The organism is Pseudomonas sp. BF-B-30 (genome assembly GCF_019956305.1).
GTDB classification, from domain to species: domain Bacteria; phylum Pseudomonadota; class Gammaproteobacteria; order Pseudomonadales; family Pseudomonadaceae; genus Aquipseudomonas; species Aquipseudomonas jessenii.
The window spans coordinates 1-56,854 of record NZ_JAHBDG010000010.1; the positions used below are offsets into that span (position 1 = coordinate 1).

Consider the following 56,854-nt stretch of genomic DNA (forward strand, 5'->3'; position numbering starts at 1 on the left):
TGGTAATGGTGGCGGAAATGGCGGCGGAAACGGCGCAGGTCACGGCGGCGGTATGGGGGGCGGACACGCCGGTACAGGCCACTCCGGCAGTAACGGCCGCGGCAACGGGCTGGACAGCGACCATGCCGGCAAATCCGTGCGCGACCATGGCCTGAGCGGGAACCACTACGGTAGTGAGCGCAACGATGATAACGGTCATGGCACCACGACCTCAGGCATCGCCCATTCCAAAGATACTCGCGGCATCTCCAAGGCCAGGGCTATTTCGGCCTCGACGCCGGGTGAGCACAACACCAAGGGCTTGAGTAAAGCCGGGCAGTCGACCTCGAAAAAAACCCATTGAGTTCGCGGCGACAGATCAGTTTCTGAAAAGCAAAAAACCCGCTGGAAGGCGGGTTTTTTTATACCTGGAAATTGACCACCGGCCACCACACACCGCGTTCCCCGCCAGGCACATCACTCACAACCAGCCCCCCAGCGGGCATTACACGGACAGAAAACGAGCCGCCTGGACACATCGCGCAGTGATTTGCGTTCGTGGGCGATTTGTCATGTTCAACGCCATTTCATTGTAGATATTAGTCAGCCCAACGCGATTTCAATGAGGCTGCACTGTGTTCCAACGACTTGTGTGTTCGCTGTCTGTTTTGAGCCTGTCCATCGCTGCCGCCCAGGCGGCCGAGACTGTCCCCCTCAACACTCCTCGCCTGAAGAGCATCGATAACTTGCGCGATGTCGCCGGTCTTGCCACCGCGTATTCCACGGCCAATGACGGCACCATGCGTGGCGGGGTGTTTTACCGCTCCAACGCGCTGACGCCATCGGCGGCGGATCTGGTAACCCTCAACGGTATGGGCATCAAGGCGGTCTACGACCTGCGCACGCCAACCGAAATCGCCGCCACGCCCGACACGATGCCCACGGGTGCGACGTACACCAACATCGACATCATCGGTGGCTCCACGTCGGGTGCGAACATCACCAACGTTGCGTTCCACAGCGCCGCCGAAGCCACCGCCATGATGCAGGACACCAACCGTGATTTCGTCCGCAACCCGGGGATGCGCAGCGAGTTCAACCAGCTGTTCAATGAACTGGCCACGGTCGACGGCGCCGCGCTGTTCCATTGCACCGCCGGCAAGGACCGTACGGGCTGGACCGCCGCCGTGCTGCAAAGCATCGCCGGGGTCGACGATGCCACCATCATGAGCAACTACCTGGCGACCAACGACTACACCGCCGCGCGCATCAAGGCGACCCTGGCGGCGTTGCCACCGAGCCTGGCGACCATCTATGGGCCGCTGATCGGTGTGGAGGCCAGTTATCTGCAAGCCGGCCTGGACGAGGTGACCGCGCAATACGGCACGATGGATAACTACCTCAAGCAAGGCCTCGGCCTGTCCCAGGAAACCATCTACGTGCTGCGCGGCAAGATGGTGTTCTACAACAGCCTGCCTGGCGCAGCGGACCTGGCCGGCAACGCCGCGGCCGGCGCGCAGTTGTTGCAGCAACTGCAGAACAGCAACCTGTCGGGCACCTACAGCGCCTACAACTACTACCTGCAGTCGGCCATCGATGCCCGCAGCCTCGGGGGCGTGGAGTCCACCGTCGGCGGTCAGGTGCACGCCGACGCCGCGAGCTACCTGCTGCGTCAGGGCGCGATGATCGAACAGGCCGCCGCGCCGTTCACCAGCGGCATCGACCTCAAGGCCGGGCAATATCGCCTGTGGAGCACCGCCCTGGCGGGGTATCTGGGCACGGATGGTTCGTCCCAGGCCTCCAGCAGCAACGAGCATAGCCAGGGCCTGATGATTGGCCTGACCCAGCGCTTTTCCGAACAGCTCAGCGCCCATGCCGGCTTCGGCTACAGCCGCGGCAATGTCGGTGGTGCAGGTGGCGAGGCCGATACCGACCTGACCTTCTTCAGCGTCGGCGCACGCTTTGCGCCGAACGGCCTGGAGCGTGGTCTGTTTGTGGATGCCAATGCCAGCGCGGGCTATCTCGATTACGAGAGCAAGCGCGAACTCGGCGGCGGTCTGGGCACGGCCAGGGGCGACAGCCATGGCAACCTCACCGGCGCGACCCTGGCGCTCGGTTACCGTGTGCCGGTCAACGGCGTGACCCTCGAGCCGAGCCTCGGTGTGCGGATCAGCCACGTCAACCTGTCGGGCTTCCAGGAAAAGGGCAGCGAACTGGCCCTGGACGTCGACGGCATCCACGAGACCCGCAAGAGCGCGGTGGCCAACCTCAACGCATCCTTTGCACCTGTCAGCCTCGGTGCCTGGCAAGTGGTGCCGGGTGTGCAAGTGGGCTACGAGCATGTGTTGGGCGACCATGAAGTCGACAGCGAAGGGCAACTGCTGGGCCTGGACATCGAACAGCAAGCCGCCTTCGACAACCGTGACCAGTTCACCGGTGGCGTCAATGTCATGGCCAACCTGGGCCCATGGAGCGTGGGTGCGCAAATCGGCGCCAGCGGTGGCGGCGACAGCCACGGCTTCAATGGCGGGTTGAAGGCCAGTTATCTGTTCTGACGATCAGTCAAGGCAATCTGTGTGAGTGAGCCTGCTCGCGAAGGCCAACTCACAGCCAACGAATAGGGCGGCTGACACTCCGCTTTCTCCCACACATCCTCAATTGGTCGCCATGGGGCGCGTTCGCCGGCCTTTTCTCACGTCTGCGGGACTGATGCCGTAGGCACTCTGGAAATACTGGCAAAACCGGCCGACATTGCTGAAGCCGTGTTGCAAGGCCACGTCCGTGACCGAAGGCGACACACCCTGGGACAGCGCGGCAAAGGCGCGCTCCAGGCGTACCTGGCGCTGATAGGCAACGATTGAAGTGCCCATGAAACGCTGAAAACCCTCCTGCAATGCGCGCAGGCTGACGTTGGTCAATTGCGCCAGTTCGGTACCGCTGGCCAGTCGGTCGGGATGCGCCTGAATGTACTCGACGGCCAGCTTCACATGTCGAGGCGCTATCAGTGGGGAGGGGCGCTGAAGGGCCTCGGTGAAGTTGTGCGGCCAGGTTTCGAGCACCGCGTCGACCAGCATTTCGCGAAGGCGTGAGGGCATCAGCGAGCCCGTATTGATCAGCAGGTCGAACTCGGTTCCGGTGGCCAGGTCCACCAGCGCCTTGATGCCCTGCAAGGCGGGTACGCTCAGATCCACCACGGGCTCAAAACAGATTTTTTGCAGGATCGGCTTGCCGAGCAACATCGACAGTCGTTCGGTGATCAGCGCCCGGCTGATCGAGATCCCGTGTTGCGCATGATTGTCGACAAAGCGCGCCGAGCGGACCTCGGCCTTGTCGATGGCCAGGCCGATCTGGGCGAAGCCAACCGACTCGGTGACGTGGTTGAAGATGATCTTGCCGGCGGTGGGAATGACGAACGTGATTTCATCAAGGGGGGCGGGAAATGCCACCGTGAAGTCACCGTGAAAGTGCATGCGACGAAAGCTGACACCTTCGTGTCTGCCGTAGACCCCGCCGATGCTGATGCTTTTTGGCGGCGGCGCAGAGTCGGAGTAAAGGTTGCCGAACAGGTTCAAGAACAACGCGCCAAAGTCGTCACAGCTCATGTCGTTGGACCTGATGATGATTTGCTTGCGCGTCGTGCTTGAGTACACCTGTAGTGTCACCTTGAGCGGTTGGGCAAAGCCCGGTACGGGGAACTGCCGATCGGAGTTCGAACGGATGCGGTTCGGGAAAGCGCTAGGACGTTATCAGTGACTAATGACAGGTTTGTTACCGGTTGTTGCCACTGTCGTCGCCGGCTCCGTTCACCCGACGCCACCGCTCGCACCGCACAACGGGTGGCACGAGCGGTACCGGGGCGTGGGCGGCCTGCAATGGCCGCGGCTATTTCACTGGTTCTGTTGCCTTGATATCCCCGCAAAAAATATCGACGTTGCCATCGGTCGAAGCCGTTCGCACGACCACCGAATACTTGCCGTCAAGCAGGGTTTGCAACGGCACAGGCGCGGTTCTGGTAAAAGACCAGCCGCGTACGGGTTGGCGTTCGGTGTTGACGGTGTCGTTCATCGCGTAGGCGACTGACCCGGGTTGCTGGCAGGTGCCGTTATTGATGAAAGAGTAAAGACGCAGGGGCAGCGTAACCCCCATTGGAGCACCGCTGATGAAGAAACTGAGTCCGGTTTTCTTGTCCCAGTCGGTCAAGGTGACGGTGCCGATCTGACCGGCGTTTTGCCGGGTGGCGACCAGGTTAACGTTCACGCCGTGGGTCGAAGAAGTGGTGCAGCCGAAAAGGCTTGCCGCAACCACGAGTGCTGCCAGTGAGGTTTTGAGCTTCATTGCCAAACTCCTGAGTTGAAGAACTGCAATGGGGAGAATTAGCGGGTATAGCTCATTTATCGCTTTCATGACGTCGTCCATACGAGGCTTCCACTTTCAGGAAGGACGTGTTGGAGGTATTCGGGCTCAATCAACGAATCCCTTCATCGCCGCGCAAACCGGCTACATTTGTAATCTACCGAGCCCGATTGCCCGGACGTTTGCCGGTGTATTCAACCCATGCCCCACCCTTGGAATTTCCTCAACCTGAGCTGATTGCCCGCCGGCACACGCGCTTCGATGCCTTTGAGGGTTTGCAATGGTTGCGCGTGCAGTTAAAGGATTGTGCGGTCTGTCGAGCCCACTCATCATCCGCATGGAAGATTTGCCACTGGAGTGACCGATGAATCAACAAGGCAGCCATCCGCAAGAGCGGATTCCAGGCACTCCACAGCGGAGAACCTTGCGCAGCCTGTTGATCCCGGAGTGGCTCGGCAGCTACCGGCCAGACTGGCTGCGCAGCGATGTGGTCGCCGGGCTGACGGCAGCGGCCGTGGTCATTCCCAAGGCGCTGGCGTACGCCACCATTGCCGGCCTGCCGGTGCAGGTCGGGCTGTACACGGCGCTGGTACCGATGGTGATCTATGCCGTGCTCGGCACGTCGCGCCCGCTTAGCGTCAGCACCACGACCACCCTGGCCATTCTTGCCGGCTCCGCGTTGGGCCAGATCAGCCCCGATGGCGATGCGGCGACCTTGCTCGCCGGTTCCGCCACGCTGGCCCTGATGGTGGGTGCGATCCTGATTGTCGCGGGGTTGCTGCGCCTGGGTTTCGTCGCCAATTTCATTTCCGAGCCGGTACTGGTGGGTTTCAAGGCCGGCATCGGCGTGGTCATCGTGCTCGACCAATTGCCCAAGCTGTTGGGCACGCACATCGACAAAGGCGGCTTCCTGCACAATCTGGTGGCCACGGTCCAGAGCATCGGCCATGCCTCGCTGCCGACCGTGGCGGTCGGTGTGTTCATGGTCCTGCTGCTGGTGGGCATGAAGCGTTTTACGCCCCGGCTGCCCGCACCTTTGATTGCGGTGGCGCTTGGCATCATCGGCATGAGCCTGTTTGGCCTGGAGCGCTTTGGTGTGTCCGCCGTCGGCGTGGTGCCGATCGGGTTGCCCGCACCGACCCTGCCGGTTTGGTCGATGGTCGAAACCCTGTGGTCCTCGGCGATGGGTATCGCGCTGATGAGTTTCACCGAAACCATCGCGGCGGGGCGCGCTTTCGCCCGCAGTGACGAGCCCGCGCCACAACCGAATCGGGAACTGCTGGCCACAGGCGTTGCCAACATCGGTGGCGCGTTTCTCGGGGCCATGGTCGCCGGTGGTGGGACCACCCAGACGGCAGTGAACCGCCTGGCCGGCGCCCGTTCGCAACTGGCCGCACTGGTCACCGCCGCACTGGCGCTGGGCACTTGCCTGCTGCTGGCACCGCTCATTGGCCTGATGCCCAACGCCACGCTCGCCGCCGTGGTGATCGTGTATTCGGTGGGCCTGATCGAACCGGCGCAATTTCGCGAAATCCTGGCGGTTCGCCGTACCGAATTTGCCTGGGCCGTGGTGGCCATGATCGGCGTGATACTGCTGGGCACGCTGCAAGGGATCGTCGTGGCGATTATCGTCTCGTTGCTGGCCCTGGCCTACCAGGTCTCGGACCCGCCCGTGCACGTACTGGGACGCAAGCCTGGCACCAACGTCTATCGTCCGCAGGCCACCGACAACGAAGACGACGAACACTTTGACGGATTGCTGTTGCTCAGGCCCGAAGGCCGGGTGTTCTTCGCCAATGCCGAGCGCATCGCCGACAAGATCCGGCCGCTGATTGACGTGGCGAACCCCAAGGTCGTGGTCCTGGACCTGCGCAGTGTGTTCGACCTGGAATACACCGCGCTGAAAATGCTCACCGGCGCGGAGCAGCGCATGAGAGAGAAAGGCATTTCACTGTGGCTGGTGGGCATGAGTCCGGGCGTATGGGACATGGTCATAAAGGCCCCCTTGGGCCATACGCTGGGCGAGGCCCGGATGTTCTTGAACCTGGAACAGGCTGTTGAACATTACCAGCGCAGCCGACGCTGAATGAACGCGGCCGGGCGCGTTCCGGACGCTGTGTAACGCATTGAAGGAGGTAACGGGCATGGCAAAGAAGAAGGCGGCAACCAAAAGCAAACCGATCGAAAGCGGCAAGCTAAAGAACAAGGATTATCTCGAGGAACTGGCGCGGCTGCATGTCGAGCTGGTCAAGCTGCAAGAGTGGGTGCAGCACTCGGGCGCCAAGGTCTGCATCGTCTTTGAGGGCCGTGATGGCGCCGGCAAGGGTGGGACAATCAAGGCGTTGACCGAACGGGTCAGTCCGCGGGTGTTCAGGGTGATGGCGCTGCCGGCACCGACCGAGCGGGAAAAAAGCCAGATGTATGTGCAACGTTATCTGCCGCACCTGCCGGCGGCCGGTGAAGTGGTGATCTTCGATCGCAGCTGGTACAACCGCGCCGGTGTCGAGCGGGTCATGGGGTTCTGCAGCGACGAGCAGGTGCACACCTTTCTCACCGGGGTGCCGCGCGTCGAGCAGGCACTGGTCGAATCGGGAATCATCCTGATCAAGTACTGGCTTGAAGTGAGCCAGGAGGAGCAGACCCGACGCCTCAAGTCGCGTATCACCGACGGGCGCAAGATCTGGAAGCTGTCACCCATGGACCTCAAGTCCTATAACCGCTGGTACGACTACTCCCGTGCCCGGGACGACATGTTCAAATTCACCGACACCGAATTCGCCCCGTGGCGGGTCGCCAACTCGAATGACAAGCGACGGGCGCGACTGAACATCATCAGTGATGTGCTGAACAGTATTCCTTATGAAGAAATACCGCGGGCAAAAGTGAAACTGCCCAAACGCCAAAGTCCCGGAAACTATCGGGATCCGAACTATCCGTTCAAGTACATCCCGGAAAAATTCTGATCGATGCATTGGGCAGGAGCCGGCCTACGCCAGCTCCTGCTGCATGCCATCAGGCCTTGATCACGTACCCATACGCCCGGGTACGACCGCCTTCCTGCTTCAGGTACACGCCCTGCAGCTCCGGTGTGAACCCGGGCAAGCGGTTGATGCCTTCCTCCAACGCCAGGAAGTACTTGAGCACCGCGCCTCCCCAGATTTCACCCGGCACCACGCACAGCACCCCCGGCGGATAAGGCAACGCACCCTCGGCCGCAATGCGCCCGTCGGCATCCGCCAGCGCCACCAGTTCGACGTTGCCGCGGATGTACTCGATTTGCGCTTGCTGCGGGTTCATGGCCTTTTTCGGGAAGTGTTCCTTGCGGAACATGTCCTTCTGCAACTGCTGCACATTGTGGTGGCGGTACAGGTCATGCATTTCCTGGCAGAGCTGGCGAATGGTGTAGTTGCGATAGCGCTCCTGATGCTGCGCGTAGATGGCCGGCAGCACCCGGCTCATCGGCGCGTCATCGCTGATGAAACGTTCGAAACGGGCGATCTGCGCGGCCAGGTGGGTCATCTTCGCCCAGTCTTCGGCCGGGGTGAGCAGGAACAGAATGGAGTTGAGGTCGCATTTTTCCGGAACGATGCCGTTCTCGCGCAGGAAGTTGGCCAGGATGCCGGCGTGAATGCCGAAGTCGGTGTAGCTGCCATCCACCGGGTCGATGCCCGGCGTGGTGAACAGCAGCTTGCACGGGTCGATGAAGTACTGCTTCTCGGCGTAGCCGGCAAAGGCGTGCCAGCGGTCCTTGGGGTGGAACTCGAAGAAGCGGATGTCATTGGCAATGTCTTCGGTTGGATAGTCTTCCCAGGCGCGCCCTTCAATGGTATCCGGCACGAACGGCCGGACCATGGTGCAGGCTTCGAGGATCAACTTGCGCGCTTCGATGCCGAACTTCACACAGTCTTCCCACAGGCGCAGGCCGCTGCGGCCCGAGTGAATGCGCGCATTCACATCCAGCGAAGCGAACAGCGGGTAGAAGGGGCTGGTGGACGCCTGGGCCATGAACGCGTTGTTGAGCCGGTGATGGTTGCAATAGCGCGCCTGGCCTTTGATGTGGCGGTCCTTCTTGTGCACCTGGGAGGCCTGGGAAAAACCGGCCTGCTGTTTGTGCACCGACTGGGTGACGAAGATGCCCGGGTCGTTCTCGTTGAGGTCGAGCAACAGCGGCGAGCAGTCTTTCATCATCGGGATGAACTGCTCGTAGCCGACCCACGCCGAGTCGAACAGGATGTAGTCACACAGCTTGCCGATGCGGTCGACGACTTGGCGGGCGTTGTAGACGGTGCCGTCATAGGTGCCCAGTTGAATGATCGCCAGTCGGAACGGCCGTGGCAGTTGCGCCTTGTCCGGGGCGACTTCGGTGATCAGTTCGCGCAGATAGTCTTCGTCGAAACAGTGGGCGTCGATGCCGCCGATGAAGCCGTAGGGGTTGCGCGCGGTTTCCAGATACACCGGCGTGGCGCCGGCCTGCAACAGCGCGCCCTGGTGGTTGGATTTGTGGTTGTTGCGGTCGAAAAGCACCAGATCGCCGGGGGTCAACAGGGCGTTGGTCACCACCTTGTTCGACGCCGAGGTGCCGTTGAGCACGAAGTAGGTCTTGTCGGCGTTGAACACCTGCGCGGCGTGTTTCTGCGCCAGCAGCGCCGGGCCTTCGTGGATCAGCAGGTCGCCGAGCTTGACGTCGGCGTTGCACATGTCGGCGCGAAACAGCGTCTCGCCGAAGAAATCGAAAAACTGTCGCCCCGCCGGATGCTTGCGAAAGAACTGGCCGCCCTGGTGACCGGGGCAGGCAAAGGTTGCGTTGGCCGCCTCGGTGTACCGTTTGAGCGAATCGAAGAAGGGCGGCAGCAGGCTTTCTTCATAGGCTTTGGCCGCTGTCTCCAGTTGGTTGCCATGGTATCCGACGTTACTGGGGGACAGGTCGAAGATGCCGTTCACTTGCAGCAGCACGTCATTGAGGTGTTTGTAGACCTCCCGGGGGCGGGTGCTGGTGCCGGGGGACGGCACCAGGAAAATCGGCACATCAAAACCGGTGCGCTGAATGATGTCCAACGCTCCAGCCAACACATCATTGACCGACACCACGGCCACGGCGACGTCGGTGAAGTCGGTTTGACTGAGCGGGACCACCTCCCGGGTGTTCAGGAAACATTCGGAGGTGCCATCGCTGGCGGCGATTTTCAGAGCTTTCATGGGTGGTGTCTCCTGGCGGGCACTCATTTGTCCGCGGCTTTTTTAGAGAGCAACTTCCGAGGGAGCCTTCCAGTTCCCCTGATCGGAAATCATGTCACCACTGGTTATAGAGCATATTTCTGATCTGTCAGGCGTTTTACCGCGACCTTGCACAACTTGACGTCTCACGACCTGTCGATCAGGCGTGTACCAGCGCAATCGTGAACGAGACCACGATCATGCACGCAAAAGCAAAATTGATATTCATGAGGTTTCCATCCGAAACATGAGTGACGGCGCCATCTTGAACAGGTCACGGGAAAATAAAAAATTCGGCGTAATGATTTGAAAGATCGAAAAAAATGATACTTGGAGGTGTTTGCCTGGCCGCCCGTTTGTGTTTGTCCCGTGCTTTGGCTAATCTCGCCGAAGAGCGCAATTTCACGCATAAACGGGCAAAAACATGCACGACAACCATTCCGCTGCCGAGCTTCCATCCGTACGCCGGCAAAAAATCCTGTTGATCCTCGAACGAGACGGCAAGGTCATGGCCTCGGAGTTGAGCCAGCATTTCGCGGTGTCCGAAGACACCATCCGCCGGGATCTGGCGGAACTGGCCAGTGTCGGCCTGGTGCAGCGGGTACACGGCGGGGCGTTGCCGCGTCCCAAGGACACGGGCAAGGACTATTTCACCCGGATCAGTGAAACCGATGAGGTGAAAACCCATCTGGCGCAATTGGCTGCGCGACGGGTGCAAGACGGTCAGATCGTGGTGTTCGACTCCGGCACTACCACCTTGCAGATCGCGCGTTCGCTGCCGGCGGACATCGCCATTACCGCGATCACCGCGTCGCCGATGACCGCCATCACCTTGTCCGAATACAAAGGCATCAAGGTGATTCTGGCGGGCGGCCAGCTCAACCCGGCGACGATGTCGGCCAGCGGTCACGAAACCCTGCGGTTGCTGGCGGGCATCAAGGCCGATCTGCTGTTTACCGGGGTTTGCGCGATTCACCCGCAGGTGGGCTTGAGCTCACTGCATTTTGATGAAGTGCCGGTGAAACAGGCGATGCTCGACTGTGCCTCTCACGTGATTGCCGTCACCACGGCGGACAAACTCGGGGCGGTGGAACCCTTTGTCGTCGCGCCTTGCAACCGCGTGCACACGCTGATCACCGAACGACATGTGGCGTCTGGCAATGTTGAAGACTACCGGGGGCTGGGGATCGAGGTGGTGCAGGCGCAGGCTTGAGCACTTTTTTGTGTCCACCGAAGATCAAACTGTGGGAGCGGGCTTGCTCGCGAAGGCGGTGTGACTGCCGCTGAATATGTGTTGAATGTACCGACCCCTTCGCGAGCAAGCCCGCTCCCACAGGGATTGATGTCGAGCTCAAGTATCGAGGCCAGCACAAACACGTGATTGCCGTCACCACGGCGGACAAACTCGGGGCGGTGGAACCCTTTGTCGTCGCGCCTTGCAACCGCGTGCACACGCTGATCACCGAACGACATGTGGCGTCTGGCAATGTCGAGGACTACCGGGCGCTGGGGATTGATGTCGAGCTCAAATATCGAGGCCAGCACAAACAACATCCATGTTGAATGTATTGGCCGGTAACCTCAGCGCAGTCGCTCAAGCATCTGGTAGTACCACATGCCGGCGGCGAGCATCGGGTTGCCGAGCAGGTCGCCCATGGGCACGCGGATGTGCTGGCAGGCGGCGAAGGTGTCGAACTGTTCCAGCTGCCCGGTGATCGCACGGCCCATTATTTCGCCCATGATGTGGGTGGTGGCGATGCCGTGGCCGGAGTAGCCCTGGCAATACCAGACGTTGTCCGACAGCTTGCCCAGTTGCGGGATGCGGTTGATCACGATGCCCATCGCGCAGCTCCATTGGTAATCGATGGCCACGCCTTTGAGCGCCGGGAAGGTCTGCTCGATGCACGGACGCAGCTCGGCGGCGATATCGCGCGAATCCTTGCCGCTGTAGTTGGCGCCGCCCCCGAACAACAGGCGACCGTCAGCGGTGAGGCGGTAGTAATCGAGCACGAAGCGGCAGTCATAGACCGCCAGGTCTTCGGGGTTGATCTGTCTGGCCAGATCGCCCAGCGGCGCAGTGGTGACGATGCCGCCCATGGCCGGGAAAATCTTGCCCTTGAGCTTGCCCGGTTCCAGCTTGTGGTAGACGTCGCCGGCCAGCAGCACCTGGTTGGCGTCGATGTGTCCGTGGGCGGTGCGCACTCCAGGCGTGTCCCCATGGATGATCTCCAGCACTTCGCTGTTCTCGAAGATCAACGCACCGAGGCTTTCGGCTGCGCGGGCCTCGCCGATGCACAGGTTGAGCGGGTGCAGGTGCATGTTGCGGGTGTTCTTGATTGCGCCGTGGTAGAGGTCGCTTTGCAGCAGGTCGCGCACCTGGCTGCGGTCGAGCAGGCTGACCTCGTCACCCATGCCTCGGTGCACCGCCTCTTCGTAATCCTTGCGCAAGCCGGCCATGTGCGCGGGTTTGTACGCCGCGTGCAGGTGGCCGTGCTTGAGGTCGCAGGCGATGCCGTATTTTTCCACGCGCTGCCGGATGATCTGGTGCCCGCGCCAGCGCAGGTTCCAGATGAAATCATCGACTTCATCACCGATGGTGCGGCGCATCTGTTTGCGCATGGCTTCATCGCCCGACAGGCTGCCGGTGACCTGGCCGCCATTGCGCCCGGTGGCACCCCAGCCGATCTTGTGGCTTTCGACGATGGCGACCTTCAGGCCTTTTTCCGCCAGCTCGACGGCAGTGGCCACGCCAGTGAAACCGCCGCCGATGATCACCACGTCAACCCGGTGCCGGCCTTGCAGCGTCGGGTAATCGGTGTCCTGGTTGAGGGTGGCGGTGTAGTAGGAATTGCAACGTTGAGTCATGTCGGTGTCCAGGCAAAATTGGGAGAAACCAATGCCGGTCAGGTGAGCACAGTCATTGTGGGAGCGGGCTTGCTCGCGAAGAGGCCCGCACATCCAGCACTTGAGGTGACTGACACACCGCTTTCGCGAGCAAGCCCGCTCCCACAGGTTCTGTGTATGGCTGAGCAGGGTTCACGCGGACCGGGATAGCGAAGGAGGGGGCTCGCCGATCAGGCGAGCAGGGCGCTATCCGGCGGACGTGCGGAGTGACGCAGTTTGGAGCGGCGCAGGGCCATGGGCAGGTTGACGATGCGCTTCATGCAATGCCGTCCACGGCCAGCAGCGAGGTGGCCTGGATCGAGAGGTTCAGCAGGTGCTGTTCTGACGGCAAAGTACGCATGGCGCAGGTTTCCGGCGGCGGAAATCGTCGGTGGCCAGTAGCACAAGCCATCCGGGGGATGGCTGGATACTAGGGAGGATTGCGGCGCGTGTAAATGTTTGATTCAGAACATCAGGTGCACACCCAGGCCGATCAACCCGCAGCCGATCAACACCTCGATCACCCCGCGCTTGAATCCAAGCAATGCAACGCCCGCGACTATCGCGATCAGCAACGAAGGCCAGTCCAGTGCTCCTTCGAAGCCTTTGGGCCACAGCACGTGGTAGGCAAAGAAACAGGCCAGGTTGAGAATCACGCCCACCACGGCGGCCGTAATGGCCGTCAGTGGCGCGGTGAACTTGAGTTCGTTGTGCGTCGATTCCACCAGCGGCCCGCCGGCGAGGATGAACAGGAACGAGGGCAGGAAGGTGAACCAGGTCACCAGCGATGCGGCGATGGCGCCGGCAACGAAGGCCTGATCCGGGCCGAAGACCTGATGCACGTAGGCGCCGATAAAACCGACGAAGGCGACAACCATGATCAACGGCCCCGGCGTGGTTTCACCGAGTGCCAGGCCGTCGATCATCTGCGTCGGCGTCAGCCATCCGTAGTGGCCGACCGCGCCCTGGTAGACATACGGCAACACCGCGTAGGCGCCGCCAAAGGTCAGCAGCGCGGCCTTGGTGAAGAACCAGGCCATCTGGGTCAGCGTGCCTTCCCAGCCGAACAGTGCGGTGAGCATGGCCATGGGCAGTGTCCACAAGATCGCACCGATCACGGCCAGACGCGCCAGTTTCCAGCCACTGAAGCGGGCGTGTCCGGGGGTTGGGGTGTCGTCGTCGATCACTGCCGGGCCGTAGGAGCGTTTCGCAGCGCTGTGGCCACCGGTCCTGAATTTTTCCGGTGCCAGTCGCCCGCCGAAATAACCGATGACCGCCGCGCCGAGCACGATCAACGGAAACGGCACATTGAGCACGAAGATGGCCATGAAGGACGCGGCGGCGATGCCCCATAACCAGCCGTTCTTCAGCGCCCTCGAGCCGATCCGGTGAGCCGCCTGCACCACGATTGCCGTGACCGCAGGCTTGATCCCGTAGAACAGTCCGGCGACCACGGGCACGTCACCAAAGGCGATGTACACCCAGGACAGCGCAATCAGGATGAACAGCGACGGCAATACAAACAGCACGCCAGCGATCACACCGCCCCAGGTCCGGTGCATCAGCCAGCCGATGTAGGTCGCCAACTGCTGAGCCTCAGGCCCGGGCAGCAACATGCAATAGTTGAGGGCATGCAGAAAGCGCCGCTCGGAGATCCAGCGCCGGCGTTCGACCAGCTCCTGATGCATGATCGAAATCTGCCCCGCCGGCCCGCCGAAACTGATGAAACCAAGCTTGAGCCAGAACAGGAAGGCTTCGCGCAGGCTGATGGACCGGGGTTGCAGTACATCCTGTTGCGTGATCGGGGAGGGCGTGGGGCTCAAGCGGAAACTCCTTGTGCAGAAAAGCTTTGAGCCGATGACTGTAGCTAGGCCGGAGCGCGTTGCATAGCCGCCTCATGCGGCCTATCTGCCCAGCGCTCGACGGCTGACCGGTCGCTGTCACGGGCATCGACCCAGCGTGCGCCGGACGCCACGTCTTCGCGTTTCCAGAACGGCGCGTCGGTTTTCAGGTAGTCCATGATGAATGCACAGGCTTCGAAAGCGGCTTGACGATGGGGGCTGCTGACGCCGACAAACACGATCGGCTCGCTGATCGACAACGGGCCGATCCGATGCACGATCTGCACGGCGTTCAATGGCCATCGGGCCCTGGCATTGTCGACGATTTTTTGCAGCGAACGTTCGGTCATGCCCGGGTAGTGCTCCAGAAACAACCCGCTGATCGCCTCACCCTGATTGATGTCGCGCACATAGCCGACGAAGTTGACCACGGCACCCACCCCCGGATCGTGTGCCTGCAGGCTGTCGATCAGCCGGCCGACGTCGAACATTTCACGCTGGACCCGAACCGACATGTCTCAACCCCCGGTGACCGGTGGAAAAAAGGCGATCTCGTCATAGTCCTCGATCACCCGGTCTGGATGGCACAGCTCCTGGTTCAGCGCACACATCAGGTTGCTTTCACCCAGCACATGGCTCCACACCTCACCGCGAGCCATCAGCAGTCGGCGCACGTCCTCGATGGTCTTGAGGCTGTCGGTCAGGGGCAGTTTTTCACCGCCCAGGTTGAGCTGCTCGCGGTAACGGGCGAAGTAATTGATCAGGATCATTGCGCGTCCTCGAACTTGAAATGACCGGAGCGGCCACCTTGTTTACTCAGCAGGCGGATGTCATCGATGACCATGCCCCGGTCTACCGCCTTGCACATGTCATAGAGGGTCAGCGCCGCCACGCTGACGGCGGTCAGGGCTTCGAGTTCGACCCCAGTCTGGCCCTCGACGCGGCACGTACTGAGGATTTTCACGCTGTCGGGTGTGCAGGCCTTGAGTTCGACGTGGATCGAACTGAGCAGAAGGGTGTGGCACAGCGGGATCAGCTCATGGGTTTTCTTTGCCGCCATGATTCCAGCGATCCGCGCCACGGCAAATACGTCGCCCTTGGGGTGGCCGTCGCTTTGAATCAGCTTCAGGGTTTCCGGGCGCATCCGCACCCAGGCCTGGGCCTGGGCTTCACGCAGCGTCGAGGTTTTTTCGCTGACATCGACCATGTTGGCGCGACCCTGGCTATCGAGGTGGGTCAGGCCATCGGGCGATGCATCTGAAATGTCTGTCATGGGAGTTTCCTGCGCTTGCCAGCGCGGTGATCAGGTGAAGGCATCATGCCGGGCTGTAAATGCGTGGTGCGTTGCGGTGGGGGATGTGAATCAGGTTGAGGCGATGTTTGATTGCCCATTGCACGGTCAGGGCGGTGGGTGCCGACAGACTGACCAGCGTACCGAGCCTGGCCCTGACGGCCTTGTGGATCAGTTCGAGGCTGCAACGGCTGGTGACCACGGTGAAGCCGCAACGGCTGTCGATGCCGGCGTGTTGCAGGGCACCGATCAACTTGTCCAGCGCGTTGTGGCGGCCAATGTCTTCGCGGCAGATCAGCGCGTTGCCTTGGGGGTCGAAGTACAGCGCCGCGTGCAGCGCACCGCTGCTGCGGGCCATTTGTTGGGCCTGTTCGATGCGGTTGCGGATGTCGATGAAATGCTCGGCGGGCGGCAGGGCAACCGACTCCAGAATCTGCAGTTTCGGCAGGGCCTGCTCCAGCGCTTCCACACCGCACAGCCCGCAACCACTGGTGCCGGCCATTTGCCGACGATGGTTCTTCAGCGCCCAGAATGCGCGGCTGGAGATCTGCACGTCGGCTTGAACGGCCTGGTCGAATCGGGTGAGGCGCAAGTCGTAGATTTCGCTCTGGTCCTCAACGATGTCGTTGCTGACGCTGAAGCCACGGATGAAGTCTTCGAGGTTGCCCGGCGACACCATCATCACCGCCTGACTCAGACCGTTGTAGGTGATTGCCAGGGCAATCTCTGATGCCAGCGCCGCCTGACAGACTGACGCGGCGTTGTCGTACTCGCGAAAGTTCACACTCAACGGTTGGGGCGCGGGGGCATTGGTGTCGCTTCGAACATCGGTTTGTTCAACTTGGCACAACATGAAAAGAACCTCGATGCGCTGAATTAAGTTCAGGCTACGGGTAACTTTAAACAGCGTCCAATCGCTTGTTCCGATGTGCCGATTGGTGATGTCTATCAAACTGGGCAAACATGCCCGGTTCGGTTTTATATAAAGCCGAAACTTGATCAGTCAGTCCGGCTGAATAACGTTCGTGCTTCGGCGAAACACTTTTCGGCAATCGCCGAACGCGGTTCGGTCTTGCGCATCACCAGGCCCAGGGGCGCGAGTACGCTGGCGTCCGGCAATTCGATGAACGCCAGGTGTTCGATGGGCTCTTCCAGGCCACTGTCCAGCGGCATGATCGCGCAGCAGAAACCCTCGTGAATCGCCTGCAGCAACTGGTAAGTCGAATCGCTTTCCAGGATCGGTTGCGGGTCCAGTCCGCGGCTGCGAAAGCTCAGGTCGATGGATTTGCGGTAGTGCATGCCGTTGCTGAGCATCCCCAGCGGCAGTTCGGCGGCGTCCTCCCAGCTCATTTGCGTGCCGTCGAAATGGAAGTGGCGATTGTCGTACAGCAGGCCGACGCGGGTTTCGCCGATCTCGAAAAACTCGAAATAGCTCGGGTTGACGTGATCGAGGTAGCACACGCCCAGGTCCAGCTGATTGTTGCCAAGGCCCTCGATGATCTGGTCGGAACTTAAAGACGACAGGCTGTACTTGAGCTCGGGAAAGCTGCGGGACAGGCCCTGAATGTAGGTGACCGGGTTGAAGCTGCTGAGGGGTACCAGCCCCAGGCGCAGGTTGCCCACGAGCTGGCCCCGGCACGCGGCGGCCTCGGCGAAGAGCCCGTCGTGGGCGGCCAGCAGGGTCCTGGCCCACGCCAGCACCCGTTCGCCGGCCTCGGTAAAACCCTCGAAGCGCTGGCCTCGGGTGACCAGCACCAGGTCCAGTTCATCCTCAAGGTTGCGCAGGCGCATCGACAGCGTGGGCTGGGTGATGTGGCAGCGCGCGGCCGCCTGGCCGAAGTGGCGGGTCTGCTCCAGGGCGATCAGGAACTTGAGTTGTTTGATGTCCATGACGGCACCTGCTGGCGGGGAGTGAAGGGTTAAGTATTGACTCAGGTGCGCAAGACACAAGGCGAGGCAGAAATCGTGAGCCGAGACGATCTCATTGTCTTCGGTGTGCGTCCAATCACTGCTATCTAAGGTGTTATCGACGGGCTCTATCATTGCTGTTGTTTCTGGTCTTTTTATATTGATAGATTGGCTCGATAGTCTGGTTGGTTAGAGTGATTAGACACGGCTTGAATTATCGAATTAGTCTCCGGAAGTCATTTAATCAATATCTGCCGGAGAACCCCATGAGCGTCAAACCGGATGCATTGTTTATACCCCTGAATATTGCCGTGTTGACCGTTAGCGATACCCGCGAATATGCCAATGACACCTCCGGCCAACTACTCGTCAGTCGTTTGCTGGAAGCCGGCCACACCCTCAGCGAGCGCAACCTGCTCAAGGACGACCTGTACAAGATCCGCGCGCAGGTGGCGAACTGGATTGCCGACGACGGCATCCAGGTGGTGCTGATCACGGGCGGCACCGGGTTTACCGGCCGCGACAGCACACCCGAGGCGGTGGCCTGTTTGCTGGATAAACAGATCGAAGGCTTCGGTGAGCTGTTCCGGGCGATTTCGATCCTCGACATCGGCACCTCGACGGTGCAGAGCCGGGCATTGGCCGGGCTGGCCAATGGCACGCTGGTCTGCTGCCTGCCGGGTTCCACGGGTGCCTGCCGCACCGCGTGGGAAGGCATCCTCGCCGAGCAACTCGACGCGCGCCACCGGCCGTGCAATTTCGTACCGCACCTCAAGCCTATGCAGGCTTGCGGGACGCGGGGATGAGCTATTCACCCTTGATGTCGGTGGCGGATGCCATCGAACGGTTGCTGACAATGGCCGAGGCACAGAGGATTGAAGACAGTGAAGCGGTGCCGCTCAGTGCCGCACGGCAACGGGTGTTGGCCAACGACCTGGTGGCGACCCTCGATCTGCCGCCGTGGCCGAACAGCGCCATGGACGGCTATGCCCTGAATGTCGACGGTTGGGACGGGGCACCGCTGACCGTGTCGCAACAGGTATTTGCCGGTCACGCCCCCGAAGCCCTGGCACCGGGAACCTGCGCGCGGATCTTCACCGGCGCCCCGGTTCCGCCGGGTGCCAACGGCGTGGAGATGCAGGAGAACACGCAAGTACTGGATGACGGACGTATCCGCTTCAAGCAGCCATTGAGCGCCGGCAGTAACATCCGCACGCAAGGTCAGGAGAACCGCGTCGGCGATGTGCTGCTGCGCGCCGGCAAGCGCCTCGGTCCGTTCGAACTGGCGGTCGCGGCAGCGCAGGGCTGCACCCATGTGCAGGTCGTGCGGCGACCACGGGTGGCGTTGCTGTCCACCGGCAATGAACTGGTCGATCCGGGCACACCGCTCAAGCCCGGCAGCATCTACAACAGCAACCGCACATTGTTGAGCCATTGGTTGAATGCGTTGGGTTGCGAGGTCATCGAGGCCGGCATTCTCCCCGACGAGCCACGCCAGACGCGACTCAAGCTCGAACAGCTGCGACACACGGCGGACCTGATGCTCAGCACGGGCGGCGTGTCCGCCGGTGACGCCGACTGCCTCGGCCAGGTACTGCGCGAGTGCGGCAAGCCGTTGCTGTGGAAACTCTCGATCAAACCCGGCAAGCCATTGACCGTGGGCCACTTCGGCCGCGTGCCGGTGATTGGCCTGCCGGGCAATCCGACCTCGGCGTTGGTCACTTTCGGTCTGTTGGCCCGGGTTTATCTGTTGCGAATTCAGGGGGTCGAAGACGTCGAGCCTTTGAGCTTCCCGGTCAGGGTCGGCTTTGCCTGGCCCAAACCTGGAAGCCGCCGCGAGTACCTGCGGGCGAAACTCGAAGCCGGTCGCGCGGTGCTCTATCCGAACCAGAGTTCCGGCGTGTTGCTGGGCGCATCCTGGGCCGATGGGCTGGTGGAAGTGCCGGAAGGTTGCACGCTGGAAGCTGGCGACACGGCGCGGTTTATTCCCTTCAGCGAGCTGTTCTGAATACACCTGAAATACCTGTGGGAGCGGGCTTGCTCGCGAAGAGGCCGGCACATTCAACAGAGAGGTTGACTGACCTGACGCCTTCGCGAGCAAGCCCGCTCCCACAGGTTTTGCGTTTTTCCTGAAAATCAGTTCAACACAAAATCCACCGGCTCCAGTTGCGGTGGCAGTTCCGTCACACCCAGGGCCGTCAGCACATCGCGCTCGATATTGCGCACGATGGCATCGGTGGGCAGGTCGTTTTCGTCGCGGCCGAAGGGGTCTTCCAGTTCATCGGCAATCGCATCCAGGCCGAAAAAGGTGTAGCTGACAATCGCGGTGAAAATCGGTGTCAGCCAGCCCAGGGGTTCGGCCATGGCAAAGGGCAAGAGGATGCAGAACAGGTAGATGGTGCGGTGCAGCAGCAGGGTGTAGGGGAAGGGTAACGGGGTGTTCTTGATCCGTTCACAGACGGCCTGGGCATGGGTCAGGCTGGTCAAATGGTTGGCCATGAGCGTGTAGCGCCAGTCGTTGATCGCCCCGGACTCGTTGAGTGACGAGCACTGTTGACCGACCTGCATCAGTATCTGCCCGCTGATGTCCGTGGTGTTGCCCTTGGGCATCGGGTGCAGCCAGTCGCCACTGGCGGCCATCTCGTTTTCCTGGCGCAGGCGCGCGTTGAGGGCATGGGCGAAGCCGCAGAGGTTGCTGAGGATCGTGTGGCGCTCAGCGGTGTCCTTGATCATCAGGGTTTCACGAATCATCGAGCGGATCTCCACGATCACATCGCCCCAGGCCTTGCGCGCTTCATACCAGCGGTCGTAGCAGGCGTTGTTGCGAAAGCTCATGAAGATCGACAGCGACAAACCCAGCAGCGTGAAGGGCGTGGCGCTGACCTTGGAAAAGTAGCTGGGATGCAAGGTTTCGATGAGCACGATGGCCGAGGCGAGCAGCGTCACCATCAGGCTGCGCCAGGCGATGCGTTTGGCAATCGAACCCTTGAGGGACGTCAGCACGCCGATCAGGTTGGGTTTGGGTCTCACGATCATGGGTTTCAGCCGCCCGTCATGTTCATGAAGCGAATGACCTGAACATCGTCGTTCACTTCGAAGTTGTGTCGATAAGGCTTGAGTTTCATCGCCTCGATAATGGCTTTTTCCAGGCGCTCGGGCTGTCCGGGGTGGCTGCGCAAGACCGCCTTGAGATCCACGGAGTGCTCATTGCCCAGGCACAGCAGCAGGCGTCCCTCCACGGTCAGCCGCACCCGATTGCAGGTGCCGCAAAAGTTGTGGCTGTGGGGTGAGATGAACCCCAGGCGAATCTGCGGCGCCTCGGCCAGGCGCCAGTAGCGCGACGGACCCTGGGTCGACTCGGCGGAATCAATCAAAGTGTAGCGTTCGGCAATGCGTTCGCGGACCTTGCTACTTGCGAAAAACGATTCGGCGCGGCTGTGCTCGTCGATGGTGCCCAACGGCATTTCCTCGATGAAGGAGATGTCGAGGTTACGGTCGATGGCGAAGCTCACCAGATCATTGATCTCATGGTCGTTGCGGCCTTTCATGACCACGCAATTGAGCTTGGTGTTGCGAAATCCCGCCTGGTTGGCCGCGTCGATGCCTTTGATCACCTGCGCCAGGTCACCGGTGCGGGTCAGTTCGCGAAAACGTTGCGGGTCCAGGCAATCGAGGCTGATGTTGAGGCGCTTGACCCCGGCTTCGAACAACGGCCCGGCCAGTTTGGCCAACTGCGAACCGTTGGTGGTCATGCACAGTTCACGCAGGCCGGGCAGGGCGGCGATCTTCTCGCACAACTGCACCACGCCCGGACGGATCAGCGGCTCGCCCCCGGTCAGGCGGATCTTGCGGGTGCCCAGCGCCACGAAGCTTTGTGCCAGTTGATAAATCTCTTCCAGGGTCAGCACCCGTTGGCGGGGCAGAAACTGCATGTCCTCGGCCATGCAATACACGCAACGGAAATCGCAGCGGTCGGTGACCGACATCCGCAGATAGTCCACGCGCCGGGAGAATCCATCGATCAAGACTTGTTCTGACATGACACCCTCGCTTGGCACGCATTGAATGAATGTTCCGTGTAGGAGCGAGCCTGCTCGCGATGGTCGTTAACGATTACGCGCGCTTGCTGGCTGAACGCGGTGCTCTTGAGTCCATCGCGAGCAGAACTCGCTCCTACAAAAAATGCGCTGAAAACGGGTTTATTGAGCGCAGATGTAGGAGCGAGCCTGCTCGCGATGGTCGTAAACGATTACGCGTGCGTGCTGGCTGAACGCGGTGCTCTTGAGTCCATCGCGAGCAAGCTCGCTCCTACAAAAAATGCGCTGAAAACGGATTTGTTGAGCGCAGGTGTAGGAGCGAGCCTGCTCGCGATGGTCGTTAACGATTACGCGTGCTTGCTGGCTGAACGCGGTGCTCTTGAGTCCATCGCGAGCAAGCTCGCTCCTACAAAAAATGCGCTGAAAACGGATTTGTTGTGCGCAGATGTAGGAGCGAGCCTGCTCGCGATGGTCGTTAACGATTACGCGCGCTTGCTGGCTGAACGCGGTGCTCTTGAGTCCATCGTGAGCAGAACTCGCTCCTACAAAAAATGCGCTGAAAACGGATTTGTTGTGCGCAGGCTAAGAGCAACTTGTCGGCCCGTCCAATCACTATTAGTAACCGGTTGATCGAGTGCATCTATGATGGATCAGATAGCAGCATTAACGGCTGTTTAAATCTTATAAATCATTGATAAACAACAATAAATATCAATGATAAATATCCTCGATCATGTGGTCGTAAATAGCGATTAGACAATAATTATTCCCTGTTCATATGCTTTCTCCGTCAAACGATCAATGGCCTGAATCAGGTCACGGAGAAGTACCATGTCTCAAGTCGACCGCTACAAACCCTACAAAGGTGCCGCCGCTGGTTGGGGCGCGCTGATTGCTGTTACCAAAAACTGGCTGGGCAGTGAAAACGCGCTGAAGAATATTCGCGCCATGCTCAAGACCAACCAGAACGGCGGGTTCGATTGCCCCGGTTGTGCCTGGGGCGAGTCGCCGGAAAACGGCATGGTCAAGTTCTGCGAGAACGGCGCCAAGGCGGTTAACTGGGAAGCCACGGGCCGTTTGGTCGACCCGGCCTTCTTCAACAAATACAGTGTCTCGGCGCTGGCCGAGCAGAGCGATTACTGGCTGGAGTATCAGGGTCGCCTGACCCACCCGATGCGCTATGACGCGGCCACCGACCGTTACGTGGAAACCACTTGGGACGAAGCGTTCGCGCTGATCGCCCGGCACCTCAACGCGCTGGAATCGCCGGATCAGGCCGAGTTCTATACCTCGGGCCGGGCCAGCAACGAAGCCGCCTTTCTCTATCAGCTGTTCGTCCGGGCCTACGGTACCAACAACTTTCCGGACTGCTCCAACATGTGCCACGAAGCCAGCGCGGTGAGCATGATCGAAAGCCTCGGCGTGGGTAAAGGCACCGTGGTGTTCGACGACCTGGAACATGCCGATGCGATTTTCGTCATCGGTCAGAACCCCGGCACCAACCACCCGCGGATGCTTGAACCGTTGCGCGAAGCGGTCAAGCGCGGTGCCCAGGTGATCTGCATCAACCCACTCAAAGAGCGCGGGCTGGAGCGCTTCCAGCACCCACAGCACCCGATCGAAATGCTGCTGAACGGCTCCGAGCCGACCAACACAGCGTACTTCCGCCCGGCACTGGGTGGCGACATGGCGGTCATGCGCGGCATGGTCAAGTTCCTGCTGCAGTGGGAGCGCGAAGCTCAGGTCAGCGGCGGCGAACCGGTGTTCGACCATGAGTTCATCGCCGAACACACCTCGGAGATGGGCGCCTACCTGGGCGAAGTCGACGCAACCAGTTGGGAGCACATCGAGCAGCAGTCGGGCATGCCATTGGCGGACATCGAACTCGCCGCCCGCATGTACGCCCGGTCCAAGCGGGTGATCATGTGCTGGGCGATGGGCCTGACCCAGCACACGCACTCGGTGCCGACGCTGCAGGAAGTCATCAACCTGATGCTGCTGCGCGGCAACGTCGGCCGTCCCGGCGCAGGCCTGTCACCGGTTCGCGGTCACAGTAACGTGCAGGGCGACCGCACCATGGGCATCAACGAGCTGGCGCCCACCGATTTGCTCGATGCCCTGGAAAAACGCTTCTCCTTCAAGCCACCTCGCGAGCACGGTCACAACACCGTGATGGCGATTGGCGCGATGGAGCAGGGGCGTTCGAAAGTGTTTATCGCCCTGGGTGGCAACTTCGCCCAGGCCACCCCCGACACGCCACGCACCCACGCCGCGTTGCGTAAATGCGACCTCACCGTGCACATCGCCACCAAGCTTAACCGCAGCCATCTGGTCACCGGCCGTGAAGCGCTGATCCTGCCGTGCCTGGGCCGCACCGACATCGATATCCAGGCCGAAGGGCCGCAAGGCGTCACCGTGGAAGACACCTTCAGCATGATCCATATCTCCCACGGTCAACTGAAACCGAAGTCGAAACACCTGCGCTCCGAGCCTGCGATCATTGCCGGCATCGCCGCCGCGACACTGGGCAAGCACCCGATCGACTGGAACTGGGCCATCGGCGACTACGGTCGCATCCGCAACATGATTGCCGACACCATTCCCGGTTTCGAAGATTTCAACCATCGCTTGCTGCATCCGGGCGGTTTCCACATGCCCAACGACGCGGCCAGGCGCATCTGGAAAACCGCCAGCGGCAAGGCCCAGTTCACTCCGAGCGTGCTGCCGGAGCACCTGATCAGCGAGGGCGTGCGCAACCTGACGGTCAAGCCACACCTGATTCTGCAGACCATGCGCTCCCACGATCAGTACAACACCACGCTGTATGGCCTGGATGACCGTTATCGCGGGGTGTACGGCATGCGCGACGTGGTGTTCGCCAACGAGCAGGACATTCGCCGGCTGGGTTTTGAGCCCGGGCAGAAGGTCGACCTGGTGGCGCTGTGGGACGACGAGCGCGAGCGTCGGGTCAGCGGTTTCACCCTGATCGCCTACGACATTCCGGCCGGTCAGGCAGCGGCGTACTACCCCGAGACCAACCCGCTGGTGCCGCTGGAAAGTTACGGTGACCGCACCTTCACCCCGACTTCCAAGTTCATCGCCATCCGGCTGGAGCAGGCGAAGGCCAGCAACCTGATTTCGACTTCCGCCGCGTAGCACCGGGGGCGGCCGGGTGCCGCTCACCTAACCCTTTCGACTTGTGTTGGCTGCAGGCCCCCCGGCCTGACGGTGGCCCGGCCGTGTGCCGCCGTTTTTCAGCCGCAATGAGGATATCGACATGTTTAACCTGGAGGCACTGGACCTGGCGCGCATTCAATTCGCGTTCACGGTTTCGTTCCATATCATCTTTCCCGCCATCACCATCGGGCTGGCCAGTTTCCTGGCGGTGCTCGAAGGGCTTTGGCTGAAGACCCACAACGACACCTACCGCGATCTCTACCATTTCTGGTCGAAGATCTTCGCCGTCAACTTCGGCATGGGCGTGGTCTCGGGGCTGGTCATGGCCTACGAGTTCGGCACCAACTGGAGCCGTTTCTCCGACTTCGCCGGCAGCATCACCGGGCCGTTGCTGACCTATGAAGTGCTCACGGCGTTCTTCCTCGAGGCCGGTTTCCTCGGGGTCATGCTGTTCGGCTGGAACCGGGTAGGGCGCGGCTTGCACTTCTTCTCGACGGTCATGGTCGCCATCGGCACCCTGATTTCGACCTTCTGGATTCTTGCGTCCAACAGCTGGATGCAAACGCCCCAGGGCTTCGAGATCGTCGACGGTCGGGTGATGCCGCTGGACTGGCTGGCCATCGTGTTCAACCCGTCGTTCCCGTACCGCCTGGCGCACATGGCGATTGCCGCTTTCGTGGCCACGGCATTCTTTGTCGGCTCGTCGGCGGCGTGGCACCTGCTGCGCGGCAACGACACCAAACAAGTGCGCAAGATGCTGTCGATGGCGTTGTGGATGGCCTTGATCGTCTGCCCGATCCAGGCGGTGGTCGGTGACGCCCACGGCTTGAACACCCTGGAACATCAACCGGCGAAGATCGCTGCCATCGAAGGGCACTGGGAAAACAACGGGAGCGAAGCCACGCCCCTGGTGCTGTTCGGCATCCCCGACATGCAGGCTGAGAAAACCAGGTACGCCATCGAGATTCCGTACCTGGGCAGCCTGATCCTGACCCACAGCCTCGACAAGCAGATCCCGGCGCTCAAGAGCTTCCCGAAAGAGGACCGACCCAATGCGACGGTGGTCTTCTGGAGTTTCCGCGTCATGGCCGGGCTGGGCATGTTGATGGTGCTGGCCGGCGTGCTCGGCCTGGCCCTGCGCCGCAGCGGCGCCATCTACCGCAATCGCTGGTTCCTGCGCCTGATGTTGTGGATGGGCCCAAGTGGCCTGATCGCCATGCTGGCCGGGTGGATCACCACCGAAGTCGGGCGCCAGCCGTGGGTGGTGTATGGCCTGTTGCGTACCGCCGATGCCGCGTCCAATCACAGCGTCGCGCAGTTGAGCATCTCGCTGGCGCTGTTCGTGGTGATCTATTTCTCGGTGTTCACGGTGGGCATCGGCTACATGATGAAACTGGTCGGCAAAGGACCACAGCCCCATCACGGGCATCCGGTCGACGGGCACTCCGATCAGCTGGTCACACCGCGCCGGCCGCTGTCCGCCGACGCAGAAATTCTCGAAACCGACGCCCGCGTCAATTGAAGGAAGGGAGTTGAGTCATGGGTATTCAAGGTATCGATTTATCGCTGATCTGGGGCGTGATCATCGCCTTCGGCGTGATGATGTACGTGATCATGGACGGCTTCGATCTGGGGTTGGGCATTCTGTTTCCGCTGATCCCGGATGCGAAGGAGCGCGATGTGATGATGAACACCGTGGCACCGGTCTGGGACGGTAACGAGACCTGGCTGGTGCTGGGCGGCGCGGCGCTGTATGGCGCGTTCCCGCTGGCCTATTCAGTGATTCTGGAAGCGCTGTACCTGCCGCTGATCCTGATGTTGTGCGGCTTGATCTTTCGCGGTGTGGCGTTCGAGTTCCGTTTCAAGGCCAGCCCTGAAAAGCGTCATGTCTGGGACATGGCGTTCATCGGCGGTTCGCTGCTGGCGACCTTTTCCCAGGGCGTGGTGATCGGCACTTACATTGCCGGCATCCCGGTGGTCGATCGCCAGTTCGCCGGCGGTTCGCTGGACTGGCTGGCACCGTTTCCGCTGTTCTGCGGTGTCGGTCTGATCGTCGCTTATGCGCTGCTCGGCAGCACCTGGTTGCTGGTCAAGACCGAAGGCATGCTCGAATCGCGGATGCGCCTGTTCACCCGGCCCCTGGCCTGGCTGCTGTTGGCGGTGATTGGTGTGATCTGTGTGTGGACGCCCATCCTCCATCCGGAAATCGCCACGCGTTGGTTTGCCCATGCGCACCTGGCGGTGTTCGGAGGCCTGGCGCTGCTGGCCTTGCTGGCGATGTTCGGCTTGCTCAGGACCCTGCGCCAACGTCACACCCATTGGCCGTTCGCCTTCACCCTTATGCTGGTGTTCCTGGGTTACATCGGCCTGGCGTTCAGTATCTGGCCGAACATCGTGCCGCCGTCGATCAGCCTGTGGGCAGCGGCGTCACCGCCAACCAGCCAGTTGTTCATCCTGATCGGCGCGCTGTTCATTCTGCCGATCATCCTGATGTATACGGTCTGGAGCTATTACGTATTCCGCGGCAAAGTGAGGATTGGCGATGGCTACCATTGATTCTTGTGAACGGGCACCTTGGTACAAGCGACTTGGGTGGCTGGTGGTGATCTGGTTGGGCAGTGTGGTTGCCTTAGGCGTGGTGGCGGGGGCATTGCGGATGTTGATGCATGCGGCTGGGATGAGTAGCCACTGATGGCCAGTCATTTAAGAGTTCCAGTTCACTTTGATGCGTATGTATGGATTGGATTGGGTGAATATCCAATCCTGCGGTAACGGCCACCTATGGTTCCGCTCTTACAGCGGGTCACTTGGAAAAGCGGAGCGCCGCCCGGCCCCAAGTAACCAAGGGGTCTTGCCCCTGACGTTCGGTGCCTCGCTCCGGTCCTGCTCCGTGGGCCCGCCGCCATCGGCCATCCATGGCCGGCGGCGGCTAACCCGGCATCCATGCCGGGTTGCCCACTACGCAGAACCTCCGCTCGGCCTCACGAGGGGGCGTGTACCGCAAAAAGCGCCCGAGGCGGCCTATCGGCCGGCCTGATCACAATTGAAGTCGTTTCCCTGTAGGAGCGAGCTTGCTCGCGAAAAACGCCAGGACAACGCGGGCATTCAGACAACCCGCGTTATCGTTGACGTCCATCGCGAGCAGGCTCGCTCCTACAGGTACGAGGTAGCTCGGGCTTTTGATTTTGATCTGTCCCATCGGCCTGCCTGCCCGATCGCAATTGAGCTCGTTTCCGTGTAGGAGCGAGCTTGCTCGCGAAAAACGCCAGGACAACGCGGGCATTCAGACAACCCGCGTTATCGTTGATGTCGCTTCGCGAGCAAGCATCGCTCCTACAGGTACGAGGTAGCTCGGGCTTTTGATTTTGATCTGCCCCATCGGCCTACCTGCCCGCAATTGAGCTCGTTTCCGTGTAGGAGCGAGCTTGCTCGCGAAAAACGCCAGGACAACGCGGGCATTCAGACAGCCCGCGTTATCGTTGACGTCCATCGCGAGCAGGCTCGCTCCTACAGGTACGAGGTAGCTCTGGCTTTTGATTTTGATCTGTCCCATCGGCCTGCCTGCCCGATCGCAATTGAGCTCGTTTCCGTGTAGGAGCGAGCTTGCTCGCGAAAAACGTCTGAACAACGCGGGCATTCAGACAGCCCGCGTTATCGTTGACGTCCATCGCGAGCAGGCTCGCTCCTACAGGTACGAGGTAGCTCGGGCTTTTGATTTTGATCTGCCCCATCGGCCTGCCTGCCCGATCGCAATTGAGCTCGTTTCCGTGTAGGAGCGGGCTTGCTCGCGAAAAACGTCTGAACAACGCGATCAAGCAGACAACCCGCGTTATCGTTGGTGTCCTTCGCGAGCCAGCATCGCTCCTGCAGGTGCCCCGTTGGATGGCCCGTCCGCGGCACATTCAGAGTCTTGTCATTACTGCGCCCCAAACATCGCCGTCCAGTAAATCCCCGCATCGCTCTTCGGATCGGTCGCGTAAGCCGCGCCCAGTTCGCGGAACTGTGGGTTCATCAGGTTGGCGCAATGGCCGGGGCTGGCCAGCCAGCCTTCGACCACCTTGTGTGCGGTGTCTTGGCCGGCGGCGATGTTTTCGCCGATCTGCTGGAAGTCGTAGCCGGCCAGTTCCGCGCGGTCGCCCGGGGTGCGGCCATCGCGGTCCTTGTGATCGAAGTAGTTGTTGTTGGCCATGGAGCGGGCGTTGCCTTCGGCGGCGGTGGCCAGCGCGGCGTTCCAGGCCAGCGGTGGCGCGGCGGCGAAGGATTGCGCGCCGCACTGGCGTGGCCGGGTGCGTGCGGCGTTGAGTTCGGTGAGCAGCTTCTGGCCTTCGGCCTGCGCGTCGCCCAGGCGTGCGCTCAACAACGGCCGTGCGACGACGATGCGCCATTCACGGTCCTGGCGGCTGACGCCGACATCGACGAATTGCGGGTCGAGGACGATCTGGCAAAAGCTCTCCTGAATCGCCTTCATCGCCGAGGCGGCATCGCGAGGCCCGGACAGGCTGATGGCTTGCACATTCTTCATGGGATAACCGGCAGTGACCATGGCCTGCTGCAGATTACCGATGTTCGGGGCGGTCAGCACCAGGCGCGGGTCGGCCGACAGGGGTGGCAGCTCCGATGAAGCCTGGCCTGCGCAGCGCTGCGGTTGGCTACGGTAGACGTTGATCGATTCGATCAATTGCGCTTCGTCGGCCGCGACGGCGTTGGCGGCGAATACCAGGCTCAGTGATACACCGGCCAAACGCATTGCGGATGAAATGAAACCCATGAAAATCCCCCTTGAGCAGATTGCGCCCATGATGCGCGAAGTTGGCCCATTTAAGACAACGGATTTATCCAGAGTGTAGTGGGGTGGGCGAAATCATTTCACTACTAGACTCAATTGAACCACTCACCATGTGACACCGACCATGCGCTTCGACTGGATCGCCACCTGCCTCGCCCTGACGTTGCTTGCCGGCCCGGTATCCGCTACGGATCAAGCGCAAAAGCAGGAAGCGGCCGAGAACAAGGCCGAGGTGCTGGAACACAAAGCCGCCGAGAGCAACAACCCGGCACCAGCGCCCAAGGCAGAAGCGATTACCCCGTCAGAAGTCCAGGCTGTCGACCCGGCCGGCGCCGCGCCGCTGGACGATGCGATCACCTGCCTGGCCCGGTCCATTTACTGGGAAGCCAAGGGCAAGGACGCCGCCGACATGGAGGCGGTGGCCAATGTGGTCATGAATCGCCTGGGCCACGAGGGCTTTCCGGACACGGTGTGCAAAGTGGTCAAGCAGGGTTCGGAAACCAAGAGTTGCCAGTTTTCCTGGTGGTGCGACGGTAAATCCGATTCGGTCCAGGAGGAAGTGCCTTACGCGATGGCCAAGGAAATCGCGCGCAAGGCCCTGAACAAGGAACTGCCGGATCGCACCCAGGGTGCCCTGTATTTCCATGATCGTACCGTCAAGCCGGATTGGGCCAGGCAATACATCAGGACCGTGGATATCGGTTTGTTCCGGTTTTACAAACCCCATGGCGGATCGGCCAGATAACCACGGTGTTTTCGGCCGGATATTTTATTTTTTCGAGGTGGCGCGAGGCGTTATCCAAACTGAAATGTGTCTGTTTTATAAGCTTCATAACGCAACCGTGCGCGAATGAAGCCATAAGCAGGGACTACACATGAAGTTGACGAGGGTCCGGATCAGTCATCTCGCGTCGATCGCGGCGCAGTCGCCGGCGCGTTTCCCATGACCGTACTGGTCACCGGTGCGGCCGGTTTCATCGGCTTTCATACGGTCCAGCGCTTGTGCCGCGAGGGGCAGGAGGTCGTTGGTATCGATAACCTCAACGACTATTACGACGTGGAACTCAAGCACGCACGTCTCAACGTGCTGGAGACTCTGCCGGGTTTTCGCTTCCGGAAAATGGACATCGTCGACAAACCTGCCCTGATGAGCCTGTTTCAACAACACGCTTTTACCGAGGTGGTGCACCTGGCGGCCCAGGCCGGGGTGCGCTACTCGCTGGACAACCCGGATGTCTACGGGCAATCGAACCTGGTGGGTTTCCTCAATGTGCTCGAAGCCTGTCGGCACCATCGCCCCGAGCACCTGATCTACGCCTCGAGCAGTTCGGTGTACGGCGCCAACAGCAAGATGCCGTTCAGTGTCGAGGACCCGGTCGATCATCCCGTTTCGCTGTACGCCGCCAGCAAGCGCGCCAATGAACTGCTGGCTGAAAGTTACTGCCATTTGTATGGCCTGAAAGCCAGTGGCCTGCGCTTCTTTACCGTCTACGGCCCTTGGGGTCGCCCGGACATGGCGCTGTTCAGGTTTACCGACGCCATCCTCAAAGGCCTGCCCATCGACATCTACAACCAGGGGCAGATGTACCGCGACTTTACCTTTGTCGACGACATTGTCGAAGGGATCGCCCGACTGCGGCCAAGGCCTCCGGTGCCGGAAGGCTCTGTCGCCGGGGTCAACCGGATCTTCAACATCGGTCGCGGCATGCCGGTGGCATTGCTGGATTTCGTCGAGTGCCTGGAATCAGCCCTGGACCTGCAGGCCCGGCGCAACTACCTGCCAATGCAGGCCGGTGACGTGGTCAAGACTTGGGCCGATGTCTCGGCGCTGGCCGATTGGGTGGGCTTCAGCCCGCAGGTGACGCTGGAAACCGGCGTCGGTGAATTCGTGAAGTGGTATCGGCAGTTCTATCAGATTTGAAGCGTTCGCCTCTGATCTCGAACAATCAAAAAAGGCGAGAGAGCCCCCATGAGCCAAGACATTTTTGTATCCGTACTGATTCCCGCCAAAAACGAAGCGAACAACCTCAAGCCATTGCTTGAAGAAGTCCGCGTGGCGCTGGCCGATGAGGCTTACGAAATCATCGTGGTCGACGATGGCAGCACCGATTCGACCCTGCAGGAACTGCGGCAGATCCGCCAAAACGGCTTGAACACCTTGCGCATCCTGCATCACGAGCGGTCGCTGGGGCAGAGCACCTCGCTGTACCACGCGGCCCGTGAGGCACGCGGGCAGTGGCTGGCGACCCTCGATGGCGACGGCCAGAACGACCCGGCGGACATTCCCGGCATGCTGGCGCTGGTGCGCGGCGAACCGGGCAAGGTCGATGTACAACTGGTGGCCGGGCACCGGGTCAATCGCCGTGACACCGCGAGCAAGCGCTACGCCTCGCGGTTCGCCAACAACCTGCGCCGGCGCCTGCTCAAGGACGCCACCCCGGACACCGGTTGTGGCCTGAAGCTGATCGAGCGCGCGGCGTTCTTGCGTCTGCCGTACTTCGACCACATGCATCGCTATATTCCGGCGCTGATCCAGCGTCATAACGGGCGCATGATCGTGCACCCGGTCAACCACCGTCCGCGCACGGCCGGGGTGTCGAAATACGGCAACCTCGACCGCGCGCTGGTCGGCATTCTTGACCTGATCGGCGTCTGGTGGCTGATCAAACGCACACGCCTGAACACCCAGGCCCAGGAGCTCGAAGGATGATTCTGACCCGTGAAACCCTGTGGTTGCTGGTCGGCTTTGCCGGGCAGGCTGCCTTTACCGGGCGGTTTGTCTTGCAGTGGTTGTACAGCGAGTACAAGAAACGCAGCGTGATCCCGACCAACTTCTGGTACCTGAGCATCGTCGGCAGCACCTTGTTGCTCGCCTACGCCATTTACCGCCAGGACCCGGTGTTCATCGTCGGGCAGGCGTTTGGCTCCCTGGTCTATTTTCGCAACCTGCAATTGATTGCCAAAAGCAGAAGCGCAAAGGAATAAGCAATGCGTAGATCGTTGTCGCCCAGGGTCGAGTGCCTGGGCCTGATGCTGCTTGCCCTGTTGCTGATCGGCGCGGGCATGGGGCTGCGTCAGGCTCAGAATGTGGACGAGGAGCGTTTCCTCGGTGTCGCGCTGGAGATGCTGCAGAACGGCTCGTGGCTGATCCCGCACCGGGCCGCCGAGATCTACGGCGACAAGCCGCCGATTTTCATGTGGACGGTGGCGTTCTTCACCTGGCTGACCGGCAAACCCAACATCGCGCTTTATATCCCGGGACTGTTTTCGGCGGTGACGGTCACGGCGATGGTCTATGACCTGGGCCGTCGCCTGTGGACCCAGCGTACTGGGCGCAACGCCGCGCTGTTGTACCTGGCGACCTACCAGACCTACAGCATCCTGCGCACCGGTCAGATCGACAGTTTCTTGATTCTGTTCACCTCCCTGGGCCTGTACGGTCTGGCACGGCACCTGCTGCTGGGACCTGCGTGGCGCTGGTTCTACGCGGGCTGCGCGGCCATGGGCATTGGCGTGATCACCAAAGGTGTGGGTTTCCTGCCGGCGCTGTTGCTGATTCCCTACGCCTATGGGGTGCGCAAAGGCTGGCCCGGTGTGGTGGCGATGCCGGGCGAGGCGCGCAAGTGGTTGCTCGGGTTTGCGCTGATGCTTGGCGCCATCGCGATCTGGCTGTTGCCCCTGGCCTTGTCCATCCTCTTCAATGGCAGCGCGGACGAAGTTGCCTATGCACGGGAGATCCTCCTGCGCCAGACCGCGGGCCGCTATGCCGCCGCGTGGCATCACCGCGAACCGTTCTGGTATTTCTTCACCAACGTAATCCCGCAGTATTGGCTACCACTGGTGCTGGTGCTGCCATGGCTGGTGCCGGCCTGGCGCCGTCAGTTGCAAAAACGCGACGGCCGGGTCTTGGTGTTGCTCGGTTGGGTGGTGCTGGTGGTGCTGTTTTTCTGCATCAGCACAGGCAAGCGCAAGTTGTACATCTACCCGGCGCTGCCTGGGCTGGTGCTGGTCGCCGCGCCGTTGATCCCGTGGCTGCTCAGGCGCTGGTTCAAACGGCACCCGCGTATGCGTCGGGTGTTCCCGGCATTGGTGGCGACCTGGTTCGCGTTGTGGTTCGCCCGTGGTTTCATCGAACCGCTCAAGGACGGCACCAACGTTGATCAGGTGCTCATGACCCAGGCGGCGTCCATGACCCGGGGTGCCGATCTGGTGCTGGTCAACTGGGAGGAGGGGCACTGGTTGTTCGCCCGGCAACCGATCGTGCATTTCGGCATGGACAATTCGACCATCGAAAAGGCCGCGCTGTATCTGCGCGAACACCCCAAGGCCTACGCATTGGTGCCGGATGACGTACTGAAGCAGTGCTTCAAACCCGAAGCGGCCCGTGAATTGGGGGAAAACGCCCGGGCGAACTGGTCGATCGTGGGCGCGGATGCCGACAACGGCAAATGCCTGCCGCAAGAGGCCGGCAAAGCCTATCGGTTCACCTGGATTGACCCGCACATGCCATTGGCGCCTGCGCAGGTAGCCAATCCCTGAGGGGGATTTGTAGGAGCCGGCTTGCCGGCGATGGACTCAAATGCGCCGCGTTTATCCAGCTCACGCGCGTTATCGTTAACGACCATCGCTGCGATGCGGCGACCCGACAAGCCAGCTCCTACAAGAGACCGCGTTTGAGTCGAAAATGAAGTGACTTCCAAACCAGTCTTCGTTCGTCGCCTGTCACTGACTGGCGTCCAGCACCACGCGGTAGCGCGCCTTGCCACTGCGCAAGTGATCGATGGCCTCGTTGACGCGACTCATGGGAAACATCTCGACCTGCGGCACAATCTGGTGGCGTGCGCAGAATTCCAGCATGGTCGCGGTGTTGGCGGGCGAGCCGACCGGTGAGGCGGACATGGTTTTTTGCTGGGGAATCAGCTCGAACACATGCATCGGTATGGCATCGGGCACGACGCCGACAAAGTGCAGGCGACCCTTGCCGCGCAGGGTGGCGAGCATGGCGCTCCAGTCGAGGTTGGCGTTGGCGGTGACCAGCAGAAAGTCCAGGGTGCCGGCAATGGCATTGAGCGCATTGGTATCGGTCGAGGCGACCACCTTGTGTGCGCCCAGGCGCCTGGCTTCGTCCTGCTTGCTCAGCGATGAGGTGAACGCCGTGACTTCGCAGCCCCAGGCGTTGAGAAAACGCAACGCCAGGTGACCGAGACCGCCAATACCCACCACGCCGACCCGGTCAGTGGGCTTGATGCCGAATTCCATCAGCGGGTTGAACACGGTCGAACCGGCACAGAACAGCGGCCCGGCCATTGCCGGATCGAGTCCGGCCGGGATCGGCAGGGCCCAGGCCCAGTGCGAACGAATGCGGTCGGCAAAGCCGCCGTTGCTGCCGATGATGGTCGGTTGCACGGTGCGACACAGGTTATGGGAACCTTCGATGCACGAGGTGCAATGCATGCAACTGCCCTTGTACCAACCGATGCCCACCCGTTGCCCCATTTCCAGACCGCGAACCTGGTCGCCCAGCCGCACGATACGGCCGACCACCTCATGGCCGGGAATAAACGGGTAGTGGCTGATACCCCAATCGTTGTCGATCAACGACTGGTCGGAGTGGCAGACGCCGCAATACTCCACGGCGACTTCCACCTCGTCGTTGCCCAACGGACCGGGATCGTAGCTGTAGCGTTCCAGCGGCGCGCCCGCTGCGGTGGCGGCCCAGCCGGTAAAGGTGGTGAGTTCGCTGCTGTCGCTCATGGGATACCTCCAGATCAGAAGTCAGGGGTCATGACCGCTTTGGTGCCGCGGCGGAGCGAGGAAAGTGTAGCGGGTTGCCGGCGTTCCATCGGGTGCGAGCCTGGATACATGAAAATACAAAGGCGCCCGATGTGGACACAGTGCAGATACATGAGCGCGGTTTCATGGGGCAGGTCCCACGCATACAGAGAGATCAGTCATGTTCCGCAAACTGCAGCAGGTTGCCAGATTGTTCAGCCAGAGCGCCCGATTGATGGTGGGCGTTCCCGAGTACGACAACTACGTGGCACAAATGGCCCGCAACCGTCCGGGCGAGCCAGTCATGAGCTATGAGATGTTTTTCCGCGAACGCCAGGAAGCGCGTTTTGGCCGGGGCAAATGCAATACGCGGTGTTGTTGAAGGCGTTGGGCGTATACGCGGTTTGAAAGAATCCGACGCATACGCCCGTCATGGTCACAACGGCCTAATCGAGTGGCTTGCCGGCCGTTTCCTTGACCATCGCCAGCCCGATCAAGGTCAGGCACAGGCACGCCATGACATACAGCGCCGGGGCGTTGTTATTGCCGGTCAGGCCGATCAAACCGGTGGCGAAAAACTGCGCGAAGCCGCCGAACACCGAGACACCCAGGCAATAGATGATCGATAACCCGGTGGCGCGAATCGCCCTTGGGAACAGTTCAGTGACCAACACCAGGGTCGGCACGGTGATCAACACCAGCAACAGGGTGGTGACCAACGAGACGGCCAGCAGCATGCCGAGCGTCGGGAACTGGTTCATCAGCATGAACGCCGGATAGATCAGCAACAGCATCGGGATACTGCCCAGAGCGATGGTGCGGCGCCGGCCGATACGGTCGCTGAGCCGGCCGGCCCAGATCGACAGGCTGATCTGCACCAGCGCGCCGAGGCAGGCGGCGGTGGTGCCCATGGTCATCGGCAGGTGCAGCACCGTGACCGTGTAGTTGGTCATGTAATCGAGCACGATGTAGCTGGACGCGGTGCTACCGATCACCAACAGCACCCCGGTCACGATCAGGCGACGGTAGCCGGTGAAGATCACCCGCACGCTGGAGAACGCTTCATGACCTTGTTCGGCGGCGGTTTCCTTGAGGTGACGACGGATATAAATGCCGACCGGGATCACCAGCATCCCGAGGGCAAACGGCACCCGCCAACCCCAGCTCTCCAGCGCCTCGGGCGGCAGGGACGAGCTCAGTGCCAGGGCCACCAGTGCGCCGAGCAGAAAGCTCAAGCCCTGGCTGAACAGCTGCCAACTGCCGTAGAACCCGCGGCTTCTGTCATCGGCGTGTTCCATCAGCATTGCCGTAGAGGCTCCGACCTCACCGCCGATGGCGAAGCCCTGGATCAGGCGTGCCAGCACAATGATCAACGGTGCGAAGACGCCGATCTGCGCATAGGTGGGGGCGATGGTGAACAACAGCGAACCCAGCGCCATCAGCCACAGGGTGAGCATCATCGCCGGTTTGCGCCCGACCCGGTCGGCATAGGCGCCGAGTACCAGGCCACCGATGGGGCGCATGCCGAAACCGACACCAAAGGTCGCCAGGGACAGCAGCAATTGCCCGAGCGTGCTCTCGACCGGGAAAAACTGGCGACCGATCAGCGTGGCGAAGAAGCTGTAGACGGAAAAATCGTAGAACTCGAGACCGGAGCCGATGGTGATGGCGGCGATGGCTTTCGCACCAATCGGCTGCCGGGTCGCAGCGGTATCAGGCATGGCGGTAGAAACGGGAGTGGACATTTGACGAACTCCAGAAGACGAGGGCGATAGGGATGAGGTCAGGCCAGGAAGGTCTCGACCAGCCGCACCCAGTAGCTCGCACCTGTCGGCAGGCAGTCATCGTTGAAGTCGTAGCCGGGGTTATGCACCATGCAGCCGCCTTCGCCATCACCGTTGCCGATCAGCAAATAACAACCGGGGCAACGCTCCAGCATCACGGCGAAATCCTCACTCCCGGTCAGCGGTTGCATGTTCGCGATCAAGCCGTCTTCGCCCACCCAATCAAGCGCTACTTGCCGGGCGAACTCGGTGCTTTCGGGATGATTCAACAGAGCCGGGAAGCGTTGCGCCTCGTCGACCGTCACCGTGGCGCGGGCGCCGAAACTCGTAGCCTGGGCCTCGGCCACGGCGGTGATCCGTACAATCAGCTCGTCACGCACCTGCGCCTTGAGCGCACGCACGCTCAACTGCAACTCGGCGTGATCGGGAATCACGTTGGCGGCAATCCCGGCGTGGAACGCGCCGACGGTCACAACCGCTGTGTCGAGCGGCGCGACATTGCGCGTGACAATGCTTTGTAATGCCATGACGATGGCCGAGCCGGCCAGTACCGGGTCAACGGCCTTGTGCGGCATGGCGCCGTGACCGCCAACGCCGTCGACCCGAATGGTCACGGTGTCGGTCGAGGCCATGAACGGGCCAGCGAGGAAGCCCAGTTTGCCCACCGGCAGTCCTGGCATGTTGTGCATCGCGAACACCGCGTCGCAGGGGAACAGCTCGAACAGACCGTCATCGAGCATGCGCCGAGCGCCGCCGTCGCCTTCCTCGGCCGGCTGGAAAATCACCACCAGCGAGCCGTCGAACTCTCGGCTCTCGGCCAGGTAACGGGCGGCCGCCAGCAGCATCGCCGTGTGCCCGTCGTGACCGCAGGCGTGCATCACGCCTTCGTGGCGGCTGGAGTAGGGCAACCCGGTCTGCTCGATGATCGGCAGCGCATCCATGTCGGCGCGCAGGCCGATCGTTTTGCCGCTGGAGCCTTGGCGCAACAGCCCGACCACACCGGTGCCGCCCAGGCCGCGATGTACCTGGTAACCCCAGGCCTGGAGCTTGCTCGCCACCAGGTCAGCGGTGGCGAACTCTTCAAAGCTCAATTCCGGATGGGCGTGGATGTGTCGGCGCAGGGCGATCATCTCTTCTTCGAGTGCACGAATGCCGGGCAGGGCGGGCAAATCGGTCATCAGATTCTCCTCGTTTTTATTGGTCGTTTTCGGCTGTTGGACTGATACCCTGTGATGCTAATGAGTTGGCGAATGTCGCGGCAGTCGCAAAAAAGGTGGGCTGAAAACCGCTGGTTTACACCCTGGTGCATCAGGAGGAAGGGATGAAGCTGCATCAATTGCGGGCGCTGGTGATGATTGCCGACTGCGGCAGCATTCGTGCGGCGGCGCGGCAACTGGGGGTGTCGCAGACGGCAGTGGCCAAGGCGTTGCGCGAGCTGGAGGAACACTTGAACCTGCCACTGCTGTTGCGCAATGCCAGCGGTGTGGTGCTGACCACCTACGGTCAGTCACTGTTGCAGCATGCGCGGCAGATGCTCAGCCAACTCGAACGCGCGCAACTGGAACTGGCACACCTGAGCGACCAGGCCGAAGGGCAGTTGCGCCTCGGGATTTCGCCGTGGATGGGCATGACCTTGTTACCCGAGGTCGTGACGCTATTCCGCCAGCGCATGCCACGGGTACGCCTGGAGATTTTCGAAGGCTTGATGGCGGTGACGTTGCCGCGATTGCGCGACGGCACCATGGAGTTTGCAGTGGGGTTGGTGTCATCACTGCTGCCGCGCCCGGAGTTCGTCAGCGAGCAGATTCTGTCTTACCGCATGGCCGTGGTGGCCCGCCATGAGCATCCACGGCGCGACAGCCGCTCGATCCACGATTTGCTGGATCAGGATTGGGTGGTCAACTACCCGGATGCCAGCCATGAAGGTTTGATGACCGAGTTGTTTTGGCAACACGGTGCGCAGATCGATATGCAACACATCCACCGCGCGCATTCACCGCAGTTGACGCTTTCATTGGTGGAGCAGACAGACATGCTCAGTTACTTCCCGGAGCCGATGCTCACCATCCCGGGCTACCGCGAACGGGTGGGGCGCCTGGCGCTGGCGGAAACCTTCGCCACCGACACCATCGGCATCGTCACCCCGCGCAATGCCCAGTTGGGGGTCGCCGGGCAATGCTTCGTCGACTGCCTGTTCCAGGTCATCCGCCGCCGCGCCCGGTCGACACGGCCGGAAGATGTCGAACTGTTCGATACGCTGGAACTGTTGATTTGAGGGTCGCTTCACAGATCCAGATCGATCACGAAGGCATCATCGAAATCAGGATTTTCATTGATGCCATTCTTGGCATAGCCCCGGGGGTTGCAGACCACGCGGGTGTTACCCACTCGATAATCAAAGCTGCCATGGGTATGGCCATGCAGCCACAGTGCCGGCTGCCAGTCCTTGATCCGCGCTTCGAGGTCCGAGACAAAGCTTGAGTTGATCGGCGAACCGGCAAAGGTCGGGCTGATGCTCGACTTTGTCGGGGCGAAATGAGAGACCACCACCGTGGGTGTGCTGCTGTCGCGGGTGAAGCAGTCTTCCAGCCAGGCGACCGTCTGCAGAAACACCAGCTGGGAAATGGCCGGCGTGAACAGGTCAGGGAAATCGGGGGCGATCTTGATGTGGCTGAAGTCACGAATCAGCCGGGTCGCCAGATCGATGCCCAGCGCCCGGTCCTCGGGGCCGTCGAGAAGGCGATAGTCAGACCACAAGGTGCAGCCGAGAAAACGCACGCCGTCGTGGACGTACTCCGAACGTTCCAGAACGTGGATCTGCGTACCTTGCGTCAGGCTGTTCAACTGTTCGTAGGTGGAGACCAGGTCACTGCCATAAAACTCGTGATTGCCTGCCACGTACAGCAATGGAACCGGGCAGGCTCTGGCCCACTCGATGGCCTTGGCCGGCCGGGCGATGTCCCCGGCGAGCACGACAATATCGGCATCCACGACGGGAAACGGGATCGTGTTGACGGACAGGTGCATGTCGGACAGCAAGGCGATGCGCATGGATCAACTCCGGCGTGTCGTTAAGGGCAGGTCATCAACTTACGCGTAGATAACCCGTTGCCACAAGTCTGCCGCCCACAGTTTTGATCTTCAGTGAAAGCTGATCCAACGACCTGCCACCATCCCTCTGGAGGCGTTCAAACGCTTACCTGACTGGCATTGCTCTCCAGGGGCCACTTTTGTGAGCAAATGCCCTGATCAGAAGTATTTGAGCCATCTGATATCGCGACGGCGTGCCTTCAATGCCGCGAACCAGCGCACGGGTAGATACAGGGATAAAGCCAGGAGCACCGCCGTCAGCCACACAGCCCAAATGCTGTCGAAACCGAAAAAATTTCCCTGGTTCAACCCGAACAACGCCACGCTGACCAGATACAGCGCCTTGAGGACGTAAAGGTGGAGCAAGTAGAAGAACATCGGCGCCGCGCCAAAGACTGCCAATGCATTGACCCACTTGCGTTGTTGAGCCTGTTCCAAGGCACGAAGCAGTAACAGGCCAATGCCCGACGTCAGCAAAAGGAACAACAGGGAGGGCGGGTATTTTGTAATGTTGAAGAAGCTCATGAGGGTTTGCGTGATGCCTTCATGAGCGACCCAATGCACCTCGCCATAACCATTGACTGCTCGCAGTGCGACAAACCCGACCAATGTCCCGGCCCCGGCAAGCAGCAGAGTACGTTGACGCTCCGCGGCCAGAACCTGGCCAGCAAACCAGGGGCCGATACTGTATCCAAGGGCGATCACACCGATCCAGGGAAGCACAGGATAAGAGGTGCGCAGACGTAAGCTGTCGCAGACATCGATCCAGCCGCGATCATGCAGAATGGCCCAAGGTATATGCATGGGCGAGCCTGTCGCGAAGTGCAGATTATCCAGCAGATTGTGCCCGGCCACGATCACCAGGCCCAGGCAGCACAGCATGGGCCTGGGTAACCAAACCAGTCCGGCCAGGGCAATCATGCAGATGCCAATGGCCCAAATCACTTGCATGTAGATTGCCGTAGGTGGGAGCTGAAATGTCCAGGCGAAATTCACCAGGGTGAACTCCAGCAGTACCAGCAATAGACCGCGCTTGAACAAAAAGGCTGACACATCGCCCTTGCCCTGGTGCTTTTGGCCATACAGGTAAGCGGAAAGTCCAGTAAGCAGTATGAACACCGGCGCACACAAATGAGCAAGTGTGCGGCTGAAAAACAGCGCCGGCTCAGTGGATTCGATGTCCATGGGGTCTGCTACTTGACGGTGCAAAAAGAACGTTTCGCGCACGTGATCCAGCAGCATAAGGAGGATTACCAATCCCCTCAGGGCATCAATGGACAGCAGGCGTTGGTTCAAGCTTTTGATGGGGGGGATGTGAGTAGAAGTTGTCATCGAATGTCGCAAGCAGGGGGTGGACGGCTCTGCCAGTGGCGACTGACAGTTCATGGTTATATAAGATATAACATAACATGTATGCCTGCCGCGTGTGTATTCGCATGGGGGGCTCGGCGTCATCGGAACTGGAGGAGGGCGGCAGCATAACCATGATCGTTTGCATATCGCCTTCAACGCCGGCGAGGAGGGCGAAAGGGAGTCGCTCGTACCTCGTCGACGTTTCTAGCCAGCTTCTACAACCCAATGAGCGAGTACAGCTGTTTCGGGCCGGTTTCGCAGGTTGGCGGTGCATCGCCGGTGTTGCAGGCGAATTGCCCTTGGCGTCGCACTAGCGACGATAGTAGCGGCGATCGTCCTCATAGCGGTGCCGCATGGCCCGATCATGGTGGCGTTCCCAATAACGTTGGCGTTCTGCTTCGCGGCGGGCCTGCTCTCTGCGCCAGTTATCTCTACGCCAGTCGTCACGGCGCCAATCGTCTCTACGAGAGTGCCAGCGGCCGTCATGCCAGTATCGGTCGTCATGGGCAAGCAACGGCCCTGGCTGCTTGCCGACCATGCTGGCCAAGGTCGGCCAAGGATTGCCGACAGTCTGGGCCGGCACCTGAACGACTGCGACTTCAGGTGCGAAAACAGGGGTTGAGGTCTTCATCTGTGTTGCTGATGCCGAGCCCACTGCCGCGAACGCGAACAGGCCGAAGAGCACCATCCGTGGGTCATGGAATTTCATGAGCGAAGACAACCTCTGGTTGATTTGTGGGGGAGCCTGCGGGTTCGCGTTTACCGAACGGATGTGGCTATCCACATAGACCGATAAATAGAGAAAAGTTCTAGGGGCCACTGCTTAAATAGCTAACGGCGCCAGGGTGCGGCCCCTTTGAGGCTTGCTATCTCGATAACCGTTCCTGGCGGTTTACAGCCTTTAGTGAACGCCAGTAAACGACTGTGGATTCAACTGGTCATGCGTCCAGTAAATCGGGGCGACTCAAATACAACGCGCTGACAGTGGGCTTTCGGTCGAATATCGGCGACGGCGACCGGCAGCGTTCAGTCGATTCTGTTGAAAAAGTGGACTCGGCCAAGTAGGGGGATGATGGCATCCAGGCGTATATTGATAGTGTCGATCCAGATAGTTGAGGCGATAGTAAATCGTCGGTGGTGTGACAGGCGACAACGCTGGGGGAGCTAGATATCCCGAAGCATTTGGAGGTGTTACATGAGCCAGTATCAACGACTCTTTCTGATAGCCGGTCCAGTCATGCGTCACACCCCGGCGTTGGAGCGAGCTGTCGCCATTGCCGAAGCCACTGGCGCAGCGCTGCATATCACGGTGTTTATCGAAGACTCCAACCTCTTGGGTTTGATGAGCGCCGGTGCGCGTTTTCGTGAGGCCTGTCAGCAAGAAAACGAAAAGTGGCTGAAGGATGAGGCCGGTCTAATCCGCGGACGCGGAGTTGCAGTGAGTACCGAAGTGATTGTTACGCGCACCGCGCTGCAAGAAATACTTCGGCATGTGGCAGAAATGCAACCGGATCTGGTTATCAAGGACGTGCAACACGAGTCAGCGCTCAAACGCGTTTTCATTACGCCTCTGGATTGGCACTTGTTGCGCGAATGTCCGGTGGCTGTGCATCTGGTCAGCGAACTCAGGTGTCCACTTCCACGGGTGGTAGTGGCGGCAGTCGATCCGTCACAACCCGAGACCCAGATCACAGGCATCAACGACCGCATCATCCAGGCCGCGACCGGGTTGTCGATGCAATGCAACGCGGAGTTGCATCTTCTGTATGCCTACGATCTATCGCTGACACATATATCCGACGCAGGCGCTGGTGCAGTGACGATGCCAGGCTTCAGCAGCGATGTACGCAAGTCACTGCAAAAGACATTTATCGCATTGGCCGACCACTATGGCGTACCCACTGAGCGGCAACACTTCGTTGCAGGACCGCCTGGCAAAGCGCTGGCCGACTTTGCAGCGCATCACCGGGCCGATGTGATCGTCATGGGAAATGCACATCGCAAGGGACTGGGCAAATGGGTGGGCAGTACGACGGAGCATGTTCTGTATCAAGTGCCCTGCAACATTTTCGCCGTTACGGGTTCTGCGGATCAGTGATTGAGAAGCCGCACTTGGTTGTGGATTCAACCGGTTGAATCCACAACCCACAGCGGCCAGTCACGCCAGGCTATCGTCGGCTAGCAATGGAGGGGCGATTCCAAGCTAATTTAAAGTGCGAGGAAAGGTTGCAGTGAATGTTGTACCGGCGGTGAGAGTAGAAGTTACAGCCACTTCGCCGTAGTGCGCCTTTACGATCTCCCGAACGATGAACAGACCCAACCCGACACTTCTGAGTTCTGCATTGTCATGACTGCCTCGGATCATCGGCTCGAACAAATCCCCAAGCAACACCTCAGGTATCGGGGTGCCAAAATTGTGCACGGTAATAATGACCGCTTGAACTTCAAAGCTTGTAGAAACGGTGACTTCGCTATCGGCGGCGCCGTAGGCGACTGCATTGGCGACCAGGTTGCCGATGAGCTGATAGAGCCGATCACTGTCTGCAGAAAAATCACCTTGCCCATACCGCAGATGGGTCAACTTATGCCCGGGAAAGGCCAGGCTCAACTCGTCCAGGCAATCGGCCACCAGTTCGTGTAAATCGACGGGTTTGGGCAGGACTGAGATACCTCGTCCGACCTGAGTCAAGGTGAAATCCAGCAGATCGGCCACCAGGCGCTGCGCACGCTCAGCCGAATGGGTGATGTGGCCAAGTATCTGGACCTGTTTGGCATCCATTTCCCTGCGGCCCAGCAGTTCCGCCGCCAGTTTTATGGCCGACAACGGGTTGCGCAGGTCATGACTGACAATCCCGATAAGCTGCTCGGCGAACAGAGCCCTGTCCTCAGCCGCAGCGTACGTGATACGCAACTTGTCCTGGGTCATATCCAGTACGCGTTGGTCCTTGAGGTGTTTCGCCAAATGCCTTTCGGCAAGCATTCGGGCATTGAGCAGGTCGCGCTCGTACCTTTGGCTATCCGCGGCTTTGAACAGCGTCATTTCATGAAATATGCCAGCAGAATGCTCACAGCTGATGGCGCTGAGCATCATTGGAATGGAATGTCCGTTGTAGTGAACGAGATCGAACTTCACCTCAGCCACTACGCCCTGTATCTGCATGAGGGGGGCCCAGTACATCTTGTGGAACGTCCTTCCCTCGAGGCTCATCAAGTCCTGGATGTGACGACCGAGCAGCTCGTCTCGCCGGTAGCCTAACCAGCGGCAGAACGTCAGGTTGACCTGTACGATCTCGCCATTTTCTGAGGTAAGCAGTAAGCCGCAGTCAGCTTCGTCGAAGAGAACGTCAGAACTGGGCAGCGACTCGTCATCTGCGGGCATTTGTATTCACTGACCAATAGGGCCGATATCTGAAAAATTATAGACACGACTCGCGCAAGGCCCCCCAAAATTTACCCCTTTCGCAGTGAATGGTCTCGACGTTCGGGGGGATACACCCGCTGTGAATTAGCGTTTATGGCCGATTGCTACCTGTCACGAAGGCCGATCGGCTGAGGGGCGATGCTCCAATGGGTCAGGTTGAAGTTTTTGCTCAACGCACGCTTTGGTCCTGATACTCATTTTTTGAACTCGGGCTGAAAGCACTCATCTAACATAAACGTGGGAATATTTCCCGCGCAACGTTACTGACTGGCTTTGAAGGATCGTGCGGAAACCGCAGTTGCTCGTTAATGCTGCAGATTTATGACCGTGCCGGTTGGCTGGCCGCTCCAATGGGCGGCCGGGAACTCACTGGACATTGCGTTCGATACGGAGATGACGACGCAACTCCAAGCGGAGGTTGCAACATGCAGCTCAAAAAATGTTTATTGGCTCTGGCAATTGGCGCAGTCCTGTCGGCATCGACTGTCCTGGTGCCCGATTACATCGGTAGTTTCTCCAGCGCGTATGCCAAAGATGGCGGCAGCGGCAGCGGCAGCGGCAGCGGCGGAGGCGGTGGCGGCTCCGGTGGCGGCGGTCATGGTGGTGACGGCGGTGGCGGCCATGGTGGCGGCAGCGGCGGTGGCGGCAGCGGTGGCTCCGGTAGTGGAGGCTCCGGAGGCGGCGGTCACGGTGGTGACGGCGGTGGCGACCACGGAGAGGGTGGCGATCATGGTGCTGCAGGCCATGACGGTGATGGTCATGGAGGCCCGGGGCGCAGCGACGCTGACCATGGTGGTGTTGCCGGGAACAAAGGCCCGGGCAAAGCACATGACAATGACAACGATGCCGCAGATGCAACCCGGGACGCTGCCAAAAACGACGCAGATACAGCCCGGGATGCGGCAAAAGCTACTGCAAATGCAACCAGAGACGCCGCCAGAGCTGAGGCGGATGCAGCCAGAGACGCCGCAAAAGCTGCTGGCGTAGCCGGCGCAGATGCAACCAGAGATGCTGCCAGGGCCGCTGCAGATGCAGCCAGGGACGCCGCCAAGGCAGACGCAGATGCAGCCAGAGATGCTGCCAAAGCTGCTGCAGATGCAGCCAGGGACGCAGCCAAAGTTGACGCGAAAGCAGCCAGAGAGGCTGCCAAAGTTGAGGCGAAAGATGCCCGAGACGATGTGGCTGACGCACCAGACGCCCCGGACGCCCCGGACGCTCCGGATTTCGACGCGGTTGAGGTACACAACTAGGCCTGCACGTTCCGCAATGAACACGGCTGGCCTGGCCGTAGAAAACGTCCCGGGAGCTTGAGGGGCGTATCACCAATGAGTCGCAAGCCCCGAAGCGTAGTGGGGTTTGCGACTTTTTTTCGAAATCTGTCGCACAGTCCGAAACACTGACACGGGGTATCGGTGCCGACGCTTTCAGCGACTTCGAGACGATGGTCAAGGCATAGGTTGGAGGCTGGTTTTGAAGGTAGTGACCACACGGTTACGGCCTTCGTGTTTAGCGTGATACAGGCGTTGATCGGCTGTACGCAGAATTGCCTCGATGGTGTCGCCATCGCGACCGGATTGCGATACGCCGATGCTCACTGTGACCACGGTTGACCGCTGCTGGCCATGAAAAGAACTATTTGCAACGGTGCTTCGCAGACGCTCAGCGATTTCGTGCGCGCCTTCAAGTGAAGTCTGAGGTAGCAGTATCATGAATTCCTCCCCGCCCACTCGGGCTACACCGTCATACGGGCGGATCGAATCGAGGCATTTCTCCACGAAACTCTTCAGGATGTCATCGCCAACCTGATGCCCGAAGCGATCGTTGATGGACTTGAAATTATCCAGATCGAGTGCCAACACGGAGAACGGCGCACCGCCGCGTTTGGTCCGGCCAATTTCGACTTCGACCCGCTCCATGAACCGACGACGATTATCAGCGCCTGTCAGTGGATCGGTCGCCGCAAGGTGCCCGAGTTCTTGATTGGTGCGCTGGAGTTCCTGCAGGGCGCTCTCGGCATACGCCATCGCTTCGGCAAGACGCACCATCAATTCCTCTTGGCTGTAAATCTTCGAAAACGACCGCGTGGTGAGGAACGCTTGCACTACCCCATAGCTCAACATGAAGAATCCGCCGGCGAAGATCGCGTGAGCGAGCCACCACATATGGTTCCACGGACGTGCAAGGATGAAGGCAAGAGATGACAGCGCGAACGCGGTGACCGAGATGATAAAAATGGTCATCAGCGGCGAACGGATACGGCGCAGCAGGAGTATTGTCACGGTCAATGTGGAAAGAACGAGGGCACCACCTTCCATCGATAGGCGCACCGCGAGATTGCTGGCGATCGGCGAATTCGCGACGTACGCCACTGCCACGTCGACCAGCAGGAACAGTCCTATCCAGGTCAACCACGGGCGGGCCTTCATTCGTTGGTCCGCGGCAACAGGTGGGCGGTGGTACGACAGCAGTCCGACTAACAGCAGAATCGACATGACCAGGCGAGAGGCCGGTCCATAAAGCAGGAAGAGCCAGATATTGTGGTGTGCTTGCCCGGTGAACGCGCCATGCAATGCATAGATCAGTACAAAGCCGAGAAAACCAAGCGTCATCCATCGCAGCAGCGGATCTCCCGATGACTGATAGCAGCGCCACGTTACGTACGTAACAAACGAGCCGGCCAGGGTGGCTGTCGTGATCGCAACTATATGGAACAGGTGATTCTCGAATGTAAGCGTGGGGTCCTGAAAAAAGTACAAGTACCCAATCAGATAGGCCGGAACAAACGCAAATCCTGCGAGCAGCAAGTAGGCGTAAACCCTGACCATGAGGCGAACGGCTTCAGGTGACTCGTCGGTGGCGATGAGATTGTTCATGGTTCCCTCCAGTTTTAAATCAATTCAGAGTTCTTTCAGGAAGCCCAACAGCAGCTCATTGACCTCTGTCGCGCGCTCTTGCTGTATCCAGTGGCCGGCACCTTCGAGGATATGACACCCGCGCAGTCCCGGCAGTGTCTGCGCGAAGGCTTCGATCTGCCGCGGGGAACTCGGAAACTTCAGCACGCCGTCGCGGCTCCCGGCAATGAACATCGACGGCTGCCGGATAATGCAACCGCGCCAAGGTGCCAGAAGAGCCCATGAGCGCGTCATGTTGCGGTACCAGTTCAAGCCGCCGCGAAATCCGCTGCGGGTGAATTCGCGGGTGTAATAGGCAATGTCCTCAAGGCTTAGCCAGACTGGCAGGGTTTCGGGCTCGACCATCGCGCCCAGGAAGCCCTGGCCCGGCTGCAGCTGGCCGAACACCGGCCAATCGGGTCCGTCACCCGAGCCACTGAAGTAGATGCGCCGGATCGACGACTCGACGTCCCTTTCCAACTCGGCCTCGGCCACACCCGGCGTCTGGAAATACTGGATGTAGAAGTCGCTGATACCCCGCGAGGCAAGCGCGCTGAGGAGCTCCACGCGCGTCGGTGGCGAGAAGGGAACGCTCATGCCGACCACCGCACGGAACAGATCGGGTCGCATCAATGCTGCGCCCCAGGCTACCTGCGCGCCCCAGTCATGGCCGACGATCACGGCTTGCTGTTCGCCGAGTGCGTTGACCAACTCGACCATGTCGCCTACCAGGTGGAGCGTGGTGTAGGCGTCGGGTTCGGCCGGCGCATCTGTGCCGCCATAGCCGCGCATGTCGGGCGCTACCGCTCTGTAGCCGGCGGCCGCCAGCGCAGCAAGCTGGTTGCGCCACGAGTACCCCAGCTCCGGGAATCCGTGGCATAGCAAGACCAAGGGACCGGAGCCCTGGATGGCGACCTGCATGCGGATGCCATTGATGTCGAGCAGTTCGAGGTGTGGCTCGTTCATGTGCGCTTCCTGCGATTCAAGCGATGACCTCCAGCAAACGCGGCAGATTCGTCAGAGCCTGTTGCCTGCTGACAGAGAGCCGACGCAGCTGTGCCAGTTTCTCGGTGTCGGTTTCTTGCAAGCCCCTGACCACCGCCGTCATGAAGTACAAACGCGACTGCCTGATCCAGCGGGACAGACCTTCATGTTCTCCCCAGCGTAGCTGGTTACCCAGGTAGACGGCCCAGATTCTGATCCAGTCCGTGGGGACGTGAGGCGGGGGGACCATTGTGCAAAACGCGTTCATTTGCGCTTGATCGTCCAGGTGGCTTTCCACATAAGCGATCAAGGCCGCGCTGAACAAGGGTTGGCAGCTGCTTACCATCACCAGGTTGATCTTGCCGCCGTCGAACACCTGCATTTCAGGGAGTGTCGGGATGGCGCTGGCGCTGCAATCGATGTGCAGAGCATTTGGGCTCGTGGCGATGCTGCCCTGCTCGAGCACGATGCGCGTTGGCTCGATAACGCTCACTCTCCCCAGGCGCACAATGTTGTCGATGCGTCGAAGCTCGCGTAATTCCGCTTGAGTGACGGTGGCGCAGCGATAAGCAGTGGGTTCGACGGACGTATCCAGGCGCAACAGCTGGCCCGCCGCCTCAAGCCTGGAGAACAGGTCCGGGATCGAGTCCGCGGCTGCGATAGCCTCGAGCTGTGCCGTGAGGCCGCCGATTGTTCGTTCGAAGCTGTCGAGGCCGGGTTGCAAGTTGGCCCGGTCGATCAACCACGGATCGTTCGGCATGATCCAGCAGATTTTTTCGGGCGCAACACCGTTTTGCAGGCACCACAGGCAGGCGTCGATCCCGGTCTTGCCCGATCCCACCACTACGTAGCCAGTGTGCGGGTGCCGGATCTTCGGCAGGTCGTTGAGTGGCACGCATTGCACGCCGGGCTCCACCTTGTATCTGGGCGGGTGGGTCGAGGGCACCGCCGTCTGGGCATGGGTGGCGTCCACCACCTTTTTGTGCACCCGAACCTGATGGCTTACGCCGCTGATCAGCGAGGTAAACCGGTGGTCGTCAATGCGGTCGCCGGTGTAGTCGCACATGGGGAAGTAACGGACCCGACCTGACGGCAGAAACTGCTGATTCATCACCTGGTCGAAGTAGCTCATCACCTCGGCGCCGGAGGCCAGCTCATACAAGCCCTCGTTCAGTGCCGTTGTGTCTTTCGTTGCGCTGCCCAGTTCCCGTGAGTTGACGCCATAGAAGGCCGAGGGCTGGTGCAATCGGACAAAGGGGTAGGCATCATTCCAGTGCCCTCCAGGTCGACCGTGCCGATCCACCATCACGATACGTGCATTCGTTTCCTTGAGTAGCGTATCGACGAAGGCCATGGCCGTCGCGCCAGCCCCGATGATCAGATAGTCGGTTTCGATCGGATTTGCGTCCATATGGTTGCACCTTCCTGACGGTTGCCCCCCTCAACCTCCGTAGATTAGCCACCCATGCCGCGCGCAATAGAACGAATGCTCCTCACCCACATAACCAATGGAATTAATGGCTGCAGCCTGAATGTCCATACTCAAGCCGGCATGCGCGAAGAAAAACTACGCGGCCTGGATTTCAGTTAACCGGTGGTCATGACATTGCCGAACAGATGGCAACTGGCGTAATCAGGCAAGGTCGGATCGCCGCACGCTACCGTGCTGGCGCTATTCGTCCACGCTGACGCCCGATCCCCCTAATTCGCTGGGGACATCCTTCAGCTTGGGCAACCCGTCTTTGATGCGCAGCCTGGCCTCCTGATAGTGCACGTGAACTCCTGGCGAATACGCGAGATCCGGGATGACAGCGGCATACACGTCGATGAGCCCCATCCCTGGGTGTTCGGTGAAGAGGTGCCCGCCGCAACTCTTGCACCATTTGCGATAACTCTGCGGTGTCTTGTTGTAGGTGCCGATGTTGTCAGCCCCCCGAGTTACTTGCACCGCCTCGGGTTTCCACAGCGTGAAGGCATTGACCGGCGCTGCTGACCAATGTCGACACGACTCGCAATGGCAATAGCCCATTGCGGCCGGCTCTCCGCTGACGGTGAACTCGACTGCGCCGCAAAAACAACTGCCTTTGTAAGACCTTTGAATGCTCATGGAATGACTCCTTCATCAGTTATTACACATACCGTCGAAGTTGGGATGGATCGCCTTAGCGTTGGTTAGCGTCACTCGTCGATGAGGCGCACCGCTGTCGCCGGCGTGCGTCGCACCTGCAGTTCGAAAATGTCAGGGCGCGCATAGTGCCCGGTGACGTCGAGCGTCCGTCGCGCTGGCGCCACGAGTGAGGTGTCGATGTCCGCATACAGAATGCCTGCCTCACGGTGTAATGGACCGGCTGTGATCCGGCCTTGAGGGTTGACCACCACCGAGTCGCCATCGTTGATCCACTCTAGCGGATCGGGAAACAGTTGCATGCGAGCCGGGAAATCATCGGGAATGTCGCTGCCACGCAACGAGGTGCCACTGCCGATCACCCAGCATCGACCTTCCAGTGCAATGTGACGCATCGTGCTGATCCAGCCATCGCCGGTGTCGTACGTGGGGGCGACATAGATTTCCACTCCCTGGGCATACAATGAATAGCGCGCCAGGGGCATGTAGTTTTCCCAGCAGATGAGCGCACCAATGCGGCCGACGGGTGTATCGACCGTACGCAACCCTGACGCATCACCGAAACCATGGACCATGCGCTCGGGGTTCGTTGGCATCAGCTTGCGATGCCGGTTGAGCACTTCACCGTTCGAACCGATAACGACTACGCTGTTGTAGAGCGTGCCGCCTCCATTGCGCCGCTCGCATTCATTGATGCCGCACACGATTGTCACGGCATGAGTGCTGGCGGCCTCGCACAATTCGTTCAGGTCACCGTTCGCGATATCAACGGCGTTGGCCAGCAGACGCGTGTGTAACTGGCCCATTAAAGCCCCGTCTTTTCCCGCCGCCAGCCGCCAGATCCACGACGGGTAACCTGGAATGAACGATTCGGGTAAAACAACCAACGAGGCTCCAGCCGCCGCAGCCTCAGCGACCGATTGCACGGCTCGGGCGATCGTCGCGCTGCGATCGAGCAGCACTGGCGGCCGCTGAATGATGGCTATCTTGGTCATGGCGTTCTCCTGATACGGTGGCTTTGGCAGGTTTCAGCGTGCGCGTGGCGATACCGCGAGGCTAGTTCAGAATCTGAAGCGTTGTATTTGCGGAGTACGGGCGATGGATGAAAGCTACGGTCAGTTCTGTACGGTCGCGCGCGGTGCTGAAGCACTGTGCGAGCGCTGGACGCCTTTGGTCGTGCGCGAGCTGCTGTGCGGCAGTAAACGCTTCAATGAACTGCACCGCGGCGTACCACGTATGTCCACCAGCTTGCTGGCACAGCGGCTGCGCCACCTGGAAGATATCGGTGTCGTACATCGCACGGCCACGGGCAAAGTCTGGGAGTACAGCCTGACCGAGGCAGGCGAGGAACTGCGCCCCATCATCATGGCGCTAGGGCATTGGGGCGCGCGTTGGATAGGTAGTCGCCTTCGCGATAACGAACTCGACGCGGGCCTGCTCATGTGGGACGTGCGCCGGTTCGCGCGCATCGAGATGTTCCCGTCCCGGGCGGTGGTCATTCACTTCAGGTTCCGCGACGCGCGGTCCGGCGAGCAAGAGTGGTGGCTCGTAGTCGAACATGGTGTGGCAGATCTGTGCCGCGACGACCCCGGACGCGAACTCACACTCGTCGTGGACTCTAGCGTGCGCGCGTTGACCGAGGTGTGGACTGGCGACCGCACACCAAGGGAGGTTCTTCAGTCGCGAGAGCTGCGTGTGGACGGCGCTGTGCAGGATGCGGAAAACCTGTGGCGCTGGCTTGGCACGAGTGCGTTCGCCGGTACCCGGAGCGCTGCAATCCAGCCTTTGCAATAGCCATCGAGAAAAGTAAGCGTTCGACCGTTGGCTCTCGTCGTGGCTTGGCAATGATCACGAAAAAATAATGACAAATATATCAATATTGAAATTTGTCTCAATATTGCATACCTTGAGCCTGCCTGACGATGAGACCTGCGCGCCTCACGACTTCAATCACAACAAGGGCTCAATATGAACAACAACAAGAAAGTTTCCGAATTGCCTCCCTCCGCCGTCGACGTGCTGGTCGTCGGAAACGGTCCGGTAGGTGCAACAATCGCGGCGCTGCTGGGCCGCTATGGGGTAACGACCCTGGTACTGGACAAGACACACGAGGTCGTACTGATGCCTCGTGCCATTGCTCTGGACAACGAGGCGTTGCGCATCCTGCAACTCGCTGGTTTGTCGGAAGACGCTTTCGAGAAGATCGTTATCCCTGAAGTGAGGATGCACTCCCCGGTACTCGGGCAATTCGGTCGAGCCAATACTGAGGGGGCCATCGACGGCCATCCGAAACTCGTGACGTTCTATCAACCGGACCTGGAACACGCGATGCGCGGCCAGGTTTCCCGGTTGAAGTCAGTGACCAGTCTTGGTGGCTTCGAGCTTGAGAGTCTGGTCGAGGAGTCGGATTGCGTCGTCGCCTCCGTACGGGATCAAAATGGTCAAGCGCATTCCGTTCGCGCCCAGTATCTGGTCGGTGCGGATGGCGCAAGCTCCAGGGTCAGAGCACTGATTGGCCAGGAGTTCGAAGGGCAGACCTATGCCGAGGATTGGCTGATTGTCGATGTCATGAACCGGCATAAGTCAGCGATTGATCACATTGAGTTTCTCTGTGATCCACGGCGCCCGACGCCGCACATGCCCGCTCCCGGCGGAAGGGAGCGTTGGGAGTTCATGCTACACCCAGGCGAATCCCGGGAAGAGTTGGAAAGCCCGGAAAGCATAGCCCGGCTGATCGCGCCATGGATCAACCCGCAAGAGTTGCAAGTCGAACGCAAGGCGGTGTATCGATTCCACGCGCGCTGCTGCAACAAATTCAGCAAGGGACGCATCTTCCTCGCCGGCGACGCAGCGCACATCACCCCGCCTTTTGTCGGGCAAGGCCTGGTTGCGGGACTTCGAGATGGCGCCAACCTTGCCTGGAAGCTGGCCTGGGTCCTTCGCGGCCATGCCGCGCCTGCAATACTGGAAACCTATGATGTAGAGCGCCGGCCCCATGCTCAGGCGATGATCAATCTGGCCAAACTCATGGGCCGCATGGTGATGCCCAAGAACAAGGTCGCCGCTTTCTTTGTCCACGGCCTGATGCGCATGCTGGCGTTGACTCCCGCTACCAGGAGGTACTTCGAACAGTTGGACATCAAGCCGAAGAATACCTTCAAACATGGCTTGTTCGTGCAGCATCGCCGGGGCGACAAGCTGGTGCGTGGCAGCCTGTTTCCCCAGGCCTGGACTCGCAACATGCAAAAGCAGATCAAACTGAGCGACGATGCTCTTGGAGACAACCTGACCTTGGTTGGACTGGGTGTTGACCCGTTGTCACTGCTAACCACTGATCAGATCGTTTCCTGGGAAAAAATGGGAGGCCACTTCCTGGAAGTCAGAACACGCGGCCAACGCTCCGGCGGCAGTTGTGACTTCATCGAAGACATGAACCATGAAATCCTGTCGTTGGCCCCTAAAGGAACGCTCGTCGCGGTTCGTCCCGACCGTATCATCATGCACCACGCCCCTGGCGCAGAGGCAGACGTCCTGCTTCGTGACTGCCGGGGCCTGCTGGCTAGCGAAGACGCCACTGCTGATAGCGTTTGCGTTACCATCAATGAGCCCACTAGATTACGAGCTTGATAATGCATTCCCCCATTCTTCCTTTAGAAGCGACTGCGCCACAACCTCTCACGCGGGGTCACAAGAAGCGCGAGCGCACCCGTCGCGGCCTGGTGGACGCGGCATTGCGTCTTGTCGCACGTAAGGAAGTGGGGGAGATCGCGCTGCTTGAGGTAGCCGCGGAAGCGGCGGTATCCAACGGCACCATCTACAACTATTTTCGAACTCGCGACGAAGTTCTGGAGGCGGTGGGCATCGCCATGGCCGCGGAGTTTTCTGACGCCATTTCCGCCATGAGCAGGGACGTGCACTGCGGCGCACAGCGGCTTTCAATCGGCGTGCGCATGTTTGTGTGCCGGGCCGCGGCCGACCACCAGTGGGCGAATGCGTTGCTGCGCATCATCCATTTCGACCAGGCAATGCGCTCGCGTTTGGCGGCCCATGTACTTGGCGATCTGCGTGAGGGGCTGCGTGCGGGCATTTTTGCTTACGTGGACGAAGGGGTCGCCCTGGACATCGTCTTATCCTGCACAACCGGAGCAATGCGCTCAGTTGTCGAGGGACGTGCAGTGGAGGCGCATGATCTGCGGGTCGCCGAAATGATTCTCCAGGCTCTGGGGGTAACGCCTGCCAGAGCCAGGAGAATCGCCGGAAAGCCGCTACCGGCCTGATCCTCTACCTGGCTTGATCAATCCATTGCCGATAGCTCTTCGCCTGGCGACGAGCTTTCAGTTGATTGCCGATCAATGCCATGAGTGGCGAAGTCCCGGGGTTTGTCCGTTTCCCTTGACTCAGCAAGCCGAGCTGCTTCTTGATCACCGATGCCACTGCCAGCGATGCCAGCGTCTTGTTCTTCCAGCGGACGACGATGGGCTCCACCTTGATGTCCCGGCCTGCCATCCACTGCCTCGGCAGGGCAGGCTCGATCGCTAATGCAGTGGCCAGTCCGACCATCGACACTGAGCCGCTCACCACTCGCTCCGCCACCTCCTTTCTGCGCACGCCGCCGGTGACCATCAACGGCATGCGCGCTATTTCTCCTATTTTCTCCGCGAACTCGAGAAAGTAGGCTTCTCGAGCCAGGCTGCTGCCATCGCGGGTCTGCCCCTGCATGGCCGGGCTTTCGTAGCTGCCACCCGACAACTCGACCAGGTCGACCGCCTTGGCGTTAAGCATTTCCACCACACGAGCCGCATCCTCGGCGTCAAAACCGCCGCGCTGAAAGTCTGCGGAATTGAGCTTCACGGCGACGCAAAAGATCGGTGCCACCCGCTGACGTATTGCGTCGATGGTTTTCAATAGAATTTGCGCGCGGTTTTCCAGACTGCCGCCCCAGCGGTCGTCGCGCCGATTGGTCAAGGGTGAAAGGAATTGGCTGAACAGGTAGCCATGCGCGGCATGAATCTCCACGCCGGTGAATCCGGCACGCTCGGCCAGCACCGCCGCTTGGGTATAGCGCCCGATCAGCTCTTCGATTTCCTGCTCGTCCAAGGCCCTGGGCGGCACAAACGCTTTAGAAAGTCCGGGGATATCGACCGCCACTGCGGAGGGGCCCCTTGCCGGTTGCCCCATTGAAGCCAATAGCTGCCGTCCGGGATGATTGATTTGCATCCAGGCCTGAGCCCCACGGCTGCGGCAAGCATCGGCCCATAGCTTGAATTTGCCCAGGTTCCGATCATCCTCAAGCACCACGCCAGCGGGGCCGGTCAAGGCATGACGGTCAACCATCACGTTGCCGGTGATGATCAGACCGGCACCACCTTCCGCCCAACTTTGATAGAGCTTGACCAGCGCTTCCCCTGGAGCGTGATCCTCATTGGCAAGGTTCTCCTCCATGGCAGCCTTGGCAATTCGGTTTGGAATCACCGTGCCGTTAGGCAATCGAAGCGGTTTGAAGAGATTTGAGCCGGTCATGTTGTGTCCTGGTTTTCATCGATGGGCAGAGCCAGGTGCTTGCCGAGAAGACGAGCCTGAGCCATGACATAATTGAACACGCGTGTTCAGTTGTGTCAATGTGCTGCTCTTTTATTGAGCCGGCGACATCGATAATGGCCTCAAGATTATTAGGTTGCAGGCCGGTTTTCAGGCAGATAATCCAGCATGAAAAAAAATAGTGTTGACGTAAAATGAACACGAGTGTTCAATCGTTCCATGAGGTAATCCTGGAGAGAGAACCGTGGAATCCCTGAATCCAACACAGCGACGCATCCATCAAGCCGCCTTTCGCCTGTTCGCCGAGAGAGGCACCTCACAGGTGAACATCCTCGACCTCGCGCAAGAGGCGGGTGTGGCGCGCGGAACGGTCTATAGCAACATCGACAGCATGGAAAGCCTGTTCGAGGCGGTTGCCAGCCATCTC

The 56,854-nt window shown here is 60.3% G+C and carries 51 protein-coding genes and 2 pseudogenes (1 of these 53 cut by a window edge); 26 read left to right on the plus strand and 27 right to left on the minus strand.

The window, feature by feature from the left end; all coding sequences use genetic code 11:
- Both KGB29_RS06045 and KGB29_RS06050 read left to right on the plus strand, forming a co-directional pair.
- Positions 1–343 (plus strand): annotated as a pseudogene (locus KGB29_RS06045) (hypothetical protein); the annotation flags it as partial.
- A 271-nt stretch (positions 344–614) separates the two neighbouring features.
- Positions 615–2,534, plus strand: a complete 1,920-nt coding sequence (locus KGB29_RS06050; RefSeq protein ID WP_150814406.1) for a tyrosine-protein phosphatase — start codon at positions 615–617, stop codon at positions 2,532–2,534.
- Positions 2,535–2,633: 99 nt separating this feature from the next.
- On the opposite strand, the gene KGB29_RS06055 is transcribed toward KGB29_RS06050, so the two are convergent.
- Entirely contained in the window at positions 2,634–3,581 is a 948-nt protein-coding gene (locus KGB29_RS06055; RefSeq protein ID WP_223473444.1) for a helix-turn-helix transcriptional regulator, read from the minus strand.
- Between the two features lie 280 nt (positions 3,582–3,861).
- A complete protein-coding gene (locus KGB29_RS06060; protein WP_090456151.1) occupies positions 3,862–4,314 on the minus strand; it encodes a hypothetical protein in 453 nt (150 codons plus the stop codon).
- Positions 4,315–4,696: 382 nt separating this feature from the next.
- Here KGB29_RS06060 and KGB29_RS06065 point away from each other — a divergent pair, with 382 nt between their 5' ends.
- Together KGB29_RS06065 and ppk2 are read left to right on the plus strand one after the other, a co-directional pair.
- Positions 4,697–6,418 (plus strand): SulP family inorganic anion transporter, encoded by a 1,722-nt coding sequence (locus KGB29_RS06065; RefSeq protein WP_150814408.1) that lies wholly within the window; start codon positions 4,697–4,699, stop codon positions 6,416–6,418.
- A 58-nt stretch (positions 6,419–6,476) separates the two neighbouring features.
- On the plus strand, positions 6,477–7,295 hold the full coding sequence (gene ppk2, locus KGB29_RS06070) for a polyphosphate kinase 2 (protein WP_150814409.1): 819 nt from the start codon (positions 6,477–6,479) through the stop codon (positions 7,293–7,295).
- A gap of 49 nt (positions 7,296–7,344) precedes the next feature.
- Here ppk2 and speF read toward each other — a convergent pair whose 3' ends face one another.
- A complete protein-coding gene (gene speF, locus KGB29_RS06075) occupies positions 7,345–9,528 on the minus strand; it encodes an ornithine decarboxylase SpeF (RefSeq protein ID WP_218543899.1) in 2,184 nt (727 codons plus the stop codon).
- A 442-nt stretch (positions 9,529–9,970) separates the two neighbouring features.
- Here speF and KGB29_RS06080 point away from each other — a divergent pair, with 442 nt between their 5' ends.
- Entirely contained in the window at positions 9,971–10,759 is a 789-nt protein-coding gene (locus tag KGB29_RS06080) for a DeoR/GlpR family DNA-binding transcription regulator (RefSeq protein WP_150815388.1), read from the plus strand.
- A gap of 161 nt (positions 10,760–10,920) precedes the next feature.
- Positions 10,921–11,109, plus strand: a pseudogene (locus KGB29_RS06085) (hypothetical protein); the annotation flags it as partial.
- An 18-nt stretch (positions 11,110–11,127) separates the two neighbouring features.
- Here the strand turns inward: KGB29_RS06085 and KGB29_RS06090 are convergent.
- The 7 genes from KGB29_RS06090 to KGB29_RS06120 form a co-directional block, all read right to left on the minus strand.
- A complete protein-coding gene (locus tag KGB29_RS06090) occupies positions 11,128–12,411 on the minus strand; it encodes an NAD(P)/FAD-dependent oxidoreductase (protein ID WP_150814412.1) in 1,284 nt (427 codons plus the stop codon).
- Positions 12,412–12,893: 482 nt separating this feature from the next.
- Complete coding sequence (gene chrA, locus KGB29_RS06095) at positions 12,894–14,252, minus strand: chromate efflux transporter (RefSeq protein WP_150814413.1); 1,359 nt, start codon at positions 14,250–14,252, stop codon at positions 12,894–12,896.
- Positions 14,253–14,296: 44 nt separating this feature from the next.
- On the minus strand, positions 14,297–14,785 hold the full coding sequence (gene moaE, locus KGB29_RS06100) for a molybdopterin synthase catalytic subunit MoaE (RefSeq protein ID WP_150814414.1): 489 nt from the start codon (positions 14,783–14,785) through the stop codon (positions 14,297–14,299).
- Positions 14,786–14,788: 3 nt separating this feature from the next.
- On the minus strand, positions 14,789–15,040 hold the full coding sequence (moaD, locus tag KGB29_RS06105; RefSeq protein WP_090456136.1) for a molybdopterin converting factor subunit 1: 252 nt from the start codon (positions 15,038–15,040) through the stop codon (positions 14,789–14,791).
- Positions 15,037–15,543 (minus strand): cyclic pyranopterin monophosphate synthase MoaC, encoded by a 507-nt coding sequence (gene moaC / locus KGB29_RS06110; protein ID WP_150814415.1) that lies wholly within the window; start codon positions 15,541–15,543, stop codon positions 15,037–15,039. Before moaC ends, moaD begins: the two co-directional genes overlap by 4 nt.
- 43 nt (positions 15,544–15,586) lie before the next feature.
- Entirely contained in the window at positions 15,587–16,414 is an 828-nt protein-coding gene (gene fdhD / locus KGB29_RS06115) for a formate dehydrogenase accessory sulfurtransferase FdhD (RefSeq protein ID WP_150814416.1), read from the minus strand.
- Positions 16,415–16,560: 146 nt separating this feature from the next.
- Positions 16,561–17,451 carry a LysR family transcriptional regulator gene (locus KGB29_RS06120; RefSeq protein WP_090456130.1) on the minus strand — a complete coding sequence of 297 codons (891 nt, stop codon included), beginning with the start codon at positions 17,449–17,451 and terminating at the stop codon, positions 16,561–16,563.
- Positions 17,452–17,735: 284 nt separating this feature from the next.
- Here KGB29_RS06120 and moaB point away from each other — a divergent pair, with 284 nt between their 5' ends.
- Both moaB and glp read left to right on the plus strand, forming a co-directional pair.
- Entirely contained in the window at positions 17,736–18,275 is a 540-nt protein-coding gene (gene moaB / locus KGB29_RS06125) for a molybdenum cofactor biosynthesis protein B (protein WP_150814417.1), read from the plus strand.
- The gene (glp, locus tag KGB29_RS06130; RefSeq protein ID WP_150814418.1) at positions 18,272–19,477 is read left to right on the plus strand and encodes a gephyrin-like molybdotransferase Glp; all 1,206 of its coding nucleotides are present in this window, start codon (positions 18,272–18,274) and stop codon (positions 19,475–19,477) included. The genes moaB and glp overlap by 4 nt, the downstream gene beginning before the upstream one ends.
- A 128-nt stretch (positions 19,478–19,605) precedes the next feature.
- Here glp and KGB29_RS06135 read toward each other — a convergent pair whose 3' ends face one another.
- Positions 19,606–20,505 carry a bestrophin family protein gene (locus tag KGB29_RS06135; protein ID WP_150814419.1) on the minus strand — a complete coding sequence of 300 codons (900 nt, stop codon included), beginning with the start codon at positions 20,503–20,505 and terminating at the stop codon, positions 19,606–19,608.
- A 5-nt stretch (positions 20,506–20,510) separates the two neighbouring features.
- Positions 20,511–21,509, minus strand: a complete 999-nt coding sequence (gene moaA, locus KGB29_RS06140; protein ID WP_150814420.1) for a GTP 3',8-cyclase MoaA — start codon at positions 21,507–21,509, stop codon at positions 20,511–20,513.
- A gap of 105 nt (positions 21,510–21,614) precedes the next feature.
- Between moaA and KGB29_RS06145 the strand changes: the two genes are divergently transcribed.
- The 5 genes from KGB29_RS06145 (at position 21,615) to KGB29_RS06165 (ending at position 27,375) form a co-directional block, all read left to right on the plus strand.
- Positions 21,615–22,136 (plus strand): hypothetical protein, encoded by a 522-nt coding sequence (locus KGB29_RS06145; protein WP_218543904.1) that lies wholly within the window; start codon positions 21,615–21,617, stop codon positions 22,134–22,136.
- Positions 22,137–22,337: 201 nt separating this feature from the next.
- Complete coding sequence (locus KGB29_RS06150; protein WP_150814422.1) at positions 22,338–24,662, plus strand: FdhF/YdeP family oxidoreductase; 2,325 nt, start codon at positions 22,338–22,340, stop codon at positions 24,660–24,662.
- A 121-nt stretch (positions 24,663–24,783) separates the two neighbouring features.
- A complete protein-coding gene (locus tag KGB29_RS06155; RefSeq protein ID WP_150814423.1) occupies positions 24,784–26,205 on the plus strand; it encodes a cytochrome ubiquinol oxidase subunit I in 1,422 nt (473 codons plus the stop codon).
- 17 nt (positions 26,206–26,222) lie between these two features.
- Complete coding sequence (gene cydB, locus KGB29_RS06160; protein ID WP_150814424.1) at positions 26,223–27,239, plus strand: cytochrome d ubiquinol oxidase subunit II; 1,017 nt, start codon at positions 26,223–26,225, stop codon at positions 27,237–27,239.
- On the plus strand, positions 27,226–27,375 hold the full coding sequence (locus KGB29_RS06165; RefSeq protein WP_150814425.1) for a DUF2474 domain-containing protein: 150 nt from the start codon (positions 27,226–27,228) through the stop codon (positions 27,373–27,375). The genes cydB and KGB29_RS06165 overlap by 14 nt, the downstream gene beginning before the upstream one ends.
- Before the next feature lie 1,224 nt (positions 27,376–28,599).
- Here the strand turns inward: KGB29_RS06165 and KGB29_RS06170 are convergent.
- Positions 28,600–29,451: a CAP domain-containing protein gene (locus tag KGB29_RS06170; RefSeq protein ID WP_150814429.1), complete on the minus strand. Its 852-nt coding sequence runs from the start codon at positions 29,449–29,451 to the stop codon at positions 28,600–28,602.
- Between the two features lie 142 nt (positions 29,452–29,593).
- On the opposite strand from KGB29_RS06170, the gene KGB29_RS06175 reads away from it, so the two are divergent.
- From KGB29_RS06175 to KGB29_RS06195, 5 genes are all read left to right on the plus strand, one after another.
- Entirely contained in the window at positions 29,594–30,214 is a 621-nt protein-coding gene (locus KGB29_RS06175; RefSeq protein ID WP_150814430.1) for a cell wall hydrolase, read from the plus strand.
- 198 nt (positions 30,215–30,412) lie between these two features.
- A complete protein-coding gene (locus KGB29_RS06180; protein WP_150814431.1) occupies positions 30,413–31,390 on the plus strand; it encodes an NAD-dependent epimerase in 978 nt (325 codons plus the stop codon).
- A 48-nt stretch (positions 31,391–31,438) separates the two neighbouring features.
- Positions 31,439–32,179, plus strand: a complete 741-nt coding sequence (locus tag KGB29_RS06185) for a glycosyltransferase family 2 protein (protein WP_150814432.1) — start codon at positions 31,439–31,441, stop codon at positions 32,177–32,179.
- Positions 32,176–32,454, plus strand: coding sequence for a lipid-A-disaccharide synthase N-terminal domain-containing protein (locus tag KGB29_RS06190; RefSeq protein WP_095945709.1), 279 nt, complete (start codon positions 32,176–32,178; stop codon positions 32,452–32,454). The genes KGB29_RS06185 and KGB29_RS06190 overlap by 4 nt, the downstream gene beginning before the upstream one ends.
- A gap of 3 nt (positions 32,455–32,457) precedes the next feature.
- Positions 32,458–34,008 carry an ArnT family glycosyltransferase gene (locus tag KGB29_RS06195; protein WP_150814433.1) on the plus strand — a complete coding sequence of 517 codons (1,551 nt, stop codon included), beginning with the start codon at positions 32,458–32,460 and terminating at the stop codon, positions 34,006–34,008.
- 183 nt (positions 34,009–34,191) lie between these two features.
- Here the strand turns inward: KGB29_RS06195 and ahr are convergent, their stop codons facing one another.
- On the minus strand, positions 34,192–35,223 hold the full coding sequence (gene ahr, locus KGB29_RS06200; RefSeq protein ID WP_150814435.1) for an NADPH-dependent aldehyde reductase Ahr: 1,032 nt from the start codon (positions 35,221–35,223) through the stop codon (positions 34,192–34,194).
- Positions 35,224–35,422: 199 nt separating this feature from the next.
- Between ahr and KGB29_RS06205 the strand changes: the two genes are divergently transcribed.
- Positions 35,423–35,623, plus strand: coding sequence for a YbdD/YjiX family protein (locus KGB29_RS06205; RefSeq protein WP_150814436.1), 201 nt, complete (start codon positions 35,423–35,425; stop codon positions 35,621–35,623).
- A gap of 64 nt (positions 35,624–35,687) precedes the next feature.
- Here KGB29_RS06205 and KGB29_RS06210 read toward each other — a convergent pair whose 3' ends face one another.
- Positions 35,688–36,986, minus strand: a complete 1,299-nt coding sequence (locus tag KGB29_RS06210) for an MFS transporter (protein WP_090456097.1) — start codon at positions 36,984–36,986, stop codon at positions 35,688–35,690.
- A 38-nt stretch (positions 36,987–37,024) separates the two neighbouring features.
- Entirely contained in the window at positions 37,025–38,203 is a 1,179-nt protein-coding gene (locus KGB29_RS06215) for a M20 aminoacylase family protein (protein ID WP_150814437.1), read from the minus strand.
- A gap of 143 nt (positions 38,204–38,346) precedes the next feature.
- On the opposite strand from KGB29_RS06215, the gene KGB29_RS06220 reads away from it, so the two are divergent.
- On the plus strand, positions 38,347–39,300 hold the full coding sequence (locus KGB29_RS06220; protein ID WP_090456093.1) for a LysR family transcriptional regulator: 954 nt from the start codon (positions 38,347–38,349) through the stop codon (positions 39,298–39,300).
- 8 nt (positions 39,301–39,308) lie between these two features.
- Here the strand turns inward: KGB29_RS06220 and KGB29_RS06225 are convergent, their stop codons facing one another.
- The 3 genes from KGB29_RS06225 to KGB29_RS06235 form a co-directional block, all read right to left on the minus strand.
- On the minus strand, positions 39,309–40,076 hold the full coding sequence (locus KGB29_RS06225; protein WP_150814438.1) for a metallophosphoesterase: 768 nt from the start codon (positions 40,074–40,076) through the stop codon (positions 39,309–39,311).
- Between the two features lie 198 nt (positions 40,077–40,274).
- Entirely contained in the window at positions 40,275–41,447 is a 1,173-nt protein-coding gene (locus KGB29_RS06230) for a DUF1624 domain-containing protein (protein WP_150814439.1), read from the minus strand.
- A 331-nt stretch (positions 41,448–41,778) separates the two neighbouring features.
- Entirely contained in the window at positions 41,779–42,177 is a 399-nt protein-coding gene (locus KGB29_RS06235) for a hypothetical protein (protein WP_150814440.1), read from the minus strand.
- Between the two features lie 486 nt (positions 42,178–42,663).
- On the opposite strand from KGB29_RS06235, the gene KGB29_RS06240 reads away from it, so the two are divergent.
- Positions 42,664–43,566: a universal stress protein gene (locus tag KGB29_RS06240; RefSeq protein ID WP_150814441.1), complete on the plus strand. Its 903-nt coding sequence runs from the start codon at positions 42,664–42,666 to the stop codon at positions 43,564–43,566.
- A gap of 105 nt (positions 43,567–43,671) precedes the next feature.
- Here the strand turns inward: KGB29_RS06240 and KGB29_RS06245 are convergent, their stop codons facing one another.
- Entirely contained in the window at positions 43,672–44,847 is a 1,176-nt protein-coding gene (locus tag KGB29_RS06245; protein WP_150814442.1) for a PAS domain-containing sensor histidine kinase, read from the minus strand.
- 485 nt (positions 44,848–45,332) lie between these two features.
- Positions 45,333–45,635: a hypothetical protein gene (locus tag KGB29_RS06250; protein ID WP_223616257.1), complete on the minus strand. Its 303-nt coding sequence runs from the start codon at positions 45,633–45,635 to the stop codon at positions 45,333–45,335.
- Between KGB29_RS06250 and KGB29_RS06255 the strand changes: the two genes are divergently transcribed.
- Entirely contained in the window at positions 45,619–45,876 is a 258-nt protein-coding gene (locus KGB29_RS06255) for a hypothetical protein (RefSeq protein ID WP_218543897.1), read from the plus strand. The two genes, KGB29_RS06250 and KGB29_RS06255, sit on opposite strands and share 17 nt — an antisense overlap.
- A 458-nt stretch (positions 45,877–46,334) precedes the next feature.
- On the opposite strand, the gene KGB29_RS06260 is transcribed toward KGB29_RS06255, so the two are convergent.
- From KGB29_RS06260 to KGB29_RS06280, 5 genes are all read right to left on the minus strand, one after another.
- Complete coding sequence (locus KGB29_RS06260; protein ID WP_150813918.1) at positions 46,335–47,762, minus strand: GGDEF domain-containing protein; 1,428 nt, start codon at positions 47,760–47,762, stop codon at positions 46,335–46,337.
- A gap of 24 nt (positions 47,763–47,786) precedes the next feature.
- Positions 47,787–48,746 carry an alpha/beta fold hydrolase gene (locus KGB29_RS06265; protein WP_150813919.1) on the minus strand — a complete coding sequence of 320 codons (960 nt, stop codon included), beginning with the start codon at positions 48,744–48,746 and terminating at the stop codon, positions 47,787–47,789.
- A 16-nt stretch (positions 48,747–48,762) separates the two neighbouring features.
- The gene (locus KGB29_RS06270) at positions 48,763–50,175 is read right to left on the minus strand and encodes an NAD(P)-binding protein (protein ID WP_150813920.1); all 1,413 of its coding nucleotides are present in this window, start codon (positions 50,173–50,175) and stop codon (positions 48,763–48,765) included.
- Between the two features lie 261 nt (positions 50,176–50,436).
- Positions 50,437–50,871, minus strand: coding sequence for a GFA family protein (locus KGB29_RS06275; RefSeq protein ID WP_150813921.1), 435 nt, complete (start codon positions 50,869–50,871; stop codon positions 50,437–50,439).
- Positions 50,872–50,942: 71 nt separating this feature from the next.
- Positions 50,943–51,884, minus strand: a complete 942-nt coding sequence (locus KGB29_RS06280) for a carbon-nitrogen hydrolase family protein (protein WP_150813922.1) — start codon at positions 51,882–51,884, stop codon at positions 50,943–50,945.
- A 103-nt stretch (positions 51,885–51,987) separates the two neighbouring features.
- Between KGB29_RS06280 and KGB29_RS06285 the strand changes: the two genes are divergently transcribed.
- The 3 genes from KGB29_RS06285 (at position 51,988) to KGB29_RS06295 (ending at position 55,166) form a co-directional block, all read left to right on the plus strand.
- A complete protein-coding gene (locus KGB29_RS06285) occupies positions 51,988–52,683 on the plus strand; it encodes a winged helix-turn-helix transcriptional regulator (protein WP_090456076.1) in 696 nt (231 codons plus the stop codon).
- A 174-nt stretch (positions 52,684–52,857) separates the two neighbouring features.
- Positions 52,858–54,516 (plus strand): bifunctional 3-(3-hydroxy-phenyl)propionate/3-hydroxycinnamic acid hydroxylase, encoded by a 1,659-nt coding sequence (locus KGB29_RS06290; protein ID WP_223507907.1) that lies wholly within the window; start codon positions 52,858–52,860, stop codon positions 54,514–54,516.
- Between the two features lie 2 nt (positions 54,517–54,518).
- Positions 54,519–55,166 (plus strand): TetR/AcrR family transcriptional regulator, encoded by a 648-nt coding sequence (locus tag KGB29_RS06295; RefSeq protein ID WP_150813924.1) that lies wholly within the window; start codon positions 54,519–54,521, stop codon positions 55,164–55,166.
- Between the two features lie 4 nt (positions 55,167–55,170).
- Here the strand turns inward: KGB29_RS06295 and KGB29_RS06300 are convergent, their stop codons facing one another.
- Positions 55,171–56,409 carry an NADH:flavin oxidoreductase/NADH oxidase family protein gene (locus KGB29_RS06300; protein WP_150813925.1) on the minus strand — a complete coding sequence of 413 codons (1,239 nt, stop codon included), beginning with the start codon at positions 56,407–56,409 and terminating at the stop codon, positions 55,171–55,173.
- 262 nt (positions 56,410–56,671) lie between these two features.
- Here KGB29_RS06300 and KGB29_RS06305 point away from each other — a divergent pair, with 262 nt between their 5' ends.
- Positions 56,672–56,854 carry the 5' portion of a TetR/AcrR family transcriptional regulator gene (locus KGB29_RS06305; RefSeq protein ID WP_150813926.1) on the plus strand. Its footprint extends 432 nt past the window's final position, so the window shows 183 of its 615 coding nt (coding positions 1–183); it begins with the start codon at positions 56,672–56,674; the stop codon falls past the right edge of the window.

What these genes read in the sequence shown, in the direction of transcription:
- KGB29_RS06210 (WP_090456097.1), bottom strand. Translation starts at nt 36,986, where the DNA reads ATGTCCACTCCCGTTTCTACCGCCATGCCTGATACCGCTGCGACCCGG.
- ppk2 (WP_150814409.1), top strand. Translation starts at nt 6,477, where the DNA reads ATGGCAAAGAAGAAGGCGGCAACCAAAAGCAAACCGATCGAAAGCGGC.
- KGB29_RS06185 (WP_150814432.1), top strand. Translation starts at nt 31,439, where the DNA reads ATGAGCCAAGACATTTTTGTATCCGTACTGATTCCCGCCAAAAACGAA.
- KGB29_RS06220 (WP_090456093.1), top strand. Translation starts at nt 38,347, where the DNA reads ATGAAGCTGCATCAATTGCGGGCGCTGGTGATGATTGCCGACTGCGGC.
- moaB (WP_150814417.1), top strand. Translation starts at nt 17,736, where the DNA reads ATGAGCGTCAAACCGGATGCATTGTTTATACCCCTGAATATTGCCGTG.
- KGB29_RS06230 (WP_150814439.1), bottom strand. Translation starts at nt 41,447, where the DNA reads ATGACAACTTCTACTCACATCCCCCCCATCAAAAGCTTGAACCAACGC.
- KGB29_RS06155 (WP_150814423.1), top strand. Translation starts at nt 24,784, where the DNA reads ATGTTTAACCTGGAGGCACTGGACCTGGCGCGCATTCAATTCGCGTTC.
- KGB29_RS06190 (WP_095945709.1), top strand. Translation starts at nt 32,176, where the DNA reads ATGATTCTGACCCGTGAAACCCTGTGGTTGCTGGTCGGCTTTGCCGGG.
- moaD (WP_090456136.1), bottom strand. Translation starts at nt 15,040, where the DNA reads ATGATCCTGATCAATTACTTCGCCCGTTACCGCGAGCAGCTCAACCTG.
- KGB29_RS06240 (WP_150814441.1), top strand. Translation starts at nt 42,664, where the DNA reads ATGAGCCAGTATCAACGACTCTTTCTGATAGCCGGTCCAGTCATGCGT.
- KGB29_RS06165 (WP_150814425.1), top strand. Translation starts at nt 27,226, where the DNA reads ATGGCTACCATTGATTCTTGTGAACGGGCACCTTGGTACAAGCGACTT.
- KGB29_RS06180 (WP_150814431.1), top strand. Translation starts at nt 30,413, where the DNA reads ATGACCGTACTGGTCACCGGTGCGGCCGGTTTCATCGGCTTTCATACG.
- glp (WP_150814418.1), top strand. Translation starts at nt 18,272, where the DNA reads ATGAGCTATTCACCCTTGATGTCGGTGGCGGATGCCATCGAACGGTTG.
- moaE (WP_150814414.1), bottom strand. Translation starts at nt 14,785, where the DNA reads ATGTCGGTTCGGGTCCAGCGTGAAATGTTCGACGTCGGCCGGCTGATC.
- KGB29_RS06280 (WP_150813922.1), bottom strand. Translation starts at nt 51,884, where the DNA reads ATGACCAAGATAGCCATCATTCAGCGGCCGCCAGTGCTGCTCGATCGC.
- KGB29_RS06300 (WP_150813925.1), bottom strand. Translation starts at nt 56,409, where the DNA reads ATGACCGGCTCAAATCTCTTCAAACCGCTTCGATTGCCTAACGGCACG.
- KGB29_RS06150 (WP_150814422.1), top strand. Translation starts at nt 22,338, where the DNA reads ATGTCTCAAGTCGACCGCTACAAACCCTACAAAGGTGCCGCCGCTGGT.
- KGB29_RS06245 (WP_150814442.1), bottom strand. Translation starts at nt 44,847, where the DNA reads ATGCCCGCAGATGACGAGTCGCTGCCCAGTTCTGACGTTCTCTTCGAC.
- KGB29_RS06175 (WP_150814430.1), top strand. Translation starts at nt 29,594, where the DNA reads ATGCGCTTCGACTGGATCGCCACCTGCCTCGCCCTGACGTTGCTTGCC.
- moaA (WP_150814420.1), bottom strand. Translation starts at nt 21,509, where the DNA reads ATGTCAGAACAAGTCTTGATCGATGGATTCTCCCGGCGCGTGGACTAT.
- KGB29_RS06260 (WP_150813918.1), bottom strand. Translation starts at nt 47,762, where the DNA reads ATGAACAATCTCATCGCCACCGACGAGTCACCTGAAGCCGTTCGCCTC.
- fdhD (WP_150814416.1), bottom strand. Translation starts at nt 16,414, where the DNA reads ATGTTGTGCCAAGTTGAACAAACCGATGTTCGAAGCGACACCAATGCC.
- ahr (WP_150814435.1), bottom strand. Translation starts at nt 35,223, where the DNA reads ATGAGCGACAGCAGCGAACTCACCACCTTTACCGGCTGGGCCGCCACC.
- KGB29_RS06055 (WP_223473444.1), bottom strand. Translation starts at nt 3,581, where the DNA reads ATGAGCTGTGACGACTTTGGCGCGTTGTTCTTGAACCTGTTCGGCAAC.
- KGB29_RS06080 (WP_150815388.1), top strand. Translation starts at nt 9,971, where the DNA reads ATGCACGACAACCATTCCGCTGCCGAGCTTCCATCCGTACGCCGGCAA.
- KGB29_RS06295 (WP_150813924.1), top strand. Translation starts at nt 54,519, where the DNA reads ATGCATTCCCCCATTCTTCCTTTAGAAGCGACTGCGCCACAACCTCTC.
- KGB29_RS06255 (WP_218543897.1), top strand. Translation starts at nt 45,619, where the DNA reads ATGGTGCTGCAGGCCATGACGGTGATGGTCATGGAGGCCCGGGGCGCA.
- KGB29_RS06060 (WP_090456151.1), bottom strand. Translation starts at nt 4,314, where the DNA reads ATGAAGCTCAAAACCTCACTGGCAGCACTCGTGGTTGCGGCAAGCCTT.
- KGB29_RS06270 (WP_150813920.1), bottom strand. Translation starts at nt 50,175, where the DNA reads ATGGACGCAAATCCGATCGAAACCGACTATCTGATCATCGGGGCTGGC.
- KGB29_RS06275 (WP_150813921.1), bottom strand. Translation starts at nt 50,871, where the DNA reads ATGAGCATTCAAAGGTCTTACAAAGGCAGTTGTTTTTGCGGCGCAGTC.
- KGB29_RS06135 (WP_150814419.1), bottom strand. Translation starts at nt 20,505, where the DNA reads ATGATCGTGAGACCCAAACCCAACCTGATCGGCGTGCTGACGTCCCTC.
- KGB29_RS06285 (WP_090456076.1), top strand. Translation starts at nt 51,988, where the DNA reads ATGGATGAAAGCTACGGTCAGTTCTGTACGGTCGCGCGCGGTGCTGAA.
- KGB29_RS06170 (WP_150814429.1), bottom strand. Translation starts at nt 29,451, where the DNA reads ATGGGTTTCATTTCATCCGCAATGCGTTTGGCCGGTGTATCACTGAGC.
- KGB29_RS06265 (WP_150813919.1), bottom strand. Translation starts at nt 48,746, where the DNA reads ATGAACGAGCCACACCTCGAACTGCTCGACATCAATGGCATCCGCATG.
- KGB29_RS06250 (WP_223616257.1), bottom strand. Translation starts at nt 45,635, where the DNA reads ATGGCCTGCAGCACCATGATCGCCACCCTCTCCGTGGTCGCCACCGCC.
- KGB29_RS06090 (WP_150814412.1), bottom strand. Translation starts at nt 12,411, where the DNA reads ATGACTCAACGTTGCAATTCCTACTACACCGCCACCCTCAACCAGGAC.
- KGB29_RS06235 (WP_150814440.1), bottom strand. Translation starts at nt 42,177, where the DNA reads ATGAAATTCCATGACCCACGGATGGTGCTCTTCGGCCTGTTCGCGTTC.
- KGB29_RS06225 (WP_150814438.1), bottom strand. Translation starts at nt 40,076, where the DNA reads ATGCGCATCGCCTTGCTGTCCGACATGCACCTGTCCGTCAACACGATC.
- KGB29_RS06195 (WP_150814433.1), top strand. Translation starts at nt 32,458, where the DNA reads ATGCGTAGATCGTTGTCGCCCAGGGTCGAGTGCCTGGGCCTGATGCTG.
- moaC (WP_150814415.1), bottom strand. Translation starts at nt 15,543, where the DNA reads ATGACAGACATTTCAGATGCATCGCCCGATGGCCTGACCCACCTCGAT.
- KGB29_RS06215 (WP_150814437.1), bottom strand. Translation starts at nt 38,203, where the DNA reads ATGACCGATTTGCCCGCCCTGCCCGGCATTCGTGCACTCGAAGAAGAG.
- speF (WP_218543899.1), bottom strand. Translation starts at nt 9,528, where the DNA reads ATGAAAGCTCTGAAAATCGCCGCCAGCGATGGCACCTCCGAATGTTTC.
- KGB29_RS06205 (WP_150814436.1), top strand. Translation starts at nt 35,423, where the DNA reads ATGTTCCGCAAACTGCAGCAGGTTGCCAGATTGTTCAGCCAGAGCGCC.
- cydB (WP_150814424.1), top strand. Translation starts at nt 26,223, where the DNA reads ATGGGTATTCAAGGTATCGATTTATCGCTGATCTGGGGCGTGATCATC.
- KGB29_RS06290 (WP_223507907.1), top strand. Translation starts at nt 52,858, where the DNA reads ATGAACAACAACAAGAAAGTTTCCGAATTGCCTCCCTCCGCCGTCGAC.
- KGB29_RS06065 (WP_150814408.1), top strand. Translation starts at nt 4,697, where the DNA reads ATGAATCAACAAGGCAGCCATCCGCAAGAGCGGATTCCAGGCACTCCA.
- KGB29_RS06120 (WP_090456130.1), bottom strand. Translation starts at nt 17,451, where the DNA reads ATGGACATCAAACAACTCAAGTTCCTGATCGCCCTGGAGCAGACCCGC.